The organism is Paraburkholderia aspalathi (genome assembly GCF_900116445.1).
Classification (GTDB): Bacteria; Pseudomonadota; Gammaproteobacteria; order Burkholderiales; family Burkholderiaceae; genus Paraburkholderia; species Paraburkholderia aspalathi.
Genome location: NZ_FPBH01000019.1, coordinates 1 through 57,671 on the forward strand (window position 1 = coordinate 1; position 57,671 = coordinate 57,671).

At 61.1% G+C, this 57,671-nt stretch carries 48 protein-coding genes and 1 pseudogene (1 of these 49 running past the window's edge); 10 read left to right on the forward strand and 39 right to left on the reverse strand.

The annotated features are described in order from the left end of the window. Positions 1 to 96: 96 nt before the first annotated feature. The 4 genes from BM438_RS45605 to BM438_RS25710 form a co-directional block, all read right to left on the reverse strand. Positions 97 to 249 (reverse strand): hypothetical protein, encoded by a 153-nt coding sequence (locus BM438_RS45605; protein WP_167378457.1) that lies wholly within the window; start codon positions 247 to 249, stop codon positions 97 to 99. Between the two features lie 55 nt (positions 250 to 304). Further along, positions 305 to 3,058 carry a phage tail tape measure C-terminal domain-containing protein gene (locus BM438_RS25685; protein ID WP_093639764.1) on the reverse strand — a complete coding sequence of 918 codons (2,754 nt, stop codon included), beginning with the start codon at positions 3,056 to 3,058 and terminating at the stop codon, positions 305 to 307. Between the two features lie 1,004 nt (positions 3,059 to 4,062). Then, entirely contained in the window at positions 4,063 to 4,251 is a 189-nt protein-coding gene (locus tag BM438_RS25705; RefSeq protein WP_093639777.1) for a hypothetical protein, read from the reverse strand. 48 nt (positions 4,252 to 4,299) lie between these two features. After that, positions 4,300 to 5,742, reverse strand: coding sequence for an HK97 family phage prohead protease (locus BM438_RS25710; RefSeq protein WP_244179447.1), 1,443 nt, complete (start codon positions 5,740 to 5,742; stop codon positions 4,300 to 4,302). Between the two features lie 1,239 nt (positions 5,743 to 6,981). Here BM438_RS25710 and BM438_RS25720 point away from each other — a divergent pair. Next, positions 6,982 to 7,452: a ribbon-helix-helix protein, CopG family gene (locus tag BM438_RS25720; protein WP_093639783.1), complete on the forward strand. Its 471-nt coding sequence runs from the start codon at positions 6,982 to 6,984 to the stop codon at positions 7,450 to 7,452. Positions 7,453 to 7,524: 72 nt separating this feature from the next. Further along, positions 7,525 to 8,184 carry a hypothetical protein gene (locus BM438_RS25725; RefSeq protein ID WP_093639786.1) on the forward strand — a complete coding sequence of 220 codons (660 nt, stop codon included), beginning with the start codon at positions 7,525 to 7,527 and terminating at the stop codon, positions 8,182 to 8,184. Positions 8,185 to 8,291: 107 nt separating this feature from the next. Here BM438_RS25725 and BM438_RS25730 read toward each other — a convergent pair whose 3' ends face one another. Together BM438_RS25730 and BM438_RS25735 are read right to left on the reverse strand one after the other, a co-directional pair. Then, complete coding sequence (locus BM438_RS25730) at positions 8,292 to 9,884, reverse strand: ABC-F family ATPase (RefSeq protein ID WP_093639789.1); 1,593 nt, start codon at positions 9,882 to 9,884, stop codon at positions 8,292 to 8,294. Between the two features lie 157 nt (positions 9,885 to 10,041). Continuing rightward, the gene (locus BM438_RS25735; protein ID WP_093639793.1) at positions 10,042 to 10,989 is read right to left on the reverse strand and encodes an NAD(P)-dependent oxidoreductase; all 948 of its coding nucleotides are present in this window, start codon (positions 10,987 to 10,989) and stop codon (positions 10,042 to 10,044) included. 191 nt (positions 10,990 to 11,180) lie between these two features. Here BM438_RS25735 and BM438_RS25740 point away from each other — a divergent pair, with 191 nt between their 5' ends. After that, positions 11,181 to 11,387, forward strand: coding sequence for a dodecin (locus tag BM438_RS25740; protein ID WP_054035325.1), 207 nt, complete (start codon positions 11,181 to 11,183; stop codon positions 11,385 to 11,387). A 165-nt stretch (positions 11,388 to 11,552) separates the two neighbouring features. Here the strand turns inward: BM438_RS25740 and BM438_RS25745 are convergent, their stop codons facing one another. The 4 genes from BM438_RS25745 to BM438_RS25760 all read right to left on the reverse strand — a co-directional run bounded on the left by BM438_RS25745 (position 11,553) and on the right by BM438_RS25760 (position 16,453). After that, positions 11,553 to 12,638 carry a BMP family ABC transporter substrate-binding protein gene (locus BM438_RS25745; RefSeq protein ID WP_093639796.1) on the reverse strand — a complete coding sequence of 362 codons (1,086 nt, stop codon included), beginning with the start codon at positions 12,636 to 12,638 and terminating at the stop codon, positions 11,553 to 11,555. A 67-nt stretch (positions 12,639 to 12,705) separates the two neighbouring features. After that, complete coding sequence (locus BM438_RS25750) at positions 12,706 to 13,635, reverse strand: ABC transporter permease (protein ID WP_093639799.1); 930 nt, start codon at positions 13,633 to 13,635, stop codon at positions 12,706 to 12,708. An 18-nt stretch (positions 13,636 to 13,653) separates the two neighbouring features. Continuing rightward, complete coding sequence (locus BM438_RS25755) at positions 13,654 to 14,760, reverse strand: ABC transporter permease (RefSeq protein WP_093639802.1); 1,107 nt, start codon at positions 14,758 to 14,760, stop codon at positions 13,654 to 13,656. Between the two features lie 91 nt (positions 14,761 to 14,851). Then, complete coding sequence (locus BM438_RS25760; protein ID WP_093639805.1) at positions 14,852 to 16,453, reverse strand: ABC transporter ATP-binding protein; 1,602 nt, start codon at positions 16,451 to 16,453, stop codon at positions 14,852 to 14,854. Positions 16,454 to 16,704: 251 nt separating this feature from the next. Here BM438_RS25760 and BM438_RS25765 point away from each other — a divergent pair, with 251 nt between their 5' ends. Further along, positions 16,705 to 17,637: a LysR substrate-binding domain-containing protein gene (locus tag BM438_RS25765; protein WP_012433318.1), complete on the forward strand. Its 933-nt coding sequence runs from the start codon at positions 16,705 to 16,707 to the stop codon at positions 17,635 to 17,637. A gap of 76 nt (positions 17,638 to 17,713) precedes the next feature. On the opposite strand, the gene BM438_RS25770 is transcribed toward BM438_RS25765, so the two are convergent. Then, positions 17,714 to 19,102 carry an 8-oxoguanine deaminase gene (locus tag BM438_RS25770; protein ID WP_093639808.1) on the reverse strand — a complete coding sequence of 463 codons (1,389 nt, stop codon included), beginning with the start codon at positions 19,100 to 19,102 and terminating at the stop codon, positions 17,714 to 17,716. 527 nt (positions 19,103 to 19,629) lie between these two features. On the opposite strand from BM438_RS25770, the gene uraH reads away from it, so the two are divergent. The 3 genes and pseudogenes from uraH to BM438_RS25785 form a co-directional block, all read left to right on the forward strand. Next, entirely contained in the window at positions 19,630 to 19,983 is a 354-nt protein-coding gene (uraH, locus tag BM438_RS25775; RefSeq protein WP_074283346.1) for a hydroxyisourate hydrolase, read from the forward strand. A gap of 317 nt (positions 19,984 to 20,300) precedes the next feature. Further along, positions 20,301 to 21,494 (forward strand): urate hydroxylase PuuD, encoded by a 1,194-nt coding sequence (locus BM438_RS25780; protein ID WP_093639811.1) that lies wholly within the window; start codon positions 20,301 to 20,303, stop codon positions 21,492 to 21,494. Between the two features lie 99 nt (positions 21,495 to 21,593). Next, positions 21,594 to 21,800, forward strand: a pseudogene (locus BM438_RS25785) (helix-turn-helix domain-containing protein); the annotation flags it as partial. Positions 21,801 to 21,923: 123 nt separating this feature from the next. On the opposite strand, the gene BM438_RS25790 reads toward BM438_RS25785, so the two are convergent. The 19 genes from BM438_RS25790 to BM438_RS25885 all read right to left on the reverse strand — a co-directional run bounded on the left by BM438_RS25790 (position 21,924) and on the right by BM438_RS25885 (position 42,661). Next, on the reverse strand, positions 21,924 to 22,436 hold the full coding sequence (locus tag BM438_RS25790) for an ureidoglycolate lyase (RefSeq protein WP_093639814.1): 513 nt from the start codon (positions 22,434 to 22,436) through the stop codon (positions 21,924 to 21,926). Further along, positions 22,433 to 23,446 (reverse strand): allantoicase, encoded by a 1,014-nt coding sequence (gene alc, locus BM438_RS25795; RefSeq protein ID WP_093639817.1) that lies wholly within the window; start codon positions 23,444 to 23,446, stop codon positions 22,433 to 22,435. Before alc ends, BM438_RS25790 begins: the two co-directional genes overlap by 4 nt. Positions 23,447 to 23,519: 73 nt before the next feature. Beyond that, positions 23,520 to 24,041, reverse strand: coding sequence for a 2-oxo-4-hydroxy-4-carboxy-5-ureidoimidazoline decarboxylase (gene uraD, locus BM438_RS25800; protein ID WP_093639820.1), 522 nt, complete (start codon positions 24,039 to 24,041; stop codon positions 23,520 to 23,522). Continuing rightward, positions 24,038 to 24,988, reverse strand: a complete 951-nt coding sequence (gene puuE / locus BM438_RS25805; protein ID WP_093639823.1) for an allantoinase PuuE — start codon at positions 24,986 to 24,988, stop codon at positions 24,038 to 24,040. The genes uraD and puuE overlap by 4 nt, the downstream gene beginning before the upstream one ends. Positions 24,989 to 25,258: 270 nt before the next feature. Continuing rightward, positions 25,259 to 26,125, reverse strand: coding sequence for an aspartate/glutamate racemase family protein (locus BM438_RS25810; RefSeq protein ID WP_093639826.1), 867 nt, complete (start codon positions 26,123 to 26,125; stop codon positions 25,259 to 25,261). 24 nt (positions 26,126 to 26,149) lie between these two features. Next, the gene (locus BM438_RS25815; protein ID WP_093639829.1) at positions 26,150 to 27,631 is read right to left on the reverse strand and encodes an NCS1 family nucleobase:cation symporter-1; all 1,482 of its coding nucleotides are present in this window, start codon (positions 27,629 to 27,631) and stop codon (positions 26,150 to 26,152) included. Positions 27,632 to 27,967: 336 nt separating this feature from the next. Continuing rightward, on the reverse strand, positions 27,968 to 28,708 hold the full coding sequence (locus BM438_RS25820; protein ID WP_054035315.1) for a GntR family transcriptional regulator: 741 nt from the start codon (positions 28,706 to 28,708) through the stop codon (positions 27,968 to 27,970). A 315-nt stretch (positions 28,709 to 29,023) separates the two neighbouring features. Further along, on the reverse strand, positions 29,024 to 29,950 hold the full coding sequence (ldcA, locus tag BM438_RS25825; RefSeq protein ID WP_093639831.1) for a muramoyltetrapeptide carboxypeptidase: 927 nt from the start codon (positions 29,948 to 29,950) through the stop codon (positions 29,024 to 29,026). Positions 29,951 to 29,977: 27 nt separating this feature from the next. Further along, positions 29,978 to 30,667 (reverse strand): tRNA adenosine(34) deaminase TadA, encoded by a 690-nt coding sequence (tadA, locus tag BM438_RS25830; protein WP_234487075.1) that lies wholly within the window; start codon positions 30,665 to 30,667, stop codon positions 29,978 to 29,980. A 137-nt stretch (positions 30,668 to 30,804) separates the two neighbouring features. Continuing rightward, the gene (locus BM438_RS25835; RefSeq protein ID WP_093639833.1) at positions 30,805 to 31,206 is read right to left on the reverse strand and encodes a DnaJ family domain-containing protein; all 402 of its coding nucleotides are present in this window, start codon (positions 31,204 to 31,206) and stop codon (positions 30,805 to 30,807) included. 579 nt (positions 31,207 to 31,785) lie between these two features. Then, positions 31,786 to 32,385, reverse strand: coding sequence for a 2'-5' RNA ligase family protein (locus BM438_RS25845; RefSeq protein WP_093639837.1), 600 nt, complete (start codon positions 32,383 to 32,385; stop codon positions 31,786 to 31,788). A 444-nt stretch (positions 32,386 to 32,829) separates the two neighbouring features. Beyond that, positions 32,830 to 33,591, reverse strand: a complete 762-nt coding sequence (locus BM438_RS25850; protein WP_093639839.1) for an OmpW/AlkL family protein — start codon at positions 33,589 to 33,591, stop codon at positions 32,830 to 32,832. Between the two features lie 80 nt (positions 33,592 to 33,671). Continuing rightward, positions 33,672 to 35,462: an acyl-CoA dehydrogenase C-terminal domain-containing protein gene (locus BM438_RS25855; protein WP_093640211.1), complete on the reverse strand. Its 1,791-nt coding sequence runs from the start codon at positions 35,460 to 35,462 to the stop codon at positions 33,672 to 33,674. Positions 35,463 to 35,476: 14 nt separating this feature from the next. Beyond that, a complete protein-coding gene (locus BM438_RS25860; protein WP_093639841.1) occupies positions 35,477 to 36,424 on the reverse strand; it encodes an electron transfer flavoprotein subunit alpha/FixB family protein in 948 nt (315 codons plus the stop codon). A 15-nt stretch (positions 36,425 to 36,439) separates the two neighbouring features. Further along, complete coding sequence (locus BM438_RS25865; RefSeq protein ID WP_093639843.1) at positions 36,440 to 37,189, reverse strand: electron transfer flavoprotein subunit beta/FixA family protein; 750 nt, start codon at positions 37,187 to 37,189, stop codon at positions 36,440 to 36,442. Between the two features lie 51 nt (positions 37,190 to 37,240). Next, the gene (locus tag BM438_RS25870; protein ID WP_093639845.1) at positions 37,241 to 38,845 is read right to left on the reverse strand and encodes an AMP-binding protein; all 1,605 of its coding nucleotides are present in this window, start codon (positions 38,843 to 38,845) and stop codon (positions 37,241 to 37,243) included. An 87-nt stretch (positions 38,846 to 38,932) separates the two neighbouring features. Beyond that, positions 38,933 to 40,174 (reverse strand): thiolase family protein, encoded by a 1,242-nt coding sequence (locus BM438_RS25875; RefSeq protein ID WP_093640214.1) that lies wholly within the window; start codon positions 40,172 to 40,174, stop codon positions 38,933 to 38,935. A gap of 63 nt (positions 40,175 to 40,237) precedes the next feature. Next, a complete protein-coding gene (locus BM438_RS25880) occupies positions 40,238 to 41,353 on the reverse strand; it encodes a saccharopine dehydrogenase family protein (RefSeq protein WP_093639847.1) in 1,116 nt (371 codons plus the stop codon). A 51-nt stretch (positions 41,354 to 41,404) separates the two neighbouring features. Continuing rightward, on the reverse strand, positions 41,405 to 42,661 hold the full coding sequence (locus tag BM438_RS25885; RefSeq protein WP_093639849.1) for an acyl-CoA dehydrogenase family protein: 1,257 nt from the start codon (positions 42,659 to 42,661) through the stop codon (positions 41,405 to 41,407). 149 nt (positions 42,662 to 42,810) lie between these two features. Between BM438_RS25885 and BM438_RS25890 the strand changes: the two genes are divergently transcribed. Beyond that, positions 42,811 to 45,540, forward strand: a complete 2,730-nt coding sequence (locus BM438_RS25890; RefSeq protein ID WP_093639851.1) for a winged helix-turn-helix domain-containing protein — start codon at positions 42,811 to 42,813, stop codon at positions 45,538 to 45,540. 12 nt (positions 45,541 to 45,552) lie between these two features. On the opposite strand, the gene BM438_RS25895 is transcribed toward BM438_RS25890, so the two are convergent. The 6 genes from BM438_RS25895 to BM438_RS25920 all read right to left on the reverse strand — a co-directional run bounded on the left by BM438_RS25895 (position 45,553) and on the right by BM438_RS25920 (position 52,148). Next, positions 45,553 to 46,842 carry a DUF445 domain-containing protein gene (locus tag BM438_RS25895; protein WP_093639853.1) on the reverse strand — a complete coding sequence of 430 codons (1,290 nt, stop codon included), beginning with the start codon at positions 46,840 to 46,842 and terminating at the stop codon, positions 45,553 to 45,555. Then, positions 46,839 to 47,672: a poly(3-hydroxyalkanoate) depolymerase gene (gene phaZ / locus BM438_RS25900; RefSeq protein ID WP_093640217.1), complete on the reverse strand. Its 834-nt coding sequence runs from the start codon at positions 47,670 to 47,672 to the stop codon at positions 46,839 to 46,841. Before phaZ ends, BM438_RS25895 begins: the two co-directional genes overlap by 4 nt. 87 nt (positions 47,673 to 47,759) lie before the next feature. Next, entirely contained in the window at positions 47,760 to 48,182 is a 423-nt protein-coding gene (locus BM438_RS25905) for a phasin family protein (protein ID WP_093640219.1), read from the reverse strand. Between the two features lie 76 nt (positions 48,183 to 48,258). After that, positions 48,259 to 49,965: an alpha/beta fold hydrolase gene (locus BM438_RS25910; RefSeq protein ID WP_093639857.1), complete on the reverse strand. Its 1,707-nt coding sequence runs from the start codon at positions 49,963 to 49,965 to the stop codon at positions 48,259 to 48,261. 46 nt (positions 49,966 to 50,011) lie between these two features. After that, positions 50,012 to 50,482, reverse strand: a complete 471-nt coding sequence (locus BM438_RS25915; protein ID WP_093639862.1) for a MaoC family dehydratase — start codon at positions 50,480 to 50,482, stop codon at positions 50,012 to 50,014. Positions 50,483 to 50,504: 22 nt separating this feature from the next. Next, positions 50,505 to 52,148 carry a fatty acid--CoA ligase gene (locus BM438_RS25920; protein WP_093639865.1) on the reverse strand — a complete coding sequence of 548 codons (1,644 nt, stop codon included), beginning with the start codon at positions 52,146 to 52,148 and terminating at the stop codon, positions 50,505 to 50,507. 265 nt (positions 52,149 to 52,413) lie between these two features. On the opposite strand from BM438_RS25920, the gene BM438_RS25925 reads away from it, so the two are divergent. Next, positions 52,414 to 53,187, forward strand: coding sequence for a ParA family protein (locus tag BM438_RS25925; RefSeq protein ID WP_093639868.1), 774 nt, complete (start codon positions 52,414 to 52,416; stop codon positions 53,185 to 53,187). A gap of 9 nt (positions 53,188 to 53,196) precedes the next feature. Here BM438_RS25925 and BM438_RS25930 read toward each other — a convergent pair whose 3' ends face one another. From BM438_RS25930 to BM438_RS25940, 3 genes are all read right to left on the reverse strand, one after another. Next, complete coding sequence (locus tag BM438_RS25930; protein WP_093639870.1) at positions 53,197 to 53,562, reverse strand: response regulator; 366 nt, start codon at positions 53,560 to 53,562, stop codon at positions 53,197 to 53,199. 45 nt (positions 53,563 to 53,607) lie between these two features. After that, the gene (locus tag BM438_RS25935) at positions 53,608 to 54,243 is read right to left on the reverse strand and encodes a response regulator transcription factor (protein WP_093639873.1); all 636 of its coding nucleotides are present in this window, start codon (positions 54,241 to 54,243) and stop codon (positions 53,608 to 53,610) included. Positions 54,244 to 54,500: 257 nt separating this feature from the next. Next, on the reverse strand, positions 54,501 to 55,892 hold the full coding sequence (locus BM438_RS25940; RefSeq protein WP_244179448.1) for a sensor histidine kinase: 1,392 nt from the start codon (positions 55,890 to 55,892) through the stop codon (positions 54,501 to 54,503). A gap of 307 nt (positions 55,893 to 56,199) precedes the next feature. On the opposite strand from BM438_RS25940, the gene BM438_RS25945 reads away from it, so the two are divergent. Next, positions 56,200 to 57,671, forward strand: partial view of a winged helix-turn-helix domain-containing protein gene (locus tag BM438_RS25945; protein ID WP_093639879.1) — the 5' portion only. The gene runs 1,267 nt beyond the window's last position; only the first 1,472 of its 2,739 coding nucleotides appear in the window; the start codon lies at positions 56,200 to 56,202; the stop codon falls past the right edge of the window.

Sequence of the window (57,671 nt, forward strand, 5' to 3'; positions counted from 1 at the left end):
GCCAGCGACATCGCCGCATTGCTGCCGCATCGCTGGCACCCGCCTGCGACCATTGGCTAGCTCAATCCGTCAAGACGGGTTCTCCAGCCGCTTACGTTACTTCGCCGCCTGCAAGGTCTTAATGATCGCAATCGAATCATCGCTAGCCTTAGCCGGGTCCAACTCATACAGCTTGGCGATAAGTGGTGAAAGCTCGTGGGTAAGCGCTGCCTCACGTTCCGCTGTGTTCGTTACGTTGTTTGATTTCATACGTTATCCTTAATGTATAAGTGTTTGGCGGGCAGGTTAGCCCGCCCTAGCGGACCTAAATCTGTCCGTACTTCTGTTGGTACGCGTAGCCGCCTTGGCCGCGCATCTTTTGATCCATGCGCTTATCTACAATCGCTTGGAAAATAGGGAGCATTTCCTTTGCGTCTTGTGCGCTTAGACCGCCTCCGCGTCCGCTACCGTCTAGGTGAAAGTGCAAATCACCCGAGCCGGAGCCGCTATCGCTAGACGATGAGGGCGCGTTACCAACCGCCCCGCCTGAGGCAAAGTGCGCGGCTTGGCCGGAGTTGATCGACTCAAGCAAGCTACGATGCTTACCCGCTGCCGCAGCATTAACCACAAACTCCCCATTGGAGAGCATCGCCGGGATGCTATCGCTAGTACCCGTACCGGGGCCGGTAATGTGTCCACCGTCCGCGAAGTGACCAACCGAGCCGCCAGTAGAGAAGCCTGACCAAGAGCTAGCTACACTTTGGAAAATTTGCATTTCCGCAGCATGGAGGGCGATCTTAGCCATATCCGCCAGAACGCTAGACGCGAACTGACTAAAGTTAAGCTTGCCTGTGGTAACGAATTGGTCAAGCGCGCTAGACATGCTGCCCCACACGGAGGAGAACGCCTCACCAACGTATTGCGCGTTGGTCTTGCCCGCACTGCCGATGCCGACGATAGCCAGATGGATTTGCGCCTCATAGCTCTCGCGGATAGCTTGCTCATTCGCTAAGTGCTGAGCATAAAGGGCCTCGCGGTCTGCGTAGGCTTGCGCCGCAATTTGCGTCCGGTCGTCGTAGGATTGTTGGTCAATTTGCTTGGAGTCGTATTGCTCTCTCAGCTTTGCAACGTCCTGATAGTACGCGTTGAGTAGCTTAATCTCACCCGTGTAATCGGTCCTTTGCCGAGGCAGCATAAAGCGTTGGGCGTCTCCGTCCGCATAGCTTTGCGCAAGTCCGCGAGTAGCCGCCGCCTCTTGCTCCGCATACTTGACCGTTGCGTCCGCGCGCTTTTGCCATTCCTTGCCTAGGTCACCGGATGCCTTTTGCGCAGCAAGTACACGCTCATGCTCGATCCGGTTAAGCTCTTGTTGAGCGCTCTGAGCCGCCGCAATGTTTTTCTTTTGCTTGGCAAGCTCAAGGCGTTTCTCCTGGATAGCCTCCTCTTGTTTGTAGTAGCCCTCGTTCGTTGCAATCACCTGGACGTAATAGTCCCGATAATCTAAGAGGCCCTTATCAAAGTCAGACTTGAGGTTTTCAAGGTGTTCTTTGCGGCTATCGTCAATGCCCTTAAGCTGGGTGTTAAGCTCAGCAATCTGTCCGTTAAGCTCGTTCTCGTTACCCTTCTTAGGCGACTTCTCGCCCTTGGCATAATGGATTTGCTTGTCGCCCGTTGGACCCATATGCGGGGTAGCCAATGACTTTTGATCGTCCCACAGCTTCTTAGTAAAAGCTGCGTAGGAGTCACCTTGCCGCTTCAATTCGTCGTAGCCATTCTTTGCGTCATCCATCACAGCGGACCAACTACCCTTACCCAGGTCATTGGACATTTTGCTAAGCATCGTGATTGACGTACCAACCTGATTAAGGCCGGTGACCACCGTAGCCGCTGCTGTAGCAACTACCCGGAACGTCTCCAGCACTCCCGCATAGAATTGGTCAACGATTGGACCCATTGCCGAGTTATCGGAGAACGCGCTAGTAATCGCCTCGATAGCCGGAATGAGTTGCGCCTTTGCGTGCATGGTCATTGCTTCCCATTCAGCGTGCGCCTCCTCCGTGTGTTCCTTCATAGCGGCTAGTTGCTTGATAGTGTTATCCGAGAGGACACCACCGAGGGCGTTAGCCTTGTCCGTGTACTCAGCAATACCGGAGCTACCCTTGTCCAGCAGCGGGATTAGCTTCTCTCCGGCCTCACCGAACAACTCATGCGCTACAGCGGCCTTAGCCGCGCTGTCTTGTGACTGCTGGAACGCGTTTGCTACGTCTAGCAACATATCATGCGGGGACTCCGCCTTAACTTGTTGCATACTGATGCCGAGCGCGGTAAATGCGTTGACTGCGTTTTTATTTCCGGCTATGGCCTTATTCTGTGCGTCCCCTAACGCCTCGATAGCTTTGGCGGAATCCTTAGCGTCCAAGCCCACGGATTGAGTGGCGTATGACCACTCTTGAATTTGCTTGGTACTTTGCCCGGTTTGTTGGGAGAGCTTTTGTACGGTATCCGCGTACGTCTCCATTTGCTCCGCTGCCTTATGGACAACCTCAGCAGAGAGGGCCGCTGTACCGACAACCGCACCGATACCCAAGGCTACCGGGTTGAGAATGAGGCTCATAGCGTTGGCTTGGTTAGCCAGCACCATAAGCGAGCCGCCAAACTTCTTAAAGTTGCCTTGCGACAACTCATGAGCCAACACTAACAACTCACGTTGCGCGCTGGCGTTAGCGAGGCTGAAACTATGGGTATGGCTCGTAGCAGCGTCGATGTCACTAATGTAGCTTTTCATTGCGGAGGAAATGCCCAAGCTCTCCGCACGCATGGAGGCTAGCTCAGCTTTAGTCTTGCCCGCCGTGCTAGCCATTTTGTCCATCTGCATAACCGCTTGCGCGATTTGCTGGACTTGCTTGCTAGTCGCCGCGCCTGACTCCTCCAGCGCCCCTTGGAAATTCTCCAGCACTTCCCTCGCGCGGCCCGTGCTAGCAGCATAGGCGGAAATACGCTGATTTGCTTTGTCTACCGCAGCAGTAAAGCCGGAGGAGTCAGCGGTAAACTTAGTCTTTACTTCGTTGTTACTAGACATCGTACTCCTTATTAATAGCCAGTTAAATATCAGCTAGTCCAGTGGCTAACAGGCGGACTTGCTACGATTGAGACGTTAGTACAAGCCGAAGAAAATCCAGCCCGTAATAGGGTTGGGGTAGTTCATACCCGCCGTACTGCTGTAGGTCCAGGAGATGCCACTAGAGTCAATCGTGACTATTGGCGGTGGGGTTTGGTTGGAGATATGCGCGAACAAAAAGTCCGGTTGAAAAGACCACCAGGGGACGCCATCCGACAAGTCACAAGCCATACTTCCTGCTTGCCCCCTGATCTGCACAGTACCCTTGATACGACCGAATCGGTCTGACGTGTCCAGCATGATCTGTCCGGACGCGTTCCAAATCTGCAATCCGGAGGCCATTACCGCGAGGCCTCATGTTGGCTCTGAAACTTGGCGGCCTTCGCAAGGTGTTCTCTCGCCTCTGCAAGCGCCGCCATAACCCGCCGATACGGTCTGCTAGGTAGCAACCAAAGGCGGTTAGCCTCGTCCCGCACGTTATTACCGGCGCAAAGATGGTATTGAGCCATTCTCAGGCTATAGCCATACATACCCTTGCGCACCTTTATAGCGCGCTCAAGCCGAGCGTCTAGCTCGTTGATAGACTCGCACCGGACCATCCCTTGTGACCGTCCATACAAAGCCTCCAGTACGCCAATACGAATCTCGGAGGTTGGCCTTGCGAACGTTTGCCCGTTACGACCCCGCCTGCGGGCCAGTACGCCCATAGCCTCCGCCATGCGGACAACACGCGCACGGTTATTCGACATTGTGCGCCCCCTGTGTCTTGATGAAGTCCGCCCGGAGGTGGATTGCTGCGGCAAGTGACGGAACGCGGCCAAGCGTTACCCGTTTCAAAACTGGACCGTACGAGCCGTCCGCCCTCCGTACCCACTGTCCAGGGACCACCTTCGTCCCCCGGACTACATACTCTCCGCCAATGAGCCGGATGCCGCGAGGGAGGCCCCGGTTACGCTCGGCGCGAGTCATTCACGCTCCGCCTGCTGCAATTGCAAGGCGATAAGCCTATGCTGGGCCATCGCTTTAATGGTGTCGTTGCGGGCGATAACCAGGCGTGCGGTTGCGTTATCGCGGTCCGCCTCGGCAATAAGGTCCGTGAGCCCGCTCTCGTCCTTACCAGCGAGGATGCTCTCAAAGTCAAACTTCATTTTCATAGTATTCCTTATCGTTAGTCAGTCGGATTCACCCGCCTGAGGATCAAGTTAGGCCGAAAGTGCGACTTCCACCGCCGCTCCCGGAACGAATTGCCAGTCGATATACTGTTGCGCAGCAAGGGCAACTTGGGACGTCTGAAACATGTTCACTGGCACGTTAGCTGCCACGCCTGAGAGACCGTAAACGTCTGCGTGTCCCATAGCGTCCACTACCGCGTCGCCGATATAGGCGAGTACGCGAGTTGCATCCGTAATGAACAGCTTTCCCATAGGCACGCCATACGAGCAAATCGCGGGCATTCCGCCATAGAATCCACCGCGCGCCGTAATTTGGGTTTCTGTAGGGCTACGCAGCGAAATTGCGGTAAGCGGGTTCACAAGCACGCAAGCTTGAGTAATGTCCCCGGTGAACGCTTCAACACCCGCATTAAATCCGTTAGCCTGTGTAGCTGCTGCCGCAAGGCCTTCCGGCGATACATTGTCGCGAGCCTGAGAACCGACGAATGCATTATCAACGGCACGGCTGAGGGCTCGCACAAGTATACCTGTCAGGGTCGCCTCCGCAGTATCGTCGGTAGCTCGAACGAGTTCTTGCGAAATCACAGTGCACACCCCGGCTTTTCGCTTATCCGACAGATACACACCAATATTGCCCTGAGCCAAAGGCAGACCCGTTCCTTCGCCAAAGAAAGCACCGGCTACGGGCGACGCCTCCACATTGACCCGCGTAATAGCTGGAACCTGCACTAACCCTTGCATCTGGCCCAGGATTGACCGGCTAAAAACAGCTTGCACGAATTCCAAGCGACTAATTTTCCCGACCGTCAGCGCTCCCGTTGCATCAGCACCGGCCACCATAGGATTTACGGCCGCCTTGATGTAGGTTGCTTCCACAGAATGTTCGCCCCACCGGTTCTCGGCGTATAGCGCGGCGTTGTGGCCGTCCGCTGCCTTGGCGATAGCTGCACGGATAAACGTCTTGTTTTGCATGCGGATAGGTTCAATCATTGTCATGTCCTTTTGATAGTGAAATTGAGTTGATTTGAATGCGGTAATGACAGCATCTGGATTTGCGGGTATCGATACGAGACTAAGCTCATGTACGTCCGCTTTGCTGTAAAGTGTCCCGCCATTTGACAGCGGCTGCGACTTGACCGGACGGAACCCGATAGACACGCCCTTGATAATTCCGCTCTTGACGCTGTGCCAAGCCTCATCCGTCCTTTGCTTAACCGTGCCGACCTCGTCTACCTTGGCAATCTTGGCTTTGAACGGGAGGCCGTTAGCGTTGGGCACCCCGAAAGTAACCGTACCGACAGCCTGTGAGTGGTCGTGGCCTAGCAGCAAAGGTGCCTCGCTTTGGAACGTGAGGCCCATCGGGTCCACGATATCCTTTACGCGGTCGATAGTCGGTGTGCTTGCAATACCCTCAAACTCCCGCTTGTCCTCTGTAATCGCCTTAACGACGAATTCCGAAAACATCTTATCCATCTACTTCCCTATATTTAGAATGCCTAAATTTATCCGCGTTAGGCGTAGCGCGGTTTATCAGTATCGTTGTCAGTATAGTTAAAGCTATCGCGCCCCGGCCTCCAGTACATAGGAGGCAACCACGTCCGCCAGCAACGCGGATACCGTGGTCTCTCGATCAACCGCGATATGTCGGAACTTCTTCAGTAACTCCGGCGTGATACGGGATGCGATTACTTTGCTGTCCTCCCTCTGGGTGGAGGAGCTAGTATTCTGCTGCGTCAAATCTATGCTCCGTTACTGGTTTACAAATGGTTAAATAAGGTGGACCGGATGCCACACCATAGCGGCGTTACCAATCCACACGCACAAACATACAAACAGCAAAACTGTGCCGTCTTTCACATGTACTCCTAATTTTTTAGTTTTGACAAGCCCCAACGAATCACGCGCCGGGTCAGTGAAACGGGTTACGGTGGTCTATCCCTACCCGCGTTCCCGTAGGCAGTGCGCACGCAGCGAGCCGAGCCGCGCCCTCATGATCGTTAGAACAGTGGCGCGCCACAATCTTGACCCGCGCCGTACCTCGACTTTGCTTCGTTGTTGCGCCGCCCGAGCACGCGAATCCGTAATGAGTCAGCGTAGCGATCGCTAGGCGGTGCGCCGTGCGTGCATCAAGTCCCGGTACTTCGATATGAATAGTTTTGCTCATTGGTCCACCTCGATATGGTTTTTCAATCTGCTATGCCACACTGTGTCTGTTGGCGCTGCCGAGCTAGTCTGCGCCTCGCATGCTCCGCCCGCTTCTGATTGCCGCTACCTCCGCCCCGCCGTTGCTCTCGGCCCCACGCATCTGCAACCGCCGCTGTGCGCGAATGGGCAAACTCTCTCGATCCAACCCGCCTATGCTCCATATACCCTCGTCCAAATGTGTCGCCTAGTGCGCCTCATAACCACACTAGAGAACCATCTAGAAACTTTTGCAGCTACCCCGCTTCTATCTGCGCGACCTGAAACAAGTTGCGGATGAGGCGGCTACTGCCCGGATTGTTAAAGATCGCTTCCTTGGTCCCGGTCATCGTGCCGGAGGGTTCCCGCCCACTCGTTATCAAGTCACACTACCAAACTCAACGAGGCGAATCATGTCATGTAGAGACACTACCAACAATTGGGAATTTTCTATCAGCGCGCACCATTCGATAGTGATTCACGCTAACTTGACAACGTGATACACTACCAAAATCATTAAACGGAGGCGCTATGGCGACCCGCAATAAAATTAAACGCCCCGCTGATAGCCGCGTGTACACCCGTGCTGGTGACGGGCCGGGAGAAAGCCCGTTTGCTAACGTTCCCGCAGAGAAGCGGGCGCGGATGTTGGCCGATTTAGAGACACAGGGGCGGGAATTCGCCGCTCAAGCGGAAAAACAGGCATCCAGGGTAGACGCAATCCGTCACGGAGTTAAGACAGAGCGCGACACACAACCCGTACAGGTCCGCATGCTCACGTCTCAGATTAAGGTGTTGAAGCAGATAGCCGAACAGGAGAACCGTTCGTCAAGCGATGTAATCCGCGAGCTTGTGCACGGGTACATTCAACATTGCCTCGATACCTGGACCGACGACGACGCAAAGCTGATTCTGAAGGCTACCGCCCGCCAATCTGGCTACCTTAAAGATATGGACCGCGTTGCCGTTTCCCCTGAAACCGGACCGAAACGCAGCGAGTAGGCAGCGCCGCTTGTCCCCGAGCAAACATCACAAGATAATAAACACACACAACACCGATAACCAAACGCAACGATGAAGCGCATCGACAACGGCGTGACCAAAGATTTCAAGCATTGTTGGCTGTATAAGGAGGATATAGACCGCCTTATTTCCCTGATGACAGTCGATGGCTTAGCGCCGGAATTGCGATCCGGCGATTTCGAATTCGAAAACGCGGCGGAGCTGTATCAATTCCTTGGCAAGAAGGGCGGCCGGTCACTAAATATCAAGTCTGTAAAGCCTCGAGCTCACTTCACCACATCGCTGTTTGGCTCAGTGCGTGTGTTGACCTACGACGATAGCAACGACGCCCGCGCCCTGCACTCTCGTATCGTAGAGGCGACCGAAGGTGGAATAAAAAGGCCCAATTGGCGGAGCAGATTTCTAACTTACTTAGCCGGAATGATTTTGATGATGTTCGGCGCGGGGAACGCATACAGCCACACGGGCCCGGCGCGTTATATTGGCGGATTAGCCTGCGTGGTCGGAATCGCTCTCCTGATTTCCCACGCAACTTACAAGCGAGAGGACGGTACCCGCTTCTTCGGCGTAGCTCGCGCTGACCGACAATCGTTCCTTCAACGCAAAGGAGATGACCTCGCCGTTGCGCTTATCGCGGGCACTGTTGGCGCGGTAGTCGGTGGCGTGCTGGGAGTTGTAGGAACTCTTATTGTTCAACAAGCGCCAAAGTAAACGCTGCTGATGGAAAACCAGAAGTAAACTAGAGGCACGTTGCAATGTACCCACCGGGACAACCAGTGGGTACAATCGGGTACATCAGGAATGGGTACAAGAAGCGCTTACTGCACGCCCTGACTCAACAGGAAGTCTTCGTAGTTGCCGCCGAAGTCGTTCAGCGTGCCATCGGTACGCACTTCGATGATCCGGTTCGCAAGACCGCTCACGAACTCACGGTCGTGCGAGACGAAAATCAGCGTGCCTTCGTACTTGTCGAGCGCGATCTGCAGCGATTCGATCGACTCCATGTCCATGTGGTTGGTCGGCTCGTCCATCAGCAACACGTTGTGACGGCCCAGCATCAACTTGCCCCAGATCATGCGGCCCTTCTCTCCACCGGAGAGCACCTTGACTGACTTGCGGATGTCGTCGGCATTGAACAGCAGACGGCCGAGCGTGCCGCGCACCATCTGCTCGTCGTCGCCTTCCTGACGGTAGCCGTCGATCCAGTCCATCAGCGTGACGTCGGTCGGAAACTCTTCATACGTATCCTGCGGCATGTAGCCGACGTTCGCGTTTTCCGCCCACTTCACAGTGCCGTGATCGAGCGTGAGCTTGCCGAGCAGCGAACGCAACAGCGTGGTCTTACCCGCACCGTTTTCACCGATGATCGCGATACGCTCGCCCGGCTGCACGCTGACACTGAAGTCGTTGAAAATCTGACGCTCGTACTTCTTCGAGATCTTGTCCGCCACCACCGCGATGTTGTGCAGCTTCTTCTCGTACTCGAAGCGGATGAACGGGTTCTGGCGCGACGACGGCTTGAATTCCTCGATCTTGATCTTGTCGATCATCTTCAGACGGCTGGTGGCCTGACGCGCCTTCGACTTGTTCGCCGAGAAGCGGCGCACGAAGTCCTGCAGGTCGGCGACGCGTTCCTTCGCCTTGGCGTTGGCGTTCTGCTGACGCTCGCGCGCCTGCGTGCTGGCCAGCATGTAGTCGTCGTAGTTGCCCGGATAGACCTTCAGCGTGCCGAAGTCCATGTCGGCCATGTGCGTGCACACTTGGTTCAAAAAGTGACGATCGTGCGAGATGATGATCATCGTCGAGTTGTACTGGTTGAGCACGTCTTCCAGCCAACGGATCGAGTTGATGTCCAGGTTGTTGGTCGGTTCGTCCAGCAACAGCACGTCCGGCTTCGAGAACAGCGCCTGCGCGAGCAGCACGCGCAGTTTCCAGCCCGGAGCGACGTTGCTCATCGGACCATTGTGGTCTTCGATCGCGATGCCGATGCCGAGCAGCAGCTCGCCCGCACGCGCTTCGGCGGTGTAACCGTCGTACTCGGCGAACTTCGCTTCGAGTTCGGCGGCATGCATGTAGTCGTCGTCGGTGGCGTCGGGGTTTGCGTAGATCGCGTCGCGCTCGGTCATGGCAGCCCACATCTCCGTGTGGCCCATCATCACGACGTCGAGCACGCGCACGTCTTCGTACGCGAACTGATCCTGACGCAGCTTGCCGAGGCGCACGTTCGGTTCGAGCATCACGTTGCCGGAGCTCGGTTCCAGATCACTACCCAGGATCTTCATGAAGGTAGACTTGCCGCAGCCGTTCGCACCGATCAGGCCGTAGCGGTTCCCTTCCCCGAATTTGACCGAGATGTTCTCGAAGAGGGGCTTTGGCCCGAATTGCATGGTGATATTGGCGGTAGACAGCACGGCGCGTCCTTTAAGGTGATATCGGCGAACAACCCAATATTTTAGCAGGTTATCGCGAATTCAACCCACGCGAGCGCCGTGCTCGCGCGTTTCGACGCCGCTTTTACGGTCGGTTTGCGCCCCGTTTGCGCCCGATTTGCGCCTCCCCGCCTGCCTTCTAGCCGCCGCGCGGCGTCTGCAAAACGTCGATGAAGGCCGACAGATCGGCCTCGCCCAGCCCCATCGCCGCGCCGAGCCGCAGCAGTTGCTGGACCGTCGACGAAACCGGCATCGGCGTGCCGGTCTCGTACGCCGTCGCGGCGACCGTGTCGATGTCCTTCTGGAACGTACGGAATGCGCCGATCGGCGCGAGGCCGCTTTGTGTCATGCGCGGCACGAAAATCTGCAGCAGCACTGAATCGGCCCAGCCGCCAGCGAGACCTTCCGTCAGTTTTGAGGCGTCGATGCCGCTGCGCTGCGCAAGGCTCACGGCCTCGGCGATCGCTGCCAGGGTCGCGGTGACGATGGTCTGATTGCACAGCTTGGTGGTTTGCCCCGCCCCAACGTCGCCCATGTGCGTGACACGGGACGAATACGCGCCAAGGAACGGCGTGACCGCCTCGACGTCCGCTGCGGCGCCGCCCGCCATGATCGCCAGCGTGCCCGCCGTCGCGCCCGCTACGCCTCCGGATACCGGCGCGTCGATCCAGCCGACGCTTGCAGTGCCTGCGCCCGCAGGCTTGAGGTCTTGTCCGCCCTCACCCGTAGCAGCAATCGGACCTTCCGCCGCCGCGCGCTGCGCGAACGTGCGCGTCGCGGCCGGCGGAATGCTCGAGTGATCGACGATCCAGCGCACGCGTCTCGGTGCGGTGACATCCGCGCTCAGCAGTCCCGCAGCGCCGAACACCGTTTCTTCAACCGCCGCCGCATCCGCGACGCACAGCAGCACCACTTCGCACCGCGAGGCCAGTTCGCGTGGCGTATCGACCACCTTGGCCCCATCCGCCAGCAACGCTTCCGCCTTGGCCCGCGTGCGATTCCAGACATGCACCGTATGCCCCGCGCGCAGCAGATGCCGGATCATCGGCGCGCCCATCAGACCGGGACCGCAAAAACCAATTTCCACTTTCAAGCCTCGTCAGGTTTCAGATTGAGTTGCGCGAACATCATAACGGCCTCGCCTCACCGCGGCATATCGGGCACGCGATGTGCGGAATGACCCGCTCATGTGCGGCACAGGGGGACATGGAGGACGTCGACAGCAATCCATTGCCTATACTTTTTTTGCACACCAACGAAGGTCAAAGGAGGAAGTTCATGTCAGAACATGTTTACAAACAAATCGAACTGACCGGCTCATCGACCAAATCGATCGACGACGCAATCAGCACCGCGATTAAAAAAGCGTCGAAGACGCTGCGCAATCTGCACTGGTTCGAAGTGACGGAAACACGGGGCCAGATCGAGAACGACAAGGTCGCCTACTGGCAGGTGACCATCAAGGTCGGTCTGCGCATCGACTAGCGCTTCGCCCGAAACATCTTCAACACATAATCCGAAGCAAAAAAAAAAGCTGCGTCCGTACTGGACGCAGCGTCTTAAAGCAGCGGCTGCTGAGACCGCCGCCTGGTCGATTGTTACCTTGGTCGGTCGTTCCACGATTCGTTCTAGACGATCGCGCGAGCCGGATTACTTCGGCAGCGAACCGTCTACGCCTTCCACATACCAGTTCAAGCGTTGCAGTTCCGGATCGGTCAGCGTCTTGCCTGCCGGCACCTTCACCGCGCCGGACTGATCCTTGATTGGACCGGTGAAGACGTCCCACTTGCCGCCAGCCAGGTCGTCGCGCTTCGCCGCCACCTGCTTCTGCGCATCAGCCGGAATCGCCGACGTATTCAGGTCTTCAAGATTGACGGCCTTCTGCGGAATGCCCCACCACACCGGATCGTTCTTCCACTTGCCGTCCAGCACCTGCTGAATAGCCGCGTTGTAATACACGCCCCAGTGCGCGACCACCGAACCGAGGTGCGCATCAGGACCAAACTTCTTCATGTCCGAATCCCAGCCGAACGCATGCACGTGCTTTTCCGATGCGGTCGCGAGCGTCGCGCTCGAATCGGTGTTTTGCAGCAGCACGTCGGCGCCCTGGCCGATCAGCGTTTCAGCAGCCTGCTTTTCCTTGCCCGGATCGAACCAGCTGTTGATCCAGATGACCTTCGTGTGGATTTTCGGATTTACCGAACGCGCGCCGAGCGTGTATGCGTTGATGTTGCGGATCACCTCAGGAATCGGCACCGATGCGACAAAGCCCAGCGTGTTGGTCTTCGTCACATAACCCGCAGCGACGCCTGCCAGGTAGGCGCCCTGGTACATGCGCACGTCATAGGTGCCGAAGTTCGGCGCCTTCTTGTAGCCGGTTGCGTGCAGGAACACCGTATCCGGGAAGTCCTTTGCGACCTTCAGTTCGAAGTCCTGGTAGCCGAAGCTCGAACCGATGATGACCTTGTTGCCCTTGTTCGCCAGATCGCGGAACACTCGTTCCGAGTCGGCCGATTCCGGCACGTTCTCGATACGGGTGATCTTGATCTTATTGCCGAACTTCGCTTCGGCTTCCTTCGAGCCCTGATCGTGCGCGAAGGTCCAGCCGGCGTCGCCCGGATTGCCGAGATAGACGAACGCGACGCCCGGTGCGTCGGCTGCTTGCGCGAGCGGCGCGGCAAGCGCCAGGGAAGCTGCGCCCCATGCGAAGGCGGTCAGCAGATTTCTTCTCTTCATGTTTTCTCCTGTCGTGTTTGTCGATTGATTTGAAACGTGTGGTCGGTCATTTGAAGCGACAAGCGTGTCATCCCGCCGAGAAAAACGGCTTGCCAAGCGACGCGGGCGCATTCAGACGAATTGTGTTCGGGTTGCGCGAAATCAGCACGAGCACGACGACGGTCGCAACGTACGGCAGCATCGCCAGAAACTGCGTCGGCACCGGCACGCCGATGGCCTGAGCGTAAAACTGCAGACCCGTCACCGCGCCGAACAGCAGCGCGCCGATCAGGAGACGCCCCGGGCGCCATGTCGCGAACACCACCAGCGCGAGCGCGATCCAGCCGCGGCCCGACGTAAGCTGCTCCTGCCACAAGTGCAGGTTGACGATCGAGTAATAGCCGCCGGCGAGACCCGCCATGCCGCCGCCGAAGGCCACCGCACCGTAACGCACGCCGACCACCGGAAAGCCGACCGAGTGCGCCACTTGCGGCGATTCGCCGACCGAACGCAGCACGAGGCCTGCGCGCGTGCGGTACAGGAACCACCAGATCACCGCGAACATCAGAAACGCGAGGTAATCGAGCGGCGTGAGGCTGAAGAGCGCGGGGCCGAGCACCGGGATCTTCGAGAGACCCGGAATGGTCCACGTGTCGATCGTGGCGCGCACCGCGGCCGACGTGTACGGCTTGCCGACATAGGCCGACAGACCAATGCCGAAGATCGTCAGCGACAGGCCGGTGGCGACCTGATTGGCGAGCATGGTCAGCGTGAGGAACGCGAACAGCAGCGACATCGCGAGACCCGCGCCGATCGCGGCGACCACGCCGAGCCACGGGTTGCCGGTAATGGCGGTGACCGCGTAGCCGGTCACGGCGCCTATCAGCATCATGCCTTCAACGCCGAGATTGAGAACGCCCGATTTCTCGGTGACGAGTTCGCCCGCGCCCGCGAACATCAGCGGGATTGCGGCGGTGACGGCGCTCGAGGTGAGCGCGCTGGCTTGTTGAATATCCATGGAGATCCGCCGGGAAAATCAGTGGGCCTGCGCGGCGGCGGAGCGCCGGCGCACGCGGTAGTTCACGAACAGGTCGGCGCCCAGCAGGCAGAACAGCAGCAGCCCCTGGAACACGCCGGAAAGCGCCTGCGGCAATTGCATCGAGGTCTGCACCGCTTCGCCGCCGAGGTACAGCAGCGCCATCAGCAAGCTCGCGAGCACGATGCCGACAGGATGCAGCCGCCCCACGAACACGACGATGATCGCGGTGAAACCGTAGCCCGGCGACCATGTCGCCTGCAACTGGCCGATCGGACCGGCGATCTCGCCCATGCCGGCGAGACCCGCCAGACCGCCGCTGATCAGCAACGACGTCCAGATGGTTTTCTTGTCGGAGAAGCCGGCGTAGCGCGCAGCGAGCGGCGCGAGACCGCCGACGTTCATCCGGTAGCCCGCGAAGCTCTTACGCATGAACAGCCACACGCACGGAATCGCGATCAGCGTGATGAACACCGATGCGTTCAGCCGCGTGCCGCGCAGCCATTTCCAGTGCCAGTCGCCGGAAAAGGTCGGGTACAGCGCGTCGCCGCTGAACATCTCCGAAAGCGGGAAGTTCATGCCCTGCGGATCGCGCCACGGGCCGCTCACCAGATAGATCAGCAACTGCGTGGCCACATACGTGAGCATCAGGCTGACGAGAATCTCGTTGGTGTTGAAGCGGCTTTTCAGCAGCGCGGGAATCGCGGCCCACACCATGCCGCCGAGCACGCCGGCGATCATCATGGTCGGCAGAATCCACCAGCCGGTGGCCTGATCGAAATAGATCGCGACGCCGCTGGCGGCGATACCGCCGAGCAGCATCTGCCCTTCAGCACCGATGTTCCAGACGTTGGCGCGATAACCGATCGCGAGGCCGAGGCCGATCAGGCACAAGGGCGAAGCCTTCAGCAGCAGTTCGGACCAGCCGTTCACGCTGGAGAGCGGTTCGATGAAAAACGCGTGCATGGCTGCGAGCGGATCACGGCCGACCAGGCTGAAGATCAGGAAGCCGATCACGAGCGTGAGCAATGCGGCGATCAGCGGCACGGCGATCTGCATCGTGCGCGAGGGCGTCGTGCGTGCTTCGAGTCGATACGGAAGAATCATGGGAGCGTGTGCTTATGTGAGTGCTTGTATCTGGTTCTGGTGCTTATGGAGCTTTAGCGTCGGTCAGCTATCCGATCGCGCATCGATCCGTTCAGGCATGCGCCGGCTGTTCCGCCGACGGCGCCGCGCCCTCGCGGTCGCCGAACAGGCCCGCCATCCAGCGGCCGATTTCCTCGGCATTGGTCGCCCCCGTGGCACGCACCGGCGAGAGTCTGCCACCGGCCAGCACCGCGATGCGATCGCAGATGTCGAACAACTCCTCCAATTCTTCGGAGATCACCAGAATCGCCACGCCGCGGGCGGACAGGTCCAGCAACTGCTGACGAATAAACGCTGACGCGCCGACGTCGACGCCCCAGGTCGGCTGCGCGACCACCAGCACCTTGGGCGCCTGCAGAATCTCGCGACCCATGATGTATTTCTGCAGATTGCCGCCGGAGAGACTTTGCGCCAACGCTTCCGAGCCGCCGCAACGCACGTCGAAGGCTTCGATACAACGCTTGGCGAAAGCGCGCATGGCGCCCGCCTTGATCCAGCCAGAGTTCACCATCTGCTGTCGATGCGCCGTAAGCAGCGCGTTTTCCGACAGCGTCATCGCCGGCACCGCGCCGCGGCCCAGGCGCTCTTCCGGCACAAAACCGAAACCGAGCGCGCGCCGGCCGCCTGCGCCGAGGCGCCCTGCCGCTTTGCCGCAGATGGTGACCGCATCGGCTCGGACGCCGCGCTTTTCACCGGAGAGCGCCGACAGCAATTCGGCCTGGCCGTTGCCCGACACACCCGCAATGCCGAAGATCTCACCCGCATGCACGCCGAACGACACGTTATTGAGCGACGTGCCGAACGGATCGTCGCTTTCCACCGACAACTGCTTCACGTCGAGCAACACCGCACCCGGCGTGTGTTCACGGCGCGTGTAATCCGGCAGCGAATGACCGACCATCAGTTGCGCTAGCGACGCGTGCGTTTCTTCTTTCGGCTTCACGTGACCGGTCACGCGGCCGCCGCGCATTACGGTGGCGGTGTCGCACAGCTCCTGGATTTCGTCGAGCTTGTGGCTGATGTAGAGGATGCTGCAACCTTCCGCAGCGAGCCGCCGCAGCGTCGCGAAGAGCTTGCGGACCGCTTGCGGCGTGAGCACCGAAGTCGGTTCGTCCATGATCAGGAGACGCGGATTCTGCAGCAAGCAGCGCACGATCTCGACGCGTTGCCGTTCACCCACTGTCAGGCTATGCACATGACGTTGCGGGTCGATGTCGAGGCCGTAGTCGGCGGAGACTTCGCGGATCCGTTTAGAGAGCGTCTTCAGATCGAAGGGTTCGTCGAGCGCGAGCGCAATGTTTTCGCCGACCGTGAGCGTCTCGAACAGCGAAAAATGCTGGAACACCATGCCGATGCCGAGCTTGCGCGCGGCCGCCGGGCTCGCGATCTCGACCGGCTGGCCTTCCCATTGGATCTCGCCAGCGTCGGGCCGCACCGCGCCGTAGATGATTTTCATCAACGTGCTTTTGCCGGCGCCGTTTTCGCCGAGCACGGCATGGATTTCACCCGGCGCGACGATCAACGTGACGTCGTCGTTGGCGCGTACGGCCGGGTACTGTTTGGTGATGCCCTGAAGCATCAACCGGGGCGCCGCCTGTTCCGGCCTGTTTGCCGGCTGCGCGGCGGCGCCGTCGCTATAAGAAGAGTCGCTCATGTGATTCCGTAGTACGTCAGAGACCGCCGGTTGCAGCGCGTCCGCCCGCCCTGTCAGCAGACGATCCGTCACCACAACCGGATGACAATACCTAAATCGACCGGCTCAGTCGAGCCGTCAAAATTCCCCGCAAACCCCCGTCGCAGCGTGCTCTGCGGGTATCCCACTCTTGACGTGGCTTTGTGTTCATATTAAAAGCCATATACACCCACGCCCGCTCGATCAGCCAGAACATATATTTCGGAGAAGTCATGAGTCAGCAACGCGAGGCGATCGATACGTATCTATTACGCGTCTTGCACACCCTGTTGATGGAACGCAGCGTCACGCGCGCGGCCGTCAAACTGAATCAATCGCAACCCGCCATCAGCGCGGCCCTGCGCCGTTTGCGCGACATCACCGGCGATCCGCTGCTGGTGCGCGGCAAATCCGGCATGGTGCCGACCGAGTACGGCCTGCGCCTGCTCGAACCGGTGCAAAACGCGCTGCGCGAAATCGAACGCATCAAGTTCCAGCAGCACAACTTCGATCCCGCCACGTCCATTCGTTGCTACCGGATCGGCTGCCCGGACTACCTGAACGTGCTGTTCGTGCCGACGGTGGTGGAACGCTTTCGTCAGGCCGCGCCGAACGCGACGCTCGAGTTTCACTCGCTCGGGCCGGCGTTCGACTACGAACTCGCGCTCGAGGACGGCAAGCTCGACATCGTGGTCGGCAACTGGCCGGAACCGCCGGAGCAATTGCACCTGTCGAACCTGTTCGTCGATCAGATCGTCTGCCTGATGAGCAATGCGCATCCGTTCGCCAAACGCGGCGGCTTGACGCTCGACCAGTACCTGAATGCGCCGCATCTTGCGCCTACTCCTTACTCGGTGGGCCAACGCGGTGCGATCGACGTGCATCTCGCGCGCGAGCGGTTAAAGCGTCACGTGGTCGTCACGTTGCCGTACTTCAATCTGGCGCCTTACGTGCTGATCAAGTCCGATCTGATCTTCACGACCACGCGCCTGTTTGCCGACTACTACGCCAAGTTCCTGCCGCTGACCGTGGTGCCCGCACCGCTCGATTTCCCGCCGATGCAGTACTACCAGCTTTGGCACGAACGCGTGCATTACTCCGACGAAGTGCGTTGGCTGCGCAGTCTGGTTGCCGAGGCGACCAAGACCTTGATCGACAAGCCTTAATCTTTTCTCTGCGCTCTATCGGCATCTTTGCGGATGCCGATAGAGCCGCTTCTTCTACTTCGCCCTTACTCCGTCATCAGGCTGCCGCTTCGTAAAGCGTCTTCGCCAACCGGTTGTGCTGCTCGATGACCGGTCCGAGTTCCAGCGTCGTCAACTGACCATTCTTCACCACCACCTTGCCGCCGATCACGCTATGGCTCACCTGCGACGGCGCGCAGAACACCAGTGCCGCGACCGGATCGTGTAATGCGCCCGCAAACAGCGGCTGACGCAGATCGAAGGACACGAAATCCGCTGCCATGCCCGGCGCCAGTGCGCCGATGTCGTCGCGGTTCAGCACCTTCGCGCCGCCTAGCGTCGCAATCTCCAACGCTTCACGCGCGGTCATCGCGTCCGGTCCGAAGCCGACTCGCTGCAACAGCAGCGCCTGGCGCACTTCGGCGACCATATGCGCGCCGTCGTTCGAGGCCGAACCGTCGACGCCCAGACCCACCGGCACACCGGCGAGGCGCATCCGCTTGACCGGCGCAATTCCCGACGCCAACCGCATATTCGAGCACGGGCAATGTGCAACGCCGGTACCTGTGCGAGCAAACAGCTCGATGCCCGCATCGTCGAGTTGCACACAGTGCGCGTGCCATACATCGTGACCGACCCAGCCGAGGTCTTCCGCATACTCGGCCGGCGTCATGCCGAACTTCTCGCGGCTGTACGCGATGTCGTTGACGTTTTCCGCCAGGTGCGTATGCAGCGACACACCGTAATGCCGCGCCATCACCGCCGATTCGCGCATCAGATCGCGGCTCACCGAAAACGGCGAGCACGGCGCGACCACGACACGCAACATCGCGTAGCGCCCCTCGTCGTTGTACGTCTCGATCAGCCGCTGCGTGTCCTTCAGGATGTCCGCTTCACGCTCGACCACCGAATCCGGCGGCAAACCGCCGTCCTTCTGCCCCACACTCATGCTGCCGCGTGCCGCATGAAAACGCATGCCGATCCGTTGCGCCGCGACGATGCTGTCGTCGAGGCGGCTGCCGTTCGGGTAGATATACAAATGGTCGCTCGAGGTCGTGCAACCGGACAGCAACAGCTCGGCCATCGCCGTCAAGGTCGAGACTTCGATCATCTCCGGTGTGAGGTTCGCCCACACCTTGTAGAGGTTGGTCAGCCAGCCGAATAGCTCGGCGTTCTGCGCGGCCGGAATCGCGCGCGTCAGGCTCTGATACATATGGTGATGCGTGTTCACCAGACCCGGGATCACCAGGTGGCCGCGCATGTCCAGCACTTCGTCGGCCGTTTGCGGCAATTCCGCCGTCGGTCCAACCGCGACGATGCGGTTGTCCTCGATATACATGCCGCCGTCGCGCAGTTCGCGCCGGGCGCCGTCCATCGTGACCAGCACGTCCGCGTGCTTCACCAACATCGTTTTCTTCGGCTTGATAGCCGCCTGCTCCATCGTCATTCGTTTCTCCGCTTCATTGCTTCCGTGCAAAGCCGTTCGAACGCGATGTGACGGCACGCCAACCGTGCCGCCGCGTCCCGTCGAACGCCGTTGGCCCGGTTACCCAGCGTGTTTCCGCCGTCTTCGGGGTGTGCCGCGCTTCGCTTGTGTTTGCTGCGGCGCACAGGTGTAACCTTCGACGGTCAAAATAATGCTGACAACTCGCGCCGGTGCGATACCCAACCTCACGCTGCCGATATAGTGGGCCTTTTTTGGCGCCGGTACGATCCGCCGGTAGATGAAATGCATGGCAATAGTCGAACAAATCGACTCAAATTGGCTTTCAACAGGCTGTCTGTCATGCGCCAGGTATTATCTTTCCTATCTCGCGCGCGCTGACGTGAACATCCTTTTTACAATGGCTGCCACGGCGCTCGCTTCAATTCGCCGACGGGTATGTAGCCACTGACGTGGAGCCTCGATCCGCCGCAACGTATTCTGGATCGGGCCGCCGCCGAAACCTCGCATTCACATAAGGAAAATTGCGAATGGGAAAGCTCACTACCCACGTGCTCGACACCGCGAACGGCCGTCCCGGCGCGGGCATCAAGGTCGAACTCTTCGCGCTCTCCGGCGACACCCGCCGCGCGCTCAAAACCACCACCACCAATGACGACGGCCGCTGCGACCAGCCGCTGCTCGAAGGCGACGCATTGGTCCCGGGCGAATACGAACTCGTGTTCGGCGCCGGCGACTACTTTGCATCGATCGGCACGAAGGTGCCGGAGCCGCGTTTTGTCGATCGCGTCGTGTTGCGCTTCGGCGTGGCCGATGCCGGTGCGCACTATCACGTGCCGCTCCTGGTATCGCCGTGGTCATACAGCACCTATCGGGGCAGTTAAGTAGGCAACTGCGCGAACAGAGCGTATCGATAGGCGTTGGAGGAAGACGAGGTTGAAGTCGCGCGGTATTTGCGAGCGCGCCCGATTGCACTGTGCGGATCGTTGGAGACACCCGCGAAGCGCAATCGAACGCGAGCGACTCGACCCGAAGTTCCAATAAAAAACGGCGCGGTGCGAACTGAGTGCACCGCGTCTCTCACCCCGCAGTCTGCGCAGCGACACCGTGCATGCCGGCGACCCGTCAGCCGGGTCACCGAAGGCGTAACCAGGGCACAAGCGTCGTTGCGCGTACAACGAATCAGAAGTGGAGGAGTTTCATGGAAGGCTTTATCACCGACTGGCTGAACCTGGCATTGCGCTGGTTCCACGTCATCGTCGCCATCGCGTGGATCGGCGAATCGTTCTATTTCGTCGCACTCGACAACAGCCTGAAACCGCCTACCGACCCGAACCAGCGCAAGCGCGGCGTGTTCGGCGAGTTGTGGCACGTGCACGGCGGCGGCTTCTACAACATGCAGAAGTACACCGTCGCGCCGCCAGAAATGCCGGACGACCTGCACTGGTCCAAGTGGCCGTCGTACACCACGTGGCTGTCGGGCGCGAGCCTCTTCACGGTGCTGTATCTGCTTTCCCCGTCCACGTACCTGATCGACAAGAACGTGCTCGACATGGGCCCGGTGGTCGCGGTTGCTTCGGCACTCGGCTTCCTCGCTGCAGGCTGGATCGTGTATGACTCGCTGTGCCGCCTGCTCGGCAACAAAGACAAAGTGCTCGGCATCTGCGTCGGCATTTATGTGGTGATCGCGGCGTACCTGGCGTGCCATATCTTCGCGGGCCGTGCGGCTTACCTGATCATGGGCGCGATGCTGGCAACGATCATGTCGGCGAACGTGTTCTTCGTGATCATCCCGGGTCAGCGCAAGATGGTCGCGGCGATGCTCAAGGGCGAAACGCCGAACCCGATCTACGGCAAGCGCGGCAAGCAACGTTCGGTGCACAACACGTATTTCACGCTGCCGGTGGTGTTCGCGATGCTGTCGAACCACTATGCGATGACGTATACGAATCGGTTCAACTGGGTCGTGTTGCTGATGATCATGCTGGCCGGCGCGCTGATTCGCCAGTTCTTCGTGATGCGTCACCGTGGCCAGGTGCTGTGGTACTTGCCGCTGGTGGGTATCGTGCTGATGTTCGCCGCCCTCTTCTCGACGATGCCGAAGCCGGTCGTGCCGCAAGCACAAGCTGCGAATGCGCCGAGTATCAAGGTGGCCGATATCGCGCCGGTGCTGCAACAACGCTGCGTGGCATGCCACTCCGCCCATCCGACGATGATGGGCAGCGCTCCGGCTGGCGTGTTGCTGGATACGCCGGACGAGATCTCGCAGAACGCGCAGCGGATCTACCAGCAGGCAGTGACCTTGAAGGCGATGCCGCTGGGCAACGTCACGCACATGACCGACGACGAGCGGATGAAGATCGCCGCGTGGTTCGAAGGCGGTGCGGTGAAGTAAGGCGTTGGTGGCCGGGTGTTGCGCCCGGCTTTGCAGAACCTTGGCAGAACATGAAGCGGGCTTTTCGCGTGAGCGGAAGCCCGCTTTTTTGTTGATCGTTCTCAAGAGGAATTGGCGCGCCGCGCGGGCGTCGCTCGTACCACCGTCGCGTGTGTGGAAACGCTGGTCAAAAACGATATGAGCGTGTCGGTGCTGGTGCGCCTGCTCGAAGCGGCCGGCTATGACCTCAAGTTCGTCGTCCACGGTCACGGGCGAACGCTCGAAGATATTCTGGCTGAACAACGCATGCCGGACGCGGACTCATGAGACTCGATGTACGAGATTGCGCCCCGCAGTGCGATAGTCCGCAAATGAAAAAAGCCCACAGCATGCGCGCTGTGGGCTTTTTTATAACCAACTTACTCAACGTACGACGCTAAGGCAACGACCTCAAACGGTCACCGCACTCAACGCATCTTCGGTAAGCCAGAGCGACTCGGCCAGATCCTGTTCGTTCAGGTTCAGTCCATCTCCGCCACGATCGACGACGATAAAGTCGCTCACGTCGCCCAATGCGATCAGCGGGTGGTGCCAGACGCCCTTCGCATAGTTCACACCTTGCCAGCCGCTCGTCACGAACGCACGAATCTGCTGCGGGTCCAACTCGCCAGCCGGCGCCACGACCACCAGATACGGCTTGTCGTTCAGCGGCACGAAGGCCTGGCTGCCCAGCGGATGACGTTCGAGCATCTTCACTTCGAACGGCAACGTGCGCGGCTGACCCCGAAACAGGTTCACCAGCGTGCGGCCGTTCTCGTCGGCCACGTCCACCTTCGCGAGATCGTGATAGCGGATCGTGGTGCCGAGGTTGATCGGAATCTGCTTCGCGCCTTCGAGTTCGATCACGTCGCCGAATGCGGCGAACGCTTCCTTCGTCAACGGTTCGATCGCCAGCGTTTTCATGATGCGAGCGTGCCCCACAGACGCAGACGCGACACGCCGCCGTCCGGAATGATGTTGAAGCGCACGTGCGTGACCGGACCCAATGCAGCGATTTCGCTTTCGAAATAGTGCTGATTGTCCATCTTCAGCTTCTGTTCGCCCAGCAGCACCGGCCAGAACATGGCTTGCGTAATCAGCGAGCTGTCCGTGCCGCCCGTCACATAAGCGGCCTGGATCGAACAACGGTCCGGATAGTTGCCCTTGAAGTGAGCCGTATCGACTTCAATCTTTTTGATCACGCCCGGTTGCGCCAGCGCGACGATCGCCCAGTCGTTGCCCGGTTCACGGCGGCGGCGCGTTTCCCAGCCGTCGCCCATGTTCACGCCGCGGCCCGGCATCAGAATCGTCGATGCAGCGCCGAAGTGCTGGTTGTTCGCCGCGACCAGATACGCGCCGTTTTCCATCGCGGCCAGGTCGAACTGCTCCGTGCGGCTTGCGCCTGCCCAGTCGACTTGCGGCTGGCCATACACACGCAGACGCGCAATCCCGCCGTCCGGGTAGATGTTCACGCGCAAGTGCGTGTAGGCGTTCGCGTCGCTGACTTCGTGATAGTGGTGGCTGTTGCCTTGCAGCGTGGTAGACGGGACGATTTCGGTCCATTGCGTGGACTGGTTCGGCACGCCGTCCACGACGCGCGCAGCCTCAACCGAAGCCGCCGGCGGGAAGTTGCCCGTGAAGTGGCTGGTGTCGAGGTCGAGACCCTTGATCACGCCCGGACGCGCGAGCTTCACGACGCACCAGTCGTAACCGTTGGCGCGCTTGCGGCGCGTTTCCCAGCCGTCCATCCACTTGCCGTTGTCGTCGTACTTGCCCGGAATGAAGACGGCCGGTTCCGGATTCAGCATGCGTTCCTTCGGTGCGAAGAAATCGTCGCTGGCCTCGAGCGCCTGCGCGCCCAGACGCGGGTCCGCCAGGTTCACATAGCGGCGCGTGAATTCCGGTGCGTTGGGGTCGAGAATCGGGAGTGCCATCTTTGTCTTCCTTAATGTTTGTTGGTACTGAAAAAACGTTTCGGTTCGAGGTCCGCGACGCGTAGTTGAAACCTTACGCGTCGATCAGGTCGTCGAGCCGGAAACGTGCGATGCGGTAGATCTGATCTAGGCTCGCGCGCAATTCGTCGGCGCGGCTGTTGTTCACGCGCGCCTCGAAGTTCGCGATGATGCCGTGGCGGTCATAACCGCGCACCGCGAGGATGAACGGAAAGCCGAACTTCTCGCGATAGGCGCTGTTCAACGCCAGTAGCCTGTCGAATTCTTCCTGCGTGCACTGGGCAAGGCCCGCGCCGCTCTGCTCACGCGTGGATTCGGCCGTCAGTTCGCCGCGCACCGCAGCCTTGCCGGCGAGCTCCGGGTGTGCATTGATCAACGCCAGTTGCTTCTCTTCACCGGCCGTCTCGACGATGTTCGACATCTTGCTATGCAGTTCGTCGATGCTGACAAACGGCCGTTGGAGCGCGGCAATTTCCGCCACCCACGGCGAGTGCTCGAAAATGCCCGACAGCGCTGCGACGAACGCGTCGGTCGAGGTGCTGTTGAGTTGATCCAGAGTGTATTGCATCGCCTTCATGCCGCTGCCCCGCGGTTGTTTTGTTGGTAAGGGTGATGTTCGCGCCAGTGACGCGCGATATCGACGCGCCGCGTCACCCACACGCGATCGTGCTGTTCGATATGGTCGAGGAAACGTTGCAGCGCGCGGAAGCGACCCGGGCGGCCGAGCAGACGGCAGTGCATGCCGATCGACAGCATCTTCGGTGCTTCGTCGCCTTCTTCGTACAGCACGTCGAATGCGTCGCGCAGGTACGTGAAGAAATGGTCCGCGGTGTTGAAGCCTTGCGGGCTTGCAAAGCGCATGTCGTTGGTGTCGAGCGTGTACGGCACGATCAGTTGCGGGGTCTTGGCGCCCCCCGTCACGTCGACGTCCATCCAGAACGGCAGATCGTCGCCGTAGTAATCCGAGTCGTACAGGAAGCCGCCGTATTCGGCGACCAGCCGGCGCGTGTTGGGACTGTCGCGGCCGGTGTACCAGCCAAGCGGCCGCTCGCCGGTGATGCGCTCGATCGCTTCCATGCCGAGGCGCATGTGCTCCGCCTCTTTTTCCGGCGACACGTCCTGATAGTGGATCCAGCGATAGCCGTGACAAGCGATCTCGTGACCGAGCTCGACGAAAGCGCGGCCCAGGTCAGGATGCCGTTCGATCGCCATGCCGACGCCGAACACCGTGAGCGGCAGGCCGCGCTTTTCGAATTCGCGCAGGATGCGCCACACGCCTGCCCGCGAGCCGTATTCGTAGATCGACTCCATGCTCATGTGACGGGACGGATACGACGCCGCGCCGACGATCTCCGACAGAAACTGCTCCGAGCCCGGATCGCCGTGCAGCACGCAGTTTTCTCCGCCCTCTTCGTAGTTCAGGACGAATTGCACCGCGACGCGCGCTCGACCCGGCCAGTTCGCCTGCACCGGGTGGCGGCCGTAGCCGATCAGATCACGTGGATAGTTCGAGTCGAGTGGCATGGTTTGACGAAAGCGTGGAGACGGACCGTAAAAATCGCGCGGAACTCACGTGACAGGCACGTAGGTTTGCGTGCGTTCTGCATGCGTGTGTGCGTTTGCCTGCATTTGCCTGCGGTTTTTGCTTCGCAAGCAGGCCGGCGCGGGCGGAAACAACCCTGAAAAAGCGGCACCAGAAGCAGCAATAAAATAGCATTCGGGTACCAGCGCCGAGTGGGACCAGTGTAGCGAAAACACCCGGGTGCGCCCATACACCCGGGCAGATAGTGCGTGTCAGACTGGATGTATGTGCGAAGCCGGCCCCACCGGGCGTTCCGTGGTGTTTACCCGCAGTAAACCACCCGAATTTGCACTTTCCGTGGCGCTTGCGGCCGAACCGCGCGGTGGCTGCGGATTTGGGTCCGCATCGGTCGGACTGAAGGCTTCCAGGGCGCCGTCGTAACGCTTGGCCAGCGGCCGCGCATAGTCGCCCCGCTTGGCTGTCGACAGCCGCAGCGCGACCAGCGCCTCGGTCCATTTGACCGCCGCGGTCACGCCTTCGATCACAGGCGCGCCCAGCGCATCTTCGATCTCCGCGCACAATTCGGCCATGCCGGCGCAGCCGAGCACGATCGCGTCCGAGCCGTCCTCCTCCAGCGCGCGCCGGCATTCGTCGAGAATGATGCGGCGCGCCGCCGAGCCCGGCTTGTCGAGATCGAGCACGGCGACGTCGGTCGCGCGGACGTTGCGGCAGAAGCGCTTCATGCCGTAGCGCTCGGCGAGATGCCACGCCATGCCGCAGGTACGCGCCAAGGTGGTCACCACCGAAAACCCGGGCGCCAGCACGCTTGCGGCGTGCATCGCCGCTTCGGCGATGCCGATCACCGGACCGCGCGCCAACTCGCGTGCCGCGTATAAACCGGGGTCGCCGAAGCAGGCGATCACATACCCGTCGCAACCCTCACGTTCGCCGGCGATGACCTCGGCCAGCAAACCAGGGGTCGCCAGAGCCTCGTCGTAGTAACCTTCGATTGATGGCGGCCCCATTGTCGGATTGACCGCAATCACTTCGGTGCCGGGTGCGGCGACATCACGCGCGCAGCGGCCCATCGCTTCGGTCATGCGTTGCGTCGTATTCGGATTGATCAGTTTGATGCGCATAGCGACTCCTGTTGCGGCACTGACTCAGCGAGCCAGCATGCGGTAGAACACAGCACCCAATCCAGCCCCGATAAACCACGAGAAATTGGCTAGCCCGTCGAGCGTCGGCGCCATCACGCAGATCACGGCGATGACCGCAGCCGGCAACAAGGCAGCCACCGCGCGGTAGTTGACACCGTTTTTGTACCAGTACGAACCGCTCGGCGAGACCGAGTAAAGATCATCGAGTACGATCTTTTGACGCTTCACGAGGAAATAATCAACGATCAGGACACCATACAACGGCCCAATGAAACTGCCCAGTACGTCGAGCGTATAGTGAATTACAGCGGGATTGTTAAACAGGTTCCACGGCGTGATGAAAATCGATGCCACCGCCGCGAGCATGCCGCCCGCACGCCAGCTGATCAAACGCGGCGCGACGTTCGAGAAGTCGAAGGCCGGCGACACGAAGTTAGCGACGATGTTGATGCCGATGGTCGCAATCGTGAAGGTCAATGCACCGAGAATCACCGCGGTCGGATAGTCGATACGACCCACCGTTTCGACCGGGTCCGTGATCAGTTGGCCAAACACCGGCAGCGTCGCCGCGGTTGTAACCACCGTCACCAGCGAGAAGGCGAGGAAGTTGACCGGCAAGCCCCAGAAATTACCGCGCCGCACGCTTCGAAAACTCTTGGCGTAGCGGGAGAAGTCGCCGAAATTCAGCATCGGTCCGGAGAAGTACGACACCACCAGTGAGGTTGCCGTGATCATCACCGGCACCACTTCCATGCCATGATATTTGACACCGCCCAGGTTGATGCCGATGTTTCGCCATCCTGCGCGATACACCATGTAGCCCGCGAGAATGAACATCACCACATAGACCGCTGGACCGGCGAAGTCGATAAACTTCTTGATGGTCTCCATGCCGTGCCAGAACACCAGCGCCTGCAATACCCACAGCAACATGAAACCGGCCCAGCCCAAGGTGGAAAGGCCCATGAAACCATGGTGATGCAGATCCGCGTACGGCAACAGTTGCGGGACGAATTTCAGCACCACAATTACCAGTGCGCTCGAAGCCAAATAAGTTTGGATTCCGTACCATGCCACCGCAATCAAGCCGCGAATCACCGCAGGAATATTCGCGCCAAGCACGCCGAACGTTGCGCGGCAGGCCACCGGATAAGGCACGCCGTTCGCCTGACTCGGTTTGGCAATCAGGTTGCAGAGCAGGTTGACAATCGTAATGCCGACCAGCAGCGCGATCAGCACCTGCCAGCTCGTCAGCCCAAGCGCGAACAGACTGCCCGCGAACACATAGCCGCCTACGCTGTGCACGTCCGACATCCAGAACGCGAAGATGTTGTACGCACCCCAGGTCTGATGACGCAGCGGCGCCAGATCTTCGTTGTACAGCCTTTCGCTGTAGCCTGCTGGCATCGACGGATCGCTGGGCGCGCCGCCGTCTGCGTAACTGGGAATTGCGGGATTGCCGGGCGCTGCACTGAACTGGGCCATGATTCCTCCTTGGGATAGGGACCATCGATAGCGAATCGAAGGACGTTGCATCGGCCATGCCAGCGACCCTTTTCTCCCCGATTGGAAAACGGGAGCTTCGAGCCAACTGATTAACCGTGCCGCGGATGTCTCCATACTTGATGTACTTGTGGTTATCGCACCGCCTGTCGCCGCGAATTCCCGGCGATGCGTTACTACTCCAAGGCTGTCATCCCGTGACGGCCACGCGTGCGCAAGCCGGCAGCGCTCACGCAGAGCCGCCTTGCAACGCCTGATTCGGTTCAGTTCAATTCAGTGCGGCGCGCACCAGCAACGGGCGCACACCGGCCGCTTGCCTCAGCCTGGCGCGGACTTGGGTCTGGCTGCTTCCTTCGACGCGCCGCCAAGGGCGCCAAACACTTCATGCAGATCGGCCGCGCCACGTGCGGGGCGCTCCAGCATCTTCAACTCGACGCTTTGCAAATGGCGCGACATCAATGCCGCCGCCTCTTTGGCATCGCCGGCGTCGAGCGCGGCGAGAATCGCTTCATGATCTTCGAACGAGCAAGGGCTGCGTCCGAGCGACTCGTACAGTGCCGAAATCAGCGTGGAGCGCGCCACCAATCCGTTCAGGCAGTCGCACAGCACAGCGTTGCCGGTGAGCCCGGCCAATTCGGTATGGAACTCGCCCGAGAGGCGAATCCACGCCGGAAAATCACGTGTTTCGAACGCTTTGCGTTCACGGCCGATCATGCTGCCGATGCTCTTCAAACGGCGCAGGCCATGACCGCCGCAAATCTTTTCAACCACGGCCAGTTCGATGATCCGGCGCATTTCGAACACTTCATGCACTTCCTGCAGCGACGGGCTGGCAACAAACGCACCTCGATTCGGTTCGAGGTCAACGAGGTGGTCGGTGGCCAGTTGCGCGAGCGCCTGCCGGATCGGGCCGCGCTTCACGCCGAATACTTCGCATAACTGTGCTTCTGTCAGCTTGGCGCCAGGCGCTAACCGATGCTCGAGGATCGCGGCGCGGATGCGCTCGGCGATCGTTTCGGCTTTCGGACCATTCGCGGCGGCGGAATCTGTGTCGGACATGATGTGCGTCTCGGTATGGTTGTCATCATAGGATGGACATAAAGATTGTCAACAATTTTTGTCTTGAATTTCGACAATCTGGACGCCCGGACCATCGCGTGGCTTGGCGGATAGCCCGCAAAGGCCTTACTCAGCTTCACTACCAGTTTAATTAATGTATGGGATGGTCGTCTATTGGAGACGGTTTTTGTCAACAAAGTGAGGGGCCTCCATGGGGCCGTTCTGTCGGGAGTCGCCCTGAATAGTTGACCGTTAGTTGCATTGTAGGCTCAAAAAGAAAGCGGGCAAACGCCCGCGTCCCTACTCCGCGCCGCTTCAGGCAAGGGTCGGATAGCCCGATAACGACAGTTTGAACCCATGCGCATTGGCGACGAGGTGCGCGTCCGCGCCGACAGGCAGCGTCAGCATGTTGGGAACATGGCCGAATTGCAGACCGGTAATGACCGGAATCCCGATTACCGAGCGCACCTGCTCGATCATTGCGTGCAGATCGTAACCATTGTCGTACTCGTACGATTTGCCGCCGGAGAAATCGCCGAGCACAAGCGCCTGCTGCTGCGCGAGGATGCCCGAGAGGTGCAATTGATAAAGCATCCGCTCGAGCCGGAACGGCTGCTCGTTGATGTCTTCGAGGAACAGAATGCCGCCCTGTACCGGCGGCATGTACGGTGTGCCGATCAGCGATGTCACCACCGCCAGATTGCCGCCCCACAACATGCCCGTCACATCGGCAGTCTGCGCTTGCGGCACATTGCTCGTCACCGTCATGGTCGGCCGGGTCAGCGCGGACCAGAAGTGCTGCATGGTGAACTCGCTCAGATCTTCCGCACCGAAGTCGCTCATCAGCATCGGCCCGCCGAAAGTTTTCAAACCGGCGCGTGCCAGCAAAGCAAGCTGCACCGCGGTGAAATCGCTATGCCCCACTAGCGCGACCGGCTGATCGGTCAGCCGCCGTTGCAGCCCTTCGTAGTCGAGTCCATGAAGGATGCGCGCTGCGCCGTAGCCACCACGCACGGCGAGCACGATGTCGGGCAACGCACGCGAGGGGTCCGCCAGCCGGTTCAGATCGGCGGCACGCTCGCCGTCGGTGCCGGCGAAGCGCTGGTAACGGCGCTTCGTCGCCTCCACACCTTCGACGCGATGCCCCTGCGCATGCAGTCGGTGCAACGCGCGATGCAACACCTCGGCATCATGCGGATATCCGGACGGCGCGATCAACTCGATGGTGCGATGGACGGTCATTGGCAAGACCTGTTGGACGTTGTTGTTTTAGAGCGGCTCAGGCGGCCCCGGTTCGTTGCCTGCTTCGGCGCGTGCGTCGATGCCTGCGTCGGGATGGGCTTCAGCGTGTGCTTCGCTGCATGCTGTGGTGTGCGTTTCGGTGTGCGCGTCCGGGCGTGCTTCGCCGCTTGCAACGACGTGCGCTCCGCCCCGTGCCGCCGCGCGTGCTTCACGGCTTGCGCGCCGCCGCTCGGCGAAGAACGATTTCAGCGCTGCACCGCATTCGGTTTCGAGCACGCCGCCAGTCACCGTGGTGTGGTGGTTCAACTGCGGATTCGCAAATGCGTCGACGACACTGCCGCACGCGCCGGTTTTCGGATCGCGCGCCCCGAACACAACGCGTGCGATCCGCGCGTGCATGATCGCACCGGCGCACATCAGGCAAGGTTCCAGCGTCACATAGAGCTCGCAGCCCGGCAGACGATAGTTTTCGACAGCTTGCGCGGCTGCGCGCAAGGCGATCATTTCCGCATGCGCCGACGGGTCGTGCGCACCGATCGGATGATTGAATCCTTTGGCGATGACTTCGTCGCCCCGCACGAGCACCGCGCCGACCGGCACTTCACCCGCTGCGCGAGCCTCTTCGGCTGCGGCCTGGGCGAGCGCCATGAAGCGACGATCACGCTCCGACACAGGCGGTGCGGGTGATTCGCAAGATGTGGAGGTATCGATCAGCATCGTGGCGGCCGCCGCGGGCGCTGGCGCATCGGAATCAACGGACCCGGCGTGGCCAGCCGGCAGTGTTGCCGCCTCAGCCGATTCGCCGGACTCGACAGACCCCGGATCTCGCGAGGCGCAGCGGGCAAGCGGCTCGCTCACTGCGAACCCGCATCGGCCATAGTGAGGTTGCCAACGCGCTCCGAGAGCCGCTCGGCAATGCGGCGGCAATACTCGCGCGGCAGGACCAGCGGGCCGCCGCGCAGCGATTCAAGCGCCATATCGAGCGCCAGCATGCGCGCCTGGAGACGGCAGCGGGTGGTCTGGTCACTCACAGCATTGAGCTCCGCCTGCAGGTCGCGCAAGGCGCGCAGCTGCTCGACAGCCGGCGGCACGAAGCCCGCATTCTTCAAAATCCGGTTGGCGACGCGCACTTCCTCCGGGACCAGTGCATCGTCCTCGAAAGGCAGCGGCGCGCCCGCGCCCGGCAAATCATCGAACTCACCGCGCGCGGCTGCGACGGCAATACGCTGTTCGACTAACGCATCAAGCAATTTCATCTGCGGTCCACTACGTTGCGGCCCAAGCATTCTATCAGGGAGCGCGCGACGGTTTTGACTGTCTGACCGACGAATCCCCCTGGTTTTCAGATTCTGCGTATTTGAGGGGCGCATGGTGTGAATTAGGGTGGAGGGTTGCCGGCGCCGCTGCTTCCCACCCAAGAAAACTTACGAATATCTTTCATCACGCACAGCGAAAACGGCCACTCGGCCTTGCCATTGCCCAGCTCATGGAGTCCACTTACGTTATGCAATCCGGAATCACCGCCCACCACGCCGACACAGCACTTCCCACTTGCGCCGCACGCTGCGATCCGCGCCTGAGCGCGTTGACAGCGCGGCTTCGAAAGCACGCCTTCAAACGATATCTACACACGACAATGATCGCTATTGCCATGGCGGTCACGCTATCAGGCTGCGGCGTGTTCTGCGGAGGCGCAGGTGGAAGCGGCGGCGGCTTTGCCGGCGGTTGCGCAACCGGCGTGCGGTTCTAGTCCGGCGCAACGTCTCCGCGATTCATCGTGAACGAGCCGCTCCTGCATCGCCACGCATCCCGAAGGCCGACGCGAACCCGTACATTCACCCGGCTGCCAATGCCCAACGCGCCAGAACGACATGCCGGGTACGGCCGAGCAGGCTGTGCACCAGCGCAAACTCACGCACGTTCCAACTGACGGCTTCGACAGGACGTGTCGCGATCGGGGGCATGCCGTAAGCAAGGGTCACGTGCGGGGTGTACGGCGTATTCGGCGAGACCGCACGATCCCCAAATCCAGCGTTCTGCAATGCCAGTCCAAGTGCATCGTGAAGCGCGTGGAGTCCAATAACGCCCTCGCCCCCACCCAACACCAGCGGCCCCGGCCGCGGCTTAATTGCAAAACTGACCGCACTGTCGAACTCGACACTAAAGGGCTCCATGCTGATCGATGCGGCCGCGTTCATGGCTGCATCCACTCGTGCCGGTGGCAAGCCGCCCGCGAAATTCCCGAGATGTAGCAACGTGACGTGCAAGCGGTTGGCCGCGAGCGGTTTGCTCTTCGAGCGTGTCTCTGAGCAAAGCTGTTGTGCCAGCTTCGCGATTCCAGTTGCCGTGCGCATATCCGGAAAGACGGCGAAGAACAGGCCGTCGGTCGGCACAGGCGGCGCCTCGAGTCCGGGCAGCCAGAGTTGCTCAGGCATGGCGCGCCTGAATGGGTGACGCAGACATTTCGATGAAACTCCTCGCATCGATGCGGGCTAGCTCACGCATCGGAAAATTTTTCACGACTCGATGGGGCGAGGCGAGATTCAGCACACCCGCGCATCCCGCGCCCGTTCACGCCCAATGAACTTGCACTCACTGTGCCGTCCACGCACGATACTGTACATTCATACAGTATCGATGACAACGTGGAATCGCTCAGGACGCTGGAAGGACTGCCCGACGCAGCGAAATGCCCAGGCTTTTGAGCATGCCCGGCACACGAAAAAAGGGCGCCGCAGCGCCCTCTTCCGTGACTTCAATTCATCTCCGACGCGGGCTCGACCGGAACCAAACCGGTTCTGGCAAAAGCGCACCTGTCCGCGCTCGTCCCGAAGACCGCGCAGGGCGGCCGCAACCAGAACATCTGCCCGCTAAGCCCGCTAAAACCGGTATCCCAGTCCAAGAAACACGATCACCGGATCCGCCGTAATGCGCGTCTTGTTCGACAACACCGTCTGACCGTTGGCAGCCACGGCATTGACCGTAGCATTTGTCTTGAGAGACAGATAGGTCACTGACGCGGTCGCGTACCAGTTCTTGCTGATGTTGTAAGACGCACCCGCGACGAACGCAGGATTCCACGACGGACTGAGCGATGCCGTCACCTGCCCCCCCGGCCCCGCAATCTGCTGCAACGCGCCGCCGAATGTCGAGTTGAGATTGGTATGCGAGAACCAGGTGTAGTTCACGCCGACACCGACGAACGGACGCAGCTTCGCCTGCGCGTCGAAGAAGAAATACTTCAGGAACAGAATGGGCGACCACGACCGGGTGGTAGCGAGCGGCTGCAGATTCCCCAGATTGAGCTTTGGCCCGCCGGCGCCGAATGGTGCGGCGTTGCCCTGCGCAAAGAGCTGGAGCTTGGGTGGTATGCCCGCCGCCAGGTCAACGGCAATGTTGTCCGTGACGAAATACGTGTTCGAGAGCTCCAGGGTGAACGTGTTATGTATCTGACCACCCGTGCCCGTTGACGTGAAGGTGCCCAAAGCCGAACTGCTCTGCAGCGAGGTGGCGGACGACGGGGCAAAGTCGAGCCAAACGCCACCCGCGCTGGTGATGAGACTGCCGGCGCTCTGCGCCATCGCGTTGCTGGTACATATCGCGCCTGGTATTAACGCAAGGCATGCAAGTTTTTTAAACATATCCCCTCCACTTTATTTCGTATTACATATCAATAGTTTTGCATCGACACCGGCTCTCGCAGCACCTCTTGCAGCGCCGCTCAGAACTGCTCGATTGGGAGGCTCGCCCCGCCCGACGCCCCGTTGCGGATCGCTTCCAGAAGCGCATTCGCTTTGGGCAGGATCTTGTCGGCGTAGAAGCGCGCAGTGGCGAGCTTGGTGCGATGAAAGTCCGGATCCTCATTCGCAGCGCTTTTCGCTGCCGCAACGAGCGCTGCGCGCCCCATCTGCCAGCCGCCGCACACGTAGCCGGTGAGCATCAGGTAGTCGACGGAACTGGCAAGCGCGGCATCGGGCTGTGTCGCCAGGGCTTGCAGCATCCAGGCGGTGGCGTCTTCAAGCGCCTGCACACCGGCCGCGAGCGCCGTGCCCACAGAGGCCACTTCCGTATCCGTGCTGCGCGTGAGTTCCAGCGCGGCCTCACGTATCTCCGCAACAAGCTCAGCCATCCCTGCGCCCTGATCTGACGCGAGCTTGCGACCGGCAAGGTCCGCCGCCTGAATGCCTGTGGTGCCTTCATAGATCGGCGCGATCCGTGCGTCGCGCAAAAACTGGCATGCGCCCGTCTCTTCGATGTAACCCATCCCGCCGTGCACCTGCACGCCCGTCGACGCGATCTCGACGCCCAACTCCGTGCACCATGCCTTCAACACGGGAATCAGAAGATCGACACGCACCTGGCGACGTGCGCGCTCACCGGCGTCCGGGTCACGGTGCGCGCGGTCCATGTCCGCCGCCATCACGTACGCGAAGGCACGCATGGCTTCGATCTGCGACTTCATCGTCATCAACATGCGCCGCACATCCGGGTGATGAATGATGGCCACGGCGCCACCCGATTTGCTCGACGCGAGCCGGCCCTGGACGCGTTCCTTCGCGTATTCACGGGCCTGCTGATAAGCGCGTTCCGCGATCGCGAGCCCCTGGATACCCACCTTCTGGCGCGCCTCGTTCATCATCGTGAACATATGCGCGAGGCCTTTGTTCTCCTGCCCCACCAGATAGCCAATCGCCCCGCCCTGATCGCCGAAGCTCATCACACAGGTCGGACTCGCGTGAATGCCGAGTTTGTGTTCGAGAGACACGCAGTGCACGTCGTTGCGCGCACCCGGCGATCCATCGGCGTTGAGCAGGAATTTCGGCACGAGGAACAGCGAGATGCCGCGCACGCCTTCGGGCGCGTCGGGCGTGCGCGCCAGCACGAGGTGAATCACGTTATCCGTCATGTCGTGATCGCCCCACGTGATGAAAATCTTCTGGCCGGAGAGGCGATAGTGATCCCCATCAGGTACGGCCTTGGTGCGCACGGCGGCGAGGTCCGAACCGGCTTGCGGCTCGGTCAGATTCATCGTGCCGGTCCACTCGCCGCTGACCATCTTCGGCAGATAGCGTGCTTTCAACTCATCAGAACCATGTTGCCGCAACGCCTCGGTGGCGCCGGCGGTCAACAGCGGACACAGCGCGAACGCCATGTTGGAGGAGTTCCACATTTCCACGGTCGCCGCCTGCAGGAGTTCGGGCAGGCCCTGGCCACCGAACTCGGGGTCGCCGCTCAGGCCGCTCCAACCGCCGGCAACGAACTGCCCGTAGGCAGCAGAGAAACCGTCGGCGGCCACCACGCCATTAGGTGTCAGGCGCGCGCCCTGTTCGTCGCCCGGCTTGTTGAGCGGCGCAAGCACTTCCGTCGCAAGTCTTGCGGCCTCCTCGAGTACCGCCTCGGCGAGTTCCGGGGTCGCCTCCTCGTAGCCCGGCAGCGAAGACAACTCGCCGAGTTCCGCCAGTTCCGTCATCACGAAACGCATGTCGCGCAGCGGCGCAATATAAGTGCTCATCATGTGCTCCCGCATTAAGCCTGTTGTAATTTGTCCAGTTCGCGGGACAACTCCGGCAATACCTTGAAGAGGTCGCCCACGATCCAGTAATCGGCGACCTGAAAAATCGGCGCCTCCTCATCCTTATTGATCGCGACGATCACCTTCGAGTCCTTCATCCCGGCCAGATGCTGGATCGCGCCGGAGATGCCGACCGCGATATACAACTGCGGGGCGATGACCTTGCCGGTCTGACCCACCTGATAATCGTTGGGCGCGAAGCCGGCATCGACCGCGGCGCGCGATGCGCCGACCGCCGCGTTAAGCTTGTTAGCAATGTCATCGATCAGCGCGAAGTTTTCGCCGGACCCCATGCCGCGGCCGCCGGAGATCACGCGCTGCGCGGACGTCAATTCCGGGCGTTCCGAGCGGGTGAGCTGGTGGCTCACGAAGCGCGAGCCTGGCACCTCGGCAGCCGGCTCCAACGCGTCGATCGCGGCGGTACCCCCTTCGGCGGGCGCGGCCGCGAAGGCCGTTGTGCGAACGGTAATCACCTTGATCGGGTCGGCGCTTCGCACCTTTGCCAGCACGTTGCCCGCGTAGATGGGGCGTACGAACGTATCGGCGGATTCGACGGCGCTGATCTCGGAGATCTGCGCCACGTCGAGCAACGCAGCGACACGCGGCATCACGTTCTTCGCGGTCGTGGTAGCGGGTGCGATCACGTGGCTATAGTCAGCCGCGATCTTCACGACGAGCGCCGCCAGATTCTCGGCCAGCGCATGGCCGTAGTGCGCGGCGTCGGCGAAACGAACTCGCGTGACGCCGGCAATGCGGGCCGCCTGTTCGGCGACTGCCGCGCTTTGCGAGCCGGCCACGAGAACATGAATATCGTCGCCGAGTCGGGCGGCGGCGGTAACGGCGTTCAGGGTCGCTGTCTTGAGCGTCTGATTGTCGTGCTCAGCAATAACGAGTACGGGCATTTTTCTCCCCTTGTGTTAGATGACGTGGGCGACGTTGTGCAGCTTGTCGACCAGTTCGGCTGCATCGGCGACGCGAATGCCTGCCTCGCGTTTGGCGGGCTCGGCGAGCCCGAGAGTGGTGAGCCGCGGCTTGACGTCGACACCGAGCGCGTCCGGCGTCACCACATCGAGCGGTTTCTTCTTCGCCTTCATGATGTTGGGCAGCGTGGCGTAGCGCGGCGTGTTCAAGCGGAGATCGGCGGTAATGACTGCCGGCAGATCGACTTCGATCGTTTCGAGGCCGCCGTCGATCTCGCGCGTGACCGTGGCCTTGCCCGCTTCGATCGCGACCTTCGAGGCGAATGTCGCCTGCGGCCAGCCGAGCAACGCCGCGAGCATCTGGCCGACCTGGTTCGAGTCATCGTCGATCGCCTGCTTGCCGAGCAGCACCAGTTGCGGCTGCTCCTTATCCACTAGCGCCTTCAGCAGCTTCGCGACCGCAAGCGGCTGCAACTCCACGTCCGTGTCGACGAGGATGGCGCGATCGGCGCCCGTCGCCAGCGCGGTGCGCAGCGTTTCCTGGCACGCCTGCACGCCACACGAAACCGCGATCACTTCGCTCGCGACGCCGGCTTCCTTGAGGCGCACGGCCTCTTCAACACTGATTTCGTCGAAGGGGTTCATCGAGAGCTTCACGTTGGCAATGTCGACGGCGCTGCCGTCGGCCTTGACGCGGACCCTCACATTCGCGTCGACGACGCGCTTGACAGGAACAAGTACTTTCATTGCCTACTCCATTTGAAAATTGCTTAGGGTTTGTCGCGCACCGTCACACCGTCACGGCGTCTCGGCGAACACGCTGTTACGCTGGCCGTCGAACATGTCGACCAGATAGCGTTCAAGCGGTTTTTCCGACGCTGTCTTCGGGATCTCGGGCACCACCTGCAGCCAGGAGATGACCGAACTCGCTTCCAGCTTCGCGCGGCATGCGCGGAATATCTGCTGCGGGTCGAAACGGGCTGCGTCCTTGGGCACCACCGCCGCGACCACATCCTTTTCGCCGGGCGCGCCCGACGCGGCCTTCACGCCGTACACGTAGACGTCTTCGACCAGACCGGATTCGGCGATCACCTTCTCGATCGGCGCCGGATTGATGAACTCGCCGTTGTGGCGAATGCCGCCGCCTTTGCGGTATTCGAAGAAGAGCCAACCGTTCTCGTCTTCGCGTACGACGTCGCCCATGTACAGCCAGCCGTCCCTGCACTTCTTCGCCGACGCTTCCGGATTGCCGAAGTATTCGACCTTGAACGGCGAGCCATCCGCCGGACGGAACAGCAGTTCGCCGGGCACGCCGGGCGCGCAGTCGTTGCCGTCGTCGTCGACAATGCGATGCCTGAGAATCGGCGCCGGCTTGCCGATACTGCCCACCGGGCCGACGCCGAGCGGCTTGACCGTAATCCCGCCTTCAGCCGCGCCGTAGAATTCGACGATCTGGATACCGAAGCGTTTCTCGAAGTCCTTCCAGATCGCCGCCGGCATCCCCGCGGATATCACGAAGCGCACGGGGTTGTCCGCGTCATCTGGCTTGTTCGGCTCGCTATAGACCGCCGTGGTCATGCCACCGAGCAGCGTGAACGTCGTACAGCGGTACTTGCGGGTGATGTCCCACAGACGCGACTTCGTAAAGCGGCGCGACAGCACGGCGCGCATGCCGGCGGTGAGCGAAGCGCCCAGCGTCACGATCTGCGCGTTGGCGTGCGTAAGCGACAGGCCCGAATACGGCCGGTCGCCGGGCACGTAGCCAAACAGCGCCGACACTGCCGCCGAGGTGCCGCAGTAGCGACGATGCGTCATGACGATGCCCTTCGGATCGCCGGTGGTGCCGGACGTGAAAATCAACTGCATCGCGCTGTCGGGATCGCGGGCCACGATCGGCAATTCGGGCACCCGCTCCGGCAGCAACGCGTGGTACGACAACACGCCGGGGAAATCGGCGAGCGGCTTCGCGCCCTCGTCCGTTTCGAGCCCGATCACCCAGGACAGTTTGGGGAGGGAAGCGCGCACGGCAAGCAGGTTGTCGAGCGCGTAGTCAGCGGCGATAACGCCGCGGCAGCCCGGGCTGTCGAGCATGAAGGCGAGCTTCTCGCCGCGTGCGCGCGGATCGATCGGCACGAACACCGTGCCCGAAATCGAGGCCGCGACCATTGCGTCGATAAATTCCGCGTGATTGGCCATCAGCAGCGCGAAATGCTCACCGGGTTGCAGGCCCTGCTCGATCAACACCTGTGCGAGCCGCTGGCCGTTCTCCCATAGGTGCCGGTAAGTGCGCACCTCGTCGGGCCGCACGCCGGCGCCTTCGACGGTCAACACGTCGAGATCCGGCATGGTCTCGACACGGTTGGCGAGCAACGCGGCCAACGTGGTTTCGGGTGTGGTGCTCATGGCGCCCTCTCTCCTTGCAGATGCGGTTCGGTCTTGCGCGTGCGCGGAATCTGTCGCGGTTTCACAATGCGGCCTCACGATGCAGCCTCAGCGTCCGAGAATCGTGATGCTGGCAACGGCCTCTTCCACGCCGCACAGTCCGCCGCCGTTCTCCGCGATCGCGATGCGCGCGCCCTCCACCTGGCGAGCGCCCGTCTCACCGCGTAACTGGGTCACCAGTTCGTAAATCTGGCCGAGTCCTGTCGCGCCGATCGGATGCCCCTTCGATTCGAGGCCGCCCGACGGATTGATCGGAATCCGTCCGCCTATCGTCGTTTCGCCTCGTTCGGCGGCCACCCCGCCCATGCCCGGCTCGCACAATCCGAGCACTTCGGACTGGATGATTTCGCCGATCGCCGTCGCGTCGTGGACCTCGGCGACCGAGACATCCTGCGGCGCGACGCCCGCCTGCTCATACGCGCGCAATGAGCCCTGCCGGACCAGATGCCGGTCGAGCGACGTGGCCGGCCGGTCGCTGCCCGTTTGGAGCACGGTCGCCAGCACACGAATGGCGCGCGAGCGCCGCCCACCTAACAGCGCGAGGCCGGCCTCGCTGCACACGATCGCCGCGGCCGCGCCATCGCTGACGGGCGAACACATCGGCAGGGTGAGCGGATAGGTGATCGGCGGTGCGCCGAGAATCTCGTCGATCGAGTAAGCCTGCCGGTACTGCGCGAGCGGGTTGTGAACCGAATGTCCGTGGTTCTTGGCCGACACGGCGGCAAACTGCCGCTGGGTAGTGCCGTATTCGCGCATGTGCATCCGGCCCATTGACGCGTAGATATCCATGAACACGCTGTACGGTTTCGTCGAGACGCTGCCCTCTGGCGGCTCGATGCCCTCGCCCATCTCGAGCAACCGGCGCTTGCCGTTCTCCGTGTCATGCACATCCCACGCACCGTCGAAGGCGCTGAAGGTGCGCGCCTTGTCCGTGGAAAACATCTTCTCGGCGCCCACTGCGAGCACGATGTCGGCGGCACCGGCTTTCACGTAGTTGACCGCGAGGTGAAACGCGGTGCTCGCGCTCGCACAGGCGTTCTCGACGTTGATCACCGCGACCTTGTCGATGCCCATCGCCCGCAGCGCAAGCTGGCCGCGAATCATGTGCTGGCCTTCCATGTGCCCCTGCGTGGAGTTGCCGAAAAACGCGCCCTGCAACTGCGACTTGTCACAGCCTGCATCCGCGAGGGCGTCTTCCACTGCCGCGCGCGTGAGCTGCTTCACGCTGGTTTCCAGATGCTTGCCGAAGGGCGTCATGCCGACGCCCGCGATATACACTTCGTTACCCATATCGATCTCCACCGCGAGGGGGAACGCGCCGCAAGCCGCCGGCGCGAGCATTCCGATTCGTCGTCAAACGCTCTTGACCTCATAGGCGAGGTAACCTTCCTCGGCCTGCGCCGCGACCAGGTTGCGCGCGCCGAACGCCTGCGCCGGCGAAACGAAACCCACTGCGTGCAATTGCCCGCGCAGCACGCGTCGCGCTGCCTCGGCTCCGAGCACGCCGGTTTGCGCATAGGGCGAATTGCCACGCAGAATCACGCTGACGGAATTCGTATTGCCGCGCCCCTGGCACGACAACGTGCAGCGATTCACGTCCGGGTTTTCGCGCGGAGGCTCGACCTGCGTCACGGCCTTTCCCCACTCGTTGGTAACCTCTTCCTGTTTGGCGGGATCGAGGTGGCGGCACTCTTCCTCGAATTTCTTCAGCAGGCCGACCACCGCGAGAAAGCGTTCCTGATTTCTGAACGACACGAGCGTCTGGCAGTTGCGCACGCGCGGGTCATCCTGGTACCAGACCGGCTCGCCGCCACCGCTCCATGGCAACGCATTCAGCAGCATGTGTTCACCCGGCACGTGAACCTGATACGGCGTGGCCCACGGCCACTGCACCAGTTGCTTGTTGCGCAGGTAGTACTGCGGCTGCGTGCACATCCGCAGAAACGACATCGTCGAGGCGACGCTCACTTCTGAGTCGCCGAGATAGAGCACATCGAGCGTGTCGATTCCCGGAGTTTCCAGGGCGATCTCCGCCGCGAGATTGCCTTCGGCCCACATGTACGAATTGCCGGGGCACAGCGCCAGACCGCGGGCCGCGAAGGACTCGCCATACGTGCGCTTCAACAGCGACATCCAGTCGGTTTCGCCGGTGGTGTCGAAGTAGTTGCAACCGGCCGCGAGACTCGCCTCGACCACCGGGCGCCCGAGCTGCATGAACGGCCCGACGATATTGATCACCACCTTCTTGCCCTTGAAGAATTCGGTGAGCGCCCCTGTCTCGTGCTGAACCGCCACGCACTGATAGTCGTGTCCCGCGAGTTCGGGCACCTTCGCGAGTTCTTCTTCGAGCCGCTCCTTGCTGCGCCCGGCGGCAATGAACGGAATGCCGCGTTCAGCGAGCTTCCATGCCGTGAGCTTCCCGGTGTAGCCACTCGCTCCATAGAGGACCACTTCGTATGTCGTTGCCATTTCGTCGTCTCCTTCAGGTTGTCATAGGATTGCGTGGACGCGCCGTGCCGTTCAAAGCAGCTCGGGGTCGATCAGGTAGTAGCCACCCTTGATCGCCAGCACTTCGTTGCAGCCGTCTTCGATCATCGAAGCGCGTGCGTCGCGCCAGATCTTTTCGATCGGATACTCGCGGGTGAGCCCATTGCCGCAGAAGATCTGCAGCGCGTCGTTGGCCACTTCGAACGCGGTCTGGGTCGCGGTGACCTTCGCCGTCATCGCCGCGTGCAGCGAAGGCTGCGCAGCGGTGAAGTTGTAGTGCACAACACGCTGCGCGAGCGCACGGGCGGCCTCGACCTTGCGAAACATATGAAAGAGCCGCGACGCGACCGACTGATGGCGGATGATCGGCAAACCACCCTGCTTGCGTTCATGCGCGTAAGCGAGCGCAAGCTCGAACGCGGCGCGCGCGGTGCCGGCAAACACGTTGGCCATGATCGCGTTGGCGAACGTGTGGATCGCGTAGACCGCGTCGACGTACTGGTCGGGACCGGCGAGGAGATGCTTCTTCGACAACGTAACGTTCTCGAAGAAAAGTTCGCCCTGGTTGAGCGCGCGCTGGCCGATCTTGTCGAGCGGCTTGCCGCGCGAGACGCCTTTGGCGTCGAGCGGCACGATCACCACCGCGCCGCGTTTCGTGTCGGCGCCGTTGCCGCTGTCCGCCGCGCAATAGAGAATGCACACGTCGGCGGCGATACCGTTCGACACCCACGCCGACTTCTGCCCGTTGATGATCACCTCGTCGCCGCGCAGCGTCGCCACGCAGTTTGGGCGGCCGTACGAGCCCTGCGGATGAAAGATCATGCCGTTGGCGTCGAGCATGTCGGAGCCGTGATCGGGTTCCGTGATGGCCCAGCAGCCGAGCTTCTCGTCCGGTGCGAGCGCACGGCAAAACGGGTTGCCGGACACGGCGCTCATCAGTGCGGGCAGCAAGCCTGCGCCGTAGGTGATCGCGAGTCCTGAATCGCCCCAGCCGAGTTCTTCGAACAGGATGCTCATCGTCGTCGCCCGTTCGGCGGGTTCGAGCTCGAGCAGCCCATCAACCCCGAAACCGAGCCCGACGAACTTCTCGCGCGCCTCCCAATAGGGCGAGCCCTTGGCGATCACCTCCTCGGGTGTCATGCGATCGAGCTTGACGCCGATCGGACGCATGACTTCTTCTGCGTATCGATGCACGCTCTGCTGGACCATCTGGTTCATCTCGGAGAGTTCGGGCTGCGCGCCGAGCGGACCGAGTTTGTGCGCTGCAATGTGATTCGTTGCGGTTGACATGTCTCCTCCTGCGAGGTGGTTGGGCGTATGATTTCTATGGAATCCATGGTGTCCCGGCGCGACGCTATGCAACATCCCCCGTACAGGGGAACGCGATTGCATGGAGGGGGAATGGCAGCCAGGGTCAACCCGAACGCCCGGAGCAACTAATGCACGTGATAGAAGCGCCGTCCCCGATCAGGCCGCCTCTCTTTCTCGCAACCAAGGTGTTTCCGCCGCGCCTGCCCGCCGGATTGATAGATCGGCCACGCCTCGTCTCTCTTGCCGGGAAAGCGGAATACAAAAGGCTCACGGTCATCAAGGCGCCCGCCGGTTTTGGCAAGACATCGCTGGCGCTTACCTGGCTCAACGGGCTGAATGCAAGCGGCGCCTATGTCGCGTGGCTCTCGCTCGACACGGAAGACGACGAACCCGCGCGCTTCTTCCATCATCTGGCGCAGGCATTGCGCAACGCCTGCACAAGCGTCGGCGTGTCCGCGGTCAGCCTGACTACCGAGGCGTCACTCGTACCGGCGCATTCAGTGGTATCGACACTGATCAACGAACTCGTCGACGTCGACGACGAGGTCTATCTGTTCGTCGACGACTATCACCTGATCAGCCTGCCCGCCATTCACGACGCCATGTCGTACTTCATCGTGAATGCACCCTCGAACGTGCATGTCGTGGTCTGCACGCGCACCGATCCACCGCTGCCGCTCGCCAACCTGAGAGCGGGCAATGAGCTTCTGGAAATCGACGCGTCGACACTGCGTTTCAACTTCGACGAAACGCGCAGCTTTGTCGAACATGAATGCCCAGGCGAGCTGCGCGCTGCCCGCGTCAAGTCGTTGTTCGCGAGCACGGAAGGCTGGGCTGCGGCGCTGCGCATTTCGGCCTCAGTGCTATCGCGTGACGAAGGCAAACCGGATTGGGACGTGAGCGCGCCGTCCGGCGCGTCCCGGCCGTTCGCTGCGTACCTTGAAGACATGCTCAAGCGTTTGCCGGCCGAGATGGTCGAGTTCATGCAGCGCACGTCGATACTCGACCGTCTGACCGCACCGTTATGCGAAGCGGTAACCGGCATGGCGGCGGCACAAGGCATGCTCGATGCGATCTCCGCACGCCAGTTGCTGCTCGAACCGCTCGATATCGACGGATGCTGGTTCCGCTATCACCATCTCATGGGCGAGTACCTGCATCGGCGGCTCGAAACCCAGCATCCCGATCAGGTGGTAAGCCTGCATCGTCGCGCGTGCCAGTGGTACGCCAAAGAGTCGCGCTGGACAGACGCCGTCAAGCACGCGATCGCCGCGGGCGATACGGAAGACGCTGTCTCCCTGATGGCTCACTGCGCAATGGCGCTCGTCACGAAGGGCGACCTGCTCACGTTGCTCGGTTGGCAACGGCAGTTCCCGGCGCATCTGATGCGCGGGCAGGTCACGATCACGCTCGCGATTGCATGGGGGATGGCGCTGGCGATGCGTTTTGACGAAGCGCTTGCGATCCTCGATGAGATCGAGCGCGACACGGGACCGGGTTCGAGCGACACCGCCGACAACATCCGCTGGGAGTGCCAGGCGATCCGCTCGGTGGTGGCCGCGCTGCAGGACGACGCGCCGCGCGCGCTGGCGGTCGCCCAGGCGTGCCTTGAACGGTCGTCGACAGATAGTTGGACCACCAACGTCGTCTCCAACGTCGTACGCTTCGCGCACTGGAAAGCAGGCAATCTGCAAGCGCTGTACGCGACACCGTGGATCCCCTATTCGCTCGAGGAAGACCAGCGCAACGTGTTCGCCTCGGTCTACCGGCTATGCCTGCTCGGCCATGCTGAGATGCAGCAGATGCACTTCACGCTCGCCGAGCGCTATTTCACCGAGTCGATCCAGCTCGCCGAGCGCCATGCCGGTCCGAAATCCATCTCGGCCGCTTTGTGCGCGCCCATGATTGCGCAGATCTGGTACGAGCAGGGACGGCTCGATGAGGCGGAGGCGTTGCTGGTCGATCTCATGCCGGTGATCGATCTGGCGGTGCTGCTCGATAGCACCTTGATCGCTTACCGCGTGCTGGTCCGGATCGCTATCGCGCGTTCCGACGCCGAGCGAGCCTATGCGCTGCTGGATCAGGCGCAGACCCTCGGTTACGCACGCCGCTGGGACCGGCTGATTGCCGGCGTTCTCGTCGAGCGCGGACGGCTCTATCTGGCTGAAGGCAGAGTGACGGAAGCGTCGGCCTGTGTCGTGCAACTGGACCAGTTGGCAGACGCCCATTGCCCCGCTGAGCATGCCGTTTCGCCGGAGATTGAAACCTACCGCGCGATCGCGGCGGCCTGGGTGGCGATGGCCAGGAACCAGACCGAAGAAGCCCTTGAGGCGTTGACATCCGCTTTGCAGGGCGTCGAAAGCCGGCACGGCGACTATCTCGCGCTGCGTTTGCGCACCGTGATCGCGCTGATCTGGTTGCGCGCGAACAACCAGACCCGCGCCGTCGAAATCTTTCGCGAAGTCCTGAGCGCCAATAGCGGTATCTACCGCTCGATTCTCGACCAGGGGCCCGAAATCGGGCCGCTCCTACAGGCGGTTCGCGACGACACGCGCTCCACCCCGCAGACGAAAGACATCGTCGTTTACATCGATCGCCTGCTGGACGGCTGGCGAGCGCTGTACGAGCCCGTCACGCCGAGGCGCGACATGGAGCGCGAGCCGTTGAGCGCGCGGGAGCGCAGCATCGTCGAGCTGATTGCTCAAGGGCAGTCGAACAAGGAGATCGCGCGCACCTTGGGGATTGCGCCTGAGACCGTCAAGACTCATGTCAAGAACGTCTTCGTGAAACTGGATGTCGACAAGCGCGCACACGCCGTTGCCCGCGCGCAGGCGCTGGGCCTGGTAGCGACCGGCTGACGCACGTACGTCTTAACGCATGACGATAAGCGTGGCGGCGTGAATCAGCACGCCGACCATGCCACCCACGAATGTGCCGTTGATCCGCACGTACTGAAGATCACGGCCGATTTCCGCCTCGATCTTCCGGCTCACTTCATCCGCATTCCAGCCTTTTACGACCTCGGTGATCAGCACGGAGAGCTGGCGCCCATAACGCACGACGAGTTCGCGCGCGAGCGCGAGCCACCACGCGTTCAGTTTGTGTTGAACCGCGGGTTCACGGCTGATCCGCTTGCCGAGCGAAGCCAGCATGCTCGTCATGGCGTCGCGCACAGCCGATTGCTCGTGACTGAGATCGGCGATCACACGCATGCGCAAACGCTCCAGCAGCACGCGATGGTGGTCTGCATGCCTGAAATAACGGATGCAGTCACGCATCAGCGACTTGCCGAAACGTCGATGCACGGCCGATGTTTGCAACTGCACGCTCAGGCCCTCAAGGGTCTCATCGAACTGGTGACGCAGTTCATGATCCGGATTCGCCGCCACTTCACGGAGGAGCGCGACGATGCCCTCGATAAATTTACTGACGATATACGTGTCAAGCTGCGCGGGTGTGTATCTCGAGGCCTCGCTGAATTTGGCCTTGATCATGCCGACGTTCGCCGTGAGCCATTTCTCCAGCACTTCAAGTCCGCGAACCAGCCACGGCTGATGCCGCTCGCTTTCAGTCAGTACTTTGATGACGTCGCCGGCTACTCGGGATACATCGAACGTACGCAACTGCGGTATCACCAGACGGTCGAAAAACCACTGCGCATCCGCTTCGTCAATGCCATCGAGCAATCCTGCCACGGCATCCGCAACGATATCGGCCACCCCGCGGCTGTTCGCCGGCTGCTCCAGCCAACGGGCGAGCGCCTGCGCGGCATCGTGGCCGCTAAGCCTGTCGACGATGAGTTCCGGCGTCAGAAAATTTTCTTCGACGAACTTGCCGAGGCTCTCGGCAATGCGCTGCTGGTTTTGCGGAATGATCGCCGTATGTGGAATCCGCAGCCCTAAAGGACGACGGAACAACGCGACGACCGCGTACCAATCCGCGATCGCGCCGACCGTGCCGGCCTCCGCAAACGCTCGCGGCCACGCAAGCCATGCATGCTCCGCCTGCCAGGCAACACACGCGAACAGCAACGCAATCATGCAGACGAGCAGGCAGGTCGCCGTTCGCCGCATGCGCGTCAAGCCGCTTGTCTCGCGGTCTTCGTGTGCATTCGCAATGGCCGCCCGCTCGCCATCGCTACCGTGCGCAGAGAAACTCAACTCGCCTCCTGCCGTAGAAACCTGCGCACTACCGGCGCGACTTCAGTCGCGCGCGAGATGAGAAACAGGTGACCGTCATCGATCACATAGAGCGTCGCATTGGGGATACGGGCCGCGAGAATCTTAGCGTTCGTGAGCGGCACGATCGGGTCGTCGTTGCCGTGCATGACCAGGGTCGTCTGGCGCAATGCACCGAGCCACAGCAGACTGCTCCAGCCCGTAGCCGCCAGTAGCTGATAGAGGTAGCCGCGGCCGCGCGGCGGCTGAATGTGCCGGCTATGCGCCTTCAGCAAGGACGGATCGCGCCGATAAGCGCCCCCGTAGATATCCGCGCCCACCTGTTGCAGGTAGGTGGGATCGGTATAGCGGCGCGGCCCGATCAGCTTCGACAAGACCGATAGTTTGCCCGGCACCATGATGACGCCGGGTGAGGTCGCCGCGAGAATGAGCCTGCGGCAGCGCTCCGGGTACAGATGCGCGAACTGCTGCGCCAGCGCGCCGCCCCACGAAACGCCGAGCACGTCGACGGCTCCCTCATAACCGAGCCGCGTCAGCAGCTTGTCCGCCAGCACGGACAACGTCGAAAAGCGATACGGCACGACCGGCGCGGGCGAACCGCCGACGCCGGGAACGTCGAAGATGATGACGCTCACGTCTTCGAGCGCCGTGACGAATGGCTCCACCAGTTCGAGATTGGCGCCGATGCCGTTGAAGATAAGGAGCGGCGGCGACGCATCGCTGCCGCGCCAGGTTGCGACACGCAGTGTCTGACCGTCCAGATCGATCATCTGGATTTCCATGCTGCAAAGAGACTCGGGGGTCGTGTGCATTTTTTGTTTCCGGATCATCTTCTGAAAGGACGCTTCATTCGAGGCGTCGGCATGCCGCATGGGCAGTGTCGTATGACTTCTTCGGCGTTACTTCTTCGGCTGAAGGAGCGTTTTCAGTTCCTCGACGTGCTCGGCGACGCGCTTGGTGACCACGGCGACGCTGTCAGCCTGCGCACGGTATGCGGTGTCAGCGAGTTCCTGCATGTCCACCAGCGCCTTGTTCAACGCCTGCTGCACCACTTCACCCGTGTTGGCCGCCGGCTGGCCGCCCGATTGGGCCACGCGGCTGACGAGCGACTGCACTTCGGTCAGCGTCGTGCGGAGAATCTCCGACTGCTTCTGGGCGAGCGACTGCACGCCCGCCAGCGCGGTCGTGTTGGCTTCGACGATCGCCTCGACGTCCTTGCGGCGCGACTCGAGGAGTGCGCCCACGTCGATGCCGGGCAGCTTGAACTGGCCAACGACCTTCTTATACTCGGCGAAAATGCTGTTGAAATTGGTTGAATCCATCATCGATACTCCATTGAAACTACGTTAAGAAAATGTTGACTACGGTGCGGTCAATGCGTGCACCAGGGCATGTGCCTCAGGCTTCCATGACATACGTTCCCGGCGCCTTCACGCCCGCGGGGTGCTGCTTGTTGCCTACTGTCGCCGGAGCGGCACGCCGCTCGCCGGAATGGTCGGCGAGCCATGTGCGCCAGTCCGCCCACCACGAGTCCTTTTCAGCCTGGGCATTGGCAAGCCATGCGTCGGCAGTGGCGGCCAAATCGCTGTTGAGAAAGAACTTCGCTTTCGGATTGCCTGGCGGGTTGATCAGGCTCTGGATATGACCGCTCGAACTCAGCACGAAGCGTGTCTTGCCGCCGAACGTGCGCGCCGTGTTGTACACGCCCTTCCACGGCGTAATGTGATCGGTCATACCCGCGACGACGTATTTGTCGCACTTCACTTCCGAGAGATCGATCGGCGTACCCAGCACCGTCAGCGCGCGCGGCTTGCTGAACAGATTGCCCGTGAAGATATCGAGCAGTTGCCCATGCATCGCCGCGGGCAGCCGGGTCGCGTCGTTGTTCCAATACAGGATGTCGAAAGCGGGCGGCGCTTTGCCGAGCAGATAGTTATTGACCCAGTAGTTCCAGACGAGATCGTTGGGTCGCATCCATGCGAACACGCGGCCCATTTCTTCGCCGGCGAGCACGCCCTTCGACGTGCTGTTCTGCTTCGCGGCCGCAATGGCTTCCGGCGTTGCAAAGAGACCGAGCTGCGAGTCAGCCGTGTTGTCCAGCACCGCGACCATCAGCGTGGCGGCATTGACGCTCGTGTCGCCGCGGCTTGCGAGGTGGCCGAGGAGCGCCGAAATCGTCATCGCACCCGAGCAGGCGCCGTGCAGGTTGACGTCGTCACTGCCGGTAATGTCGCGCACGGCTGTGATCGCTTCGAGCAGCGCCGTCACATAGGTGTCGAGGTCCCAGTGACTCTGTGCGGCGGTGGGATTGCGCCAGCTCACCATGAACACCTGGAACTCGCTCTTCACCAGATAGTCGACGATGCTCTTGCCTTCGGAGAGGTCGAACACGTAGAACTTGTTGATCTGAGGCGGCACGATCAGCTGCGGGCGGGCATACACATGGTCGGTGGCCGGCGCGTACTGGATCAGCTCGAGCACCTCATTGCGAAAGACCACCGAGCCCGGCGACGTGGCGAGATTTCCGCCCACCTTGAACGCCGACCGGTCGACTTGCGCGGGCATCCCCTGGTTCTGCACCATGTCCGTCACGAGATTGCGCATGCCGCCAAGCAGGCTGGCGCCGCCCGAATCGATGATTTTCTTGAGCGCGGCCGGATTGCCAAGCAGCGTGTTCGTCGGCGACAGCGCGTCGGTGAAGAGCGACAGCACGAACTGCGCGCGTTCCTTGCTCTTCGCGTCAAGCGCGGAGCGGTCGACAAACCCTGTCAACGCGCTACGCCACGCCACGTAGGCTTGCAGCGTCATGCGGTAAAGCGAATTGGTCTGCCACGCCGGGTCGGTGAAGCGCTTGTCGCCCTGAGGCGGCGTACTGTCCGCGCTGCCGCCAAGCACGGCGATCAGGTCGCGGACGAGCGCCGCCTCCTGCTCCATGAGCAAGGTGGGTTGCCGCAGCGCCTGGGTGCCGATCTGCTGCGCGGTTGCCATAATGTCTTGCGGCCGCAATCCCACGAACGGATTCGGTCCGAGCATGCCTTCCGCGGCAGACGCCGCAAGGTCGTTCGTCTGCTCGCTGCGTGCCTTGCTGTCGTCATTTGCCGCCATCTTGCTGCTCCTCTAACGTCCCTGTCCGTTTCGTCAACAGTGCTGCTTACGTTTGCGAGACCAGCATCGCCAATGTCTCGGCAATGAGCGCCGGCTTCTCCTCGCCCTCGATCTGCAGTTCGTTCATCGTCTTCACGATGATCCGGCCGCCGCCCTTCTTTTCCACCGAAATCAGCGTCACGCGGTTTCGCACTCGCCCGCCCGCTTTCACCGGTGTCATGAAGCGCACCTTGTCCAGCCCGTAGTTCAACCCAGCCGATGCGTCCTCGGGAATGAGGCCGATCTCGATCGCGAGCGACGCCAGTAGCGATAGCGTCAGATAGCCGTGTGCGATCGTGCCGCCGAACGGGCTTTCGCGTTTCGCGCGCTCAGGATCCACGTGAATCCACTGCCTGTCGCCCGTGCAGGCCGCGAAGGCGTCGATACGTGCCTGATCGACGACAACCCAATCCGACACGCCCAATTCGCGGCCAACGAAGTCGTCAATCGTGGCGACGCTATATCCTTTGATGCTCATCGTGTTTGCTCCTTGCGACGGGTCAGGCGAACTGTTCGCGCAACCACTTCTTGTTCATCTTGCCGACGCTCGTCTTCTGCAGCGCGTCGACGAACTTGACGATCTGTGGCACCGCGTACTTCGAGATCCGTCCGGTTTTTGTGAATCCCATGACGTGTGCTTTGACGTCGTCTTCGGTAACTGCAGCGCCCGCCTTCAGAACCACAAGCGCAACTGGCCGTTCGCCCCATTTCTCGTCCTTGATCCCGATCACCGCGACTTCCGAGACATCCGGGTGCAGCGAAATCAGGCTTTCGATTTCGAGCGAAGAGATCCACTCGCCGCCCGATTTGATGACGTCCTTGATACGGTCCGTGATCTGGATGTTGCCGGTCGCGTCGATGTTCGCGATGTCCTGCGTATGCAGGTATCCGCCTGTCCAGAGCTGCACGGATGCATCCGGATTGTTCAGATAGCCCTGCGTCAGCCACGGCGCACGCACGACGATCTCGCCGTAGGCCCGGCCGTCGTGCACGATGTCTTCCATGTCCTCGTTGACGATGCGCAAGTCGACGAGCGGAACGGGGAAACCGGTCTTGCAACGCAGGCGTACCTCTTCTTCAAGATCGAGCGGCCCGGTGTTAGGCGGAAGTTGCGCGAGGCTCAACACGGGACCGGTCTCGGACATGCCATAGCCGGTAAAGACGTCGATGCCGCGGTCGAGCGCGGCGCGCGCGAGACCGTGCGGCAACGCGCCGCCGCCGATGATGACCTTCCATTTGCTGAAGTCCGCGTGCTTCGCGTCATCGCACGAGAGCAGCATGTGCAGGATCGTGCTGACGCAGTGCGAGAACGTGACGCCTTCTTCGCGGATCAATTGCACGAGACGATCGGGCACATAGCGGCCCGGATAGACCTGCTTCACGCCCATCACCGTCGCGATGTAGGGCATGCCCCATGCGTGCACATGGAACATCGGCGTGAGCGGCATATAGACGTCGCCGCGATGAAAGCGCTGTCCCGATACCGGGCTCGACAGCGCCCCCATCAAGGTGATGGTGTGCAGAACCAGTTGGCGATGCGAGAAGTACACGCCTTTGGGCAGGCCGGTGGTTCCCGTCGTGTAGAAGGTGGTGGCCCGGGTGTTCTCGTCGAAGTCGGGGAAGTCGTAGCTCGTCGCGCTCGCTTCAAGCATCGCCTCGTATTCGGTGGCGAATGCAATGGTGTGCGCGCTCGCTTCACTGCCCGGCTCGTCGATCCACACGAAGGTGCGGACTGTTTCGAGCTGGTCCTTGATCGCTTCGACCACGGGCAGGAAATCGGTGTGGACGAACAGCACCTCTGCGCCGGCGTGGTTGATCGTGTAGGCGATCTCCGCCTCCGACAACCTCACGTTGACCGTCTGAAGCACGGCGCCCATCATCGGCACCGCAAAATACGATTCCAGATAGCGGTGGCTGTCCCAGTCCATGACGGCCACGGTGCTGCCGTGCCGTACGCCGAGCTCGTGAAGGCCATTGGCCAGTCGCGCAATGCGTTCTCTCAGCGTGGTATAGGTCATCCGCAGCTGGCCGCGGTACACGATCTCCTGATCCGGCGCCTGAACGAACGGCGTATGCAGCAGTTGCTTGATCAGCAGCGGGTAGGCATAAGGGGATGGCATCGATCCCTGCACGGCGTCCTGCATCTACGTCTCCTCAAGTCGAGAAATGGGTCGGGCTGACACAAGTCAGTCGGTGCTTGTCGCGCACGGTGGCATCCCGAGTGAAGCCATCATCGGGTGTTTGCCAAGGGGGAGCCATCCCCCGAACAGGGGAACTGTCAGGAAGTGACCGCGGAGCAAGGGCCGTGGTGCGGGGACGGCCGTTGAGGCCGGGCTAAGAGGGGTTCCGCCAGGGTAAGCTGTGCCTTTCGCAAGTTTTCGCCAGTTCTCGCAAAAAGGGGCAAACCAGATGCGGCGTGTCGTCTTCAATCAGAAGGGTGGCGTGGGTAAATCGACCATCGTATGCAACCTGGCGGCGATCAGCGCCAGCGAGGGCATGCGCACCCTGGTCATCGATCTCGATCCTCAGGGCAATTCCAGCCAATACCTTCTCGGCGAGCAGGCGAGCGGACTCAAACCGAGCGTGGCGGACTTCTTCGAAACGGCCCTGAGTTTCAGTTTCAAGCCCACACCGGTCTCGACCTTCATCCATCCCACGCCGTTCGAGAATCTCGACGTGATGCCTTCTCATCCGGAGCTTGACGCATTGCACGGCAAGCTCGAATCGCGCTACAAAATCTACAAGCTACGTGACGCGCTGAACGAACTGGATGATGCGTACGACGCGATTTATATCGACACGCCGCCGGCCCTGAATTTCTATACCCGCTCCGCATTGATTGCGGTCGAACGCTGCCTGATCCCGTTCGACTGCGACGATTTTTCTCGTCGTGCACTCTATACGCTGCTCGACAACGTTAAGGAAATTCAGCAGGACCATAATTCCGATCTGGAAGTCGAAGGGATTGTGATCAACCAGTTTCAGCCGCGCGCGAGCCTGCCTCTCCAGCTGGTTGAGGAACTGGTCAGCGAGGGCTTGCCGGTGTTGGAGTCCCGATTGTCTTCTTCGGTGAGGATTCGCGAATCGCATCAGCATGCCAAACCGATGGTTCACCTCGATCCGCGGCATAAGCTTGCTCTGGAATTCATGGCATTACATCGCGAGCTGGTTGGGGAGGCCTGAGCGCCGTTATCAGGTAATGCTATCCAGCATGTCCAGCAACGCATTTCCATCAACAGGCTTGCGGAAGAAGCCTAATGCGCCTCTGCGCAGATAGTAGTCTTCCGTATGCTGGCTCGGTTTGCCCGTGATAATGATGACCGGCGTGGCTGCGCCTGAATGAACCGTTCTATCGAGCACCTGAATGCCGTCAATGGGCCGCATGCCCAGATCGGTAATGACGCATACCAGACCCGCGTAGCCATCGGCAAAAAAATCCAGAGCGGATTCGTAGGCCCGCGTTCCGTACCCGCCGGAGGCCAGCAGATTCGCCAGAGACGTCAGAACGCGTCGGTCATCATCAATCACGGCCACGGTTCGAACCGGAGGCGTGGACATTTTTTTTCTCCGGTCATCGAGTCCAACACCGAATTGGCGTTGGCGTCAGGCGCAGAAAGTGGTTATGGGCGACGTCTCGAGCTGCAGTTTGCCCGCCTGCCTGACCAGCGTGGCAAACGAATCCGCTCGCATCTTTCTCATGATGTGGCCGCGATGAACCTGCACCGTGTATTCGGTAATCCCAAGTACTGCCGCCGCCTGCTTGTTGAGCAGGCCGCTGGCGAGTAAAGGCAGGAGCTCCTGCTCACGCGGCGTCAGCGTTTGATAAAGCGCATGGAGCAGCGCCGCATCGTCCGCCTCCTTACGAAGAACGTGCGCTCTTGCGAGCGCCGTAGCAACCACGCGCATCAACTCATCTTCATCGAGGGGCTTGGTGAGGAAGTCAACCGCCCCGCCCTTCATGGCGAGCACCGTGGAAGGCACATCGCCCTTGCCTGTAATGAAAATGACGGGAATCTGCGAGTCCCTGACGAGCTTCTGAACTTCCAGCCCACCCATGCCAGGCATACGCAAATCCAGAATCAGACATGAAACAGTATTCTGACGCGGTGTTTTCAGAAACTCCGCGCCGGAATCGAATGCGCGGGCATCTCTTCCGTTTGCACGCAGCAGCGAGGTGAGTGCTTCACGCACCCGCCTGTCGTCGTCGACCACATACACCACCTCACTTGCGGATTTCATGCGCCTTCTCCGTTGCCGGGTGAAAACCCAGCGTGACGTCGGCACGGACGGTCCACGATAATCTCGTTGAATGTTGTTCTTACGTGGTCCTGCCGACAAAAAATTATAGCCGCCGGAATCGTCGTCCGGAAGAATAGGCCGCCGTGTTCTGCATTACATAAATATGTAATATCACGGCCCGATATGAAGCAGTAAGCTGGGAAGATGTGTAGACACAGCACGTTGCCAGAGGCTGCTGAGGATACCCTCGTCTATCGTCAACTTGAGCTTGCGTTCGATCTCTCTATCGGAAGGCTGAAGCTGAAGGTCACGCCGCGGGACACGTTGCGCACGGCCCCAATCCGGCCCGCGTGTGCTTCCACGATCGACTTGCAGATTGCCAGGCCCATGCCTGTTTTCTTCGTGGTAAAGAACGGCTCGAAAATCTTCTCGAAGTTCACCTGCCCCGCACCGTGATCTTCCACATCGACCACCACATTACCGGCATCGCGACGTGAGCGGATCACCAGCAGCCTCGGTCGCTCCTCCGTTGCCGCTAACGCTTCGATCGCGTTGCGCACGAGGTTGACGATCACCTGTTGAATCTGAACCGCATCCGCACTGATCTTCGACACGTCTTCGCCGAGAATTGTCTCGAGCGAAACCGCGTTGTGCTGGATGTCGTCGGCCATCAGCGTGCATACCTGAAGAATCAGCTTGTTGACGTCGAGATCAACCTTTTGCGGAGCCGTGTGCCTGAAAAGAGCGCGAATGCGGCTTATCACGTCTGCCGCGGCATTCGCGTCGCGCACAACCTGCTCGGCCGAGTAGCGGGCTTCGTCGAGCCTGGGCGGCGTTGCAGCGAGCCATCGCACGCAGGCCTGCCCATGCGCCACGATGGCCTGGAGCGGCTGGTTGAGTTCGTGGGCAATGGAAGCGGAGAGTTCAGCCACGGCCGCGAGCCGCGACGCCTGCGCGAGCCTCTCCTGCGCGTCGCGCAAGGCCTTCGATAATTCCGCGCCGTCGTCGATGTCCACGTCGAGGCCGAAGAACTTCATCACTTGCGCGCCGGCCCCTTCGGTGCCGCGGTGCTCCCGAACCTGCTCGACTTCGAGCGTCGAGAGCAAGTCCGGCTCGGCCAATAATTGCTCGAGGAGTGCGGCGAGATGATGCCGCACGCTTTCGGAACGGCGCGCACCTTCCTCGATTGCAACAGCCAGTTCCGCCCACCGCGGTTGCCGGTATTGCTCACCCAGATAGGTCCGCACAATAGTCTGTGCAACGAAATCGAAGTGATCCAGCAGATACAGCGAGACGTCGGCCAGAAGTTCTTTGGCAATACGCTCGTCCAGTTCGCCGAGCGCAATGTAGATGCTCCAGATTTCCCGCAACCCGAGGCGCAACGCCTGCAGATGGCTCTGCAGCGGCACGCGTTGATGTTCACGTCGCTGGCTGATTTCCCGAAACACGTCCATGTCCTGCGCCGAGGGGAGTTCACCCGACAACAGCGTCTCGAACCAGACTTTGGCCGACAGCGCGACCGATTCGCGAAGGTCCCGCTGCGCCGCCGGTGCGAGCAACCTGTATCCGTCCATCTGCGTCAGTATCGCCAGCGTGCGTTCGACGACATGCGTCAGATCAGCTGCGATCGAAACAGTTTTTTCCCGCAAGTAATCGCTGATTCTTGGAACATTGGCTAACACGGATAGACACCCATCAATAACGGACGCACGATTTCGAAGGACAAGGAGCGCCGGCGCAATGGGATTCGACGCGGCGTATCATGGGGCGAAAAATGAGTCGGTCCTGGCGAGGCGCGGATGTGCACGTATGGTCGCCTGGCGCGGCGCGACCTGCCATCCCCCAGATTGGGGAGAGTCACACCCTCCCCCGGCCCGGGGGAGTGCTTCTACAAATGAGGGGTGGCAAGCGCGCCTCCCAACAATTGGCTGGCTTAAAACAATGGGTGACTGAAACATGCGTGTGACTGGAGAGACGTCCGCGAGCGGACTGCACCTTTTCCTCGCAACGAAGATCGTTCCGCCGCGCGTGCCGGTCGATCTCATCGCGCGTCCGCGGCTCGCCGGCCTCGCCGAGCGCGCCGCGAACAAACGTCTTACCGTGATCAAGGCGCCCGCCGGATTCGGCAAAACTTCGCTGGCGCTCAGTTGGCTCGACCGGTTGCGCGCGAACGGTGCATTAGTGGCGTGGCTGTCGCTCGACACGGAAGACGATGAACCCGCGCGCTTCCTCAACTATCTGGCGCACGCGTTGCGGCATGCCTGCGACAAGGTCGGCGCCGCGGCGATCAGCCTGACTGCCGACGCCGCATTCGTCCCGTTGCACGCCGTCGTTTCCACACTGGTCAACGAGCTTGTCGAAGTAGACGACGAGGTCGTCCTGTTTCTTGACGACTATCACCAGGTCCGCCTGCCGGCCGTACACGATGCAATGTCGTTCCTGATCGAAAAGGCGCCGCCTCATGTGCATGTGGTCCTCTGCAGCCGCACCGATCCGCCGCTGCCGCTCGCGAGGCTGAGAGCAGGAGACGATCTGCTGGAAATCGACGGGTCGGTGTTGCGTTTCGACTTCGACGAAACGAGGCGCTTTGTCGAACGCACGTTGCCCGGAGAGCTGAACGCTTCGACCATCCAGACGCTCTTTGCGGGCACGGAGGGCTGGGCTGCGGCGCTGCGCATCCAGATGTCCATGCTGTCGCGCAAGGATGGCGAGACGGTTCGGGAGCGTGATGCGCCTTCCGGTAGGTCGCGGCCGTTCGCCGCCTATATCGAGTACATGTTCGAGCGCCTGTCCCCCGACATGGTCGGGTTCATGCTGCGCACGTCGATACTCGACCGGTTGAGTGCGCCGCTCTGCGAGGCGGTGACGGGCCTGCGCACGAGCCAGCCGATGCTGGACGAAATCGCCGGGGCGCAGTTGCTGTTGCAGGCGCTCGACGACAATGGGCAATGGTTCCGTTATCACCCTCTGATGGGCGAATACTTGCGGGCCCAACTCGAGGCACTGCACGCCGACGAGGTGGCGGAACTGCATTGCCGTGCGTGTGCGTGGTATGCCGATCAGGAGTTGTGGACGGAGGCAGTCAGACACGCGATCGCCGCGGGCAACACGGATAACGCAATTCGTCTGATGGAGCGGTGCGCGATGGCGCTGGTCAAGAAAGGCGACCTGCTCACGCTGCTCGACTTGCAGCGCCGCTTTCCCGCCGGTCTGGCCGGTGCACAGGTGAAGGTTACGCTGGCGATCGCCTGGGGCATGGCGCTCGCCATGCATTTCGAAGAGGCGCTCGCGATGCTGGATGTAGTCGAACATGGTCTCGCGTCCGGCACGGGCGCCGAAGCCAAAGACATCCGGCGCGAATGCCAGGCGATCCGCTCGGTTGTCGCGGGCCTGCAGGATGATCCCGAGCGCGCACTCGTTATCGCCGA

What these genes read in the sequence shown, in the direction of transcription:
- BM438_RS45605 (WP_167378457.1), bottom strand. Translation starts at nt 249, where the DNA reads ATGAAATCAAACAACGTAACGAACACAGCGGAACGTGAGGCAGCGCTT.
- BM438_RS25685 (WP_093639764.1), bottom strand. Translation starts at nt 3,058, where the DNA reads ATGTCTAGTAACAACGAAGTAAAGACTAAGTTTACCGCTGACTCCTCC.
- BM438_RS25705 (WP_093639777.1), bottom strand. Translation starts at nt 4,251, where the DNA reads ATGAAAATGAAGTTTGACTTTGAGAGCATCCTCGCTGGTAAGGACGAG.
- BM438_RS25710 (WP_244179447.1), bottom strand. Translation starts at nt 5,742, where the DNA reads ATGGATAAGATGTTTTCGGAATTCGTCGTTAAGGCGATTACAGAGGAC.
- BM438_RS25720 (WP_093639783.1), top strand. Translation starts at nt 6,982, where the DNA reads ATGGCGACCCGCAATAAAATTAAACGCCCCGCTGATAGCCGCGTGTAC.
- BM438_RS25725 (WP_093639786.1), top strand. Translation starts at nt 7,525, where the DNA reads ATGAAGCGCATCGACAACGGCGTGACCAAAGATTTCAAGCATTGTTGG.
- BM438_RS25740 (WP_054035325.1), top strand. Translation starts at nt 11,181, where the DNA reads ATGTCAGAACATGTTTACAAACAAATCGAACTGACCGGCTCATCGACC.
- BM438_RS25745 (WP_093639796.1), bottom strand. Translation starts at nt 12,638, where the DNA reads ATGAAGAGAAGAAATCTGCTGACCGCCTTCGCATGGGGCGCAGCTTCC.
- BM438_RS25750 (WP_093639799.1), bottom strand. Translation starts at nt 13,635, where the DNA reads ATGGATATTCAACAAGCCAGCGCGCTCACCTCGAGCGCCGTCACCGCC.
- BM438_RS25755 (WP_093639802.1), bottom strand. Translation starts at nt 14,760, where the DNA reads ATGATTCTTCCGTATCGACTCGAAGCACGCACGACGCCCTCGCGCACG.
- BM438_RS25760 (WP_093639805.1), bottom strand. Translation starts at nt 16,453, where the DNA reads ATGAGCGACTCTTCTTATAGCGACGGCGCCGCCGCGCAGCCGGCAAAC.
- BM438_RS25765 (WP_012433318.1), top strand. Translation starts at nt 16,705, where the DNA reads ATGAGTCAGCAACGCGAGGCGATCGATACGTATCTATTACGCGTCTTG.
- BM438_RS25770 (WP_093639808.1), bottom strand. Translation starts at nt 19,102, where the DNA reads ATGACGATGGAGCAGGCGGCTATCAAGCCGAAGAAAACGATGTTGGTG.
- uraH (WP_074283346.1), top strand. Translation starts at nt 19,630, where the DNA reads ATGGGAAAGCTCACTACCCACGTGCTCGACACCGCGAACGGCCGTCCC.
- BM438_RS25780 (WP_093639811.1), top strand. Translation starts at nt 20,301, where the DNA reads ATGGAAGGCTTTATCACCGACTGGCTGAACCTGGCATTGCGCTGGTTC.
- BM438_RS25790 (WP_093639814.1), bottom strand. Translation starts at nt 22,436, where the DNA reads ATGAAAACGCTGGCGATCGAACCGTTGACGAAGGAAGCGTTCGCCGCA.
- alc (WP_093639817.1), bottom strand. Translation starts at nt 23,446, where the DNA reads ATGGCACTCCCGATTCTCGACCCCAACGCACCGGAATTCACGCGCCGC.
- uraD (WP_093639820.1), bottom strand. Translation starts at nt 24,041, where the DNA reads ATGAAGGCGATGCAATACACTCTGGATCAACTCAACAGCACCTCGACC.
- puuE (WP_093639823.1), bottom strand. Translation starts at nt 24,988, where the DNA reads ATGCCACTCGACTCGAACTATCCACGTGATCTGATCGGCTACGGCCGC.
- BM438_RS25810 (WP_093639826.1), bottom strand. Translation starts at nt 26,125, where the DNA reads ATGCGCATCAAACTGATCAATCCGAATACGACGCAACGCATGACCGAA.
- BM438_RS25815 (WP_093639829.1), bottom strand. Translation starts at nt 27,631, where the DNA reads ATGGCCCAGTTCAGTGCAGCGCCCGGCAATCCCGCAATTCCCAGTTAC.
- BM438_RS25820 (WP_054035315.1), bottom strand. Translation starts at nt 28,708, where the DNA reads ATGTCCGACACAGATTCCGCCGCCGCGAATGGTCCGAAAGCCGAAACG.
- ldcA (WP_093639831.1), bottom strand. Translation starts at nt 29,950, where the DNA reads ATGACCGTCCATCGCACCATCGAGTTGATCGCGCCGTCCGGATATCCG.
- tadA (WP_234487075.1), bottom strand. Translation starts at nt 30,667, where the DNA reads ATGCTGATCGATACCTCCACATCTTGCGAATCACCCGCACCGCCTGTG.
- BM438_RS25835 (WP_093639833.1), bottom strand. Translation starts at nt 31,206, where the DNA reads ATGAAATTGCTTGATGCGTTAGTCGAACAGCGTATTGCCGTCGCAGCC.
- BM438_RS25845 (WP_093639837.1), bottom strand. Translation starts at nt 32,385, where the DNA reads ATGCCTGAGCAACTCTGGCTGCCCGGACTCGAGGCGCCGCCTGTGCCG.
- BM438_RS25850 (WP_093639839.1), bottom strand. Translation starts at nt 33,591, where the DNA reads ATGTTTAAAAAACTTGCATGCCTTGCGTTAATACCAGGCGCGATATGT.
- BM438_RS25855 (WP_093640211.1), bottom strand. Translation starts at nt 35,462, where the DNA reads ATGAGCACTTATATTGCGCCGCTGCGCGACATGCGTTTCGTGATGACG.
- BM438_RS25860 (WP_093639841.1), bottom strand. Translation starts at nt 36,424, where the DNA reads ATGCCCGTACTCGTTATTGCTGAGCACGACAATCAGACGCTCAAGACA.
- BM438_RS25865 (WP_093639843.1), bottom strand. Translation starts at nt 37,189, where the DNA reads ATGAAAGTACTTGTTCCTGTCAAGCGCGTCGTCGACGCGAATGTGAGG.
- BM438_RS25870 (WP_093639845.1), bottom strand. Translation starts at nt 38,845, where the DNA reads ATGAGCACCACACCCGAAACCACGTTGGCCGCGTTGCTCGCCAACCGT.
- BM438_RS25875 (WP_093640214.1), bottom strand. Translation starts at nt 40,174, where the DNA reads ATGGGTAACGAAGTGTATATCGCGGGCGTCGGCATGACGCCCTTCGGC.
- BM438_RS25880 (WP_093639847.1), bottom strand. Translation starts at nt 41,353, where the DNA reads ATGGCAACGACATACGAAGTGGTCCTCTATGGAGCGAGTGGCTACACC.
- BM438_RS25885 (WP_093639849.1), bottom strand. Translation starts at nt 42,661, where the DNA reads ATGTCAACCGCAACGAATCACATTGCAGCGCACAAACTCGGTCCGCTC.
- BM438_RS25890 (WP_093639851.1), top strand. Translation starts at nt 42,811, where the DNA reads ATGCACGTGATAGAAGCGCCGTCCCCGATCAGGCCGCCTCTCTTTCTC.
- phaZ (WP_093640217.1), bottom strand. Translation starts at nt 47,672, where the DNA reads ATGCACACGACCCCCGAGTCTCTTTGCAGCATGGAAATCCAGATGATC.
- BM438_RS25905 (WP_093640219.1), bottom strand. Translation starts at nt 48,182, where the DNA reads ATGGATTCAACCAATTTCAACAGCATTTTCGCCGAGTATAAGAAGGTC.
- BM438_RS25910 (WP_093639857.1), bottom strand. Translation starts at nt 49,965, where the DNA reads ATGGCGGCAAATGACGACAGCAAGGCACGCAGCGAGCAGACGAACGAC.
- BM438_RS25915 (WP_093639862.1), bottom strand. Translation starts at nt 50,482, where the DNA reads ATGAGCATCAAAGGATATAGCGTCGCCACGATTGACGACTTCGTTGGC.
- BM438_RS25920 (WP_093639865.1), bottom strand. Translation starts at nt 52,148, where the DNA reads ATGCAGGACGCCGTGCAGGGATCGATGCCATCCCCTTATGCCTACCCG.
- BM438_RS25925 (WP_093639868.1), top strand. Translation starts at nt 52,414, where the DNA reads ATGCGGCGTGTCGTCTTCAATCAGAAGGGTGGCGTGGGTAAATCGACC.
- BM438_RS25930 (WP_093639870.1), bottom strand. Translation starts at nt 53,562, where the DNA reads ATGTCCACGCCTCCGGTTCGAACCGTGGCCGTGATTGATGATGACCGA.
- BM438_RS25935 (WP_093639873.1), bottom strand. Translation starts at nt 54,243, where the DNA reads ATGAAATCCGCAAGTGAGGTGGTGTATGTGGTCGACGACGACAGGCGG.